Raw genomic sequence first — 43,752 nt, 5'->3', positions numbered from 1 at the left:
GGTGATTGGGTGGTAAATGAACTAGTGGATGTGAAGCCCAATAATGTGGTTTTTACGGCATCGAAAGAAGGTCCGATGGAGAAGCATATTTACGCTGTTAACTATGCAAAAAGTCAGAAAGCAACCCCATATGTTCGCCTGGACAACGCTGCCGGCTGGCATGATGCACAGGTAAGCAGTGATGGTAGCTATGTGCTGGATACCTACAGCTCCGGCACCACACCTTATGTTGCGAGAGTGACAGCTACTTCCGGCAAATGGGAACAAGCTATTATCACTGCTGCAGATCCGCTGAAGGATTTTCAACGCCCACAAATCAGACCGGTAACACTGAAGGCCGATGATGGTACACCTTTGTATGGTAAACTGATATTACCCGTGAATTTTGATTCTACCAAAACATACCCGGTAATTGTATACCTGTATAATGGTCCGAATGTGCAGTTGATCCGTAATACTTATCCCTACAGCGGTAACCTGTGGTATGAATATATGGCCCAGCATGGCTATGTTATCTTTACCATGGATGGCCGTGGCAGTGATAACCGTGGTATGGCTTTCGAGCAGGCTACTTTCCGTCAGTTAGGTACTGTAGAAATGAATGATCAGCTACAAGGAGTCGCTTATCTTAAATCACTGCCTTACATCAATCAGCAGAAAATGGGCGTACATGGCTGGAGCTTCGGAGGATTTATGACCACGTCCCTGATGTTGCGCCATCCTGGTGTGTTTCAGGCAGCTGTAGCCGGTGGGCCGGTGATCGACTGGAGCATGTATGAGATCATGTATACAGAACGCTATATGGATACGCCCCAGGAAAATCCGGAAGGCTATGCCAATGCTAATCTTCTCACAAAAACTAAAAACCTGCAGGGGCACCTGATGTTGATTCATGGTACCAACGATGATGTAGTGGTATGGCAGCATTCCATTAATTTCGTGAGAGCTTGTGTAGATAATGAAGTGCAATTGGATTATTTCGTATATCCGGGACATTTACATAATGTGCTGGGGAAAGACAGGGTACACCTGATGCAGAAGATAACGGACTATTTTGATGCAAAGCTGAAATAACAGCTATTAGCAGTTAGCTTTTAGCTGTTAGATAAATAAGGATAATAATGAAGCGGAGATCATATTTGATGCAAAGCTGAAATAACAGCTATTAGCAGTTAGCTTTTAGCTGTTAGATAAATAAGGATAATAATGAAGCGGAGATCATATTTGATGCACAGTTGAAATAGCAGCTATTAGCAGTTAGCTTTTAGCTGTTAGATAAATAAGGATAATAATGAAGCGGAGATCATATTTGATGCACAGTTGAAATAGCAGCTGTTAGCCATTAGCTGTTAGCAGTTAGATTAAAGCGGAGATCATAGCGAAAAGTTAATATTCGCTGTTATCTTCGCTTCATTATTTTATGCTACTTGCGATCAGCTTACCTAAAACAGTATACAATGAAATATTTATTCCTGGCGATGGGCCTTTTATCATTTTCTACATTAACGGCGCAGCAGAAAAAGCACAAGGTATTATTCATCATTGCAGACGGGATACCGGCAGATGTGATTGAATCGCAGCCAACACCAAATCTGAAGCGTATTGCCAGGGAAGGAGGGTATTGCAGGGCTTATGTAGGTGGAGAAAAGAACGGGTATTCACAAACGCCCACTATTTCTGCCGTTGGTTATAATAGTTTGCTGACCAGCACCTGGGTCAACAAACACAATGTATGGGATAATGATATTGCGGCGCAGAATTATTCGTACCCCAGCATTTTCCGTTTTTTTAAATCGGCTTATCCGGGAGGCACCACTGCTATTTTTTCTACCTGGCTGGATAACAGAACGAAGTTAGTGGGAGATGGCTTACCTCAAACCGGTAGTTTACATATAGATCATGCGGTAGATGGCCTGGAACATGATACGGTGCAGTTTCCGCATGATAAAGACAGCTGGTATATACATCAGATAGATGAAACGGTAGCTGCTAAGGCAGCGGAGTATGTAAAAAGTGATGCACCGGATATGACCTGGTTGTACCTGGAATACAGTGATGACATGGGGCACCGTTATGGTACCGGCGCCAGAATGGATACCGCCGTGCGTATGACAGATGATATGGTTGGTAAGATCTGGGATGCAATGGAATACCGCCGTCAGCATTTTAATGAAGACTGGCAGATCTATATTACCACGGATCATGGCCGGGATGCCAAAGGAGGCCATGGGCATGGAGGACAATCGGACCGGGAGCGTACTACCTGGATTGTTACCAACGCCAAAGGATTGAATACTTATTTTAAAACAGCACAACCGGGCATTGTAGACATTCTGCCTTCTATTGCGCGGTTTATGAATATTAAAATACCTGTTGAAAATGCCCGCGAACTGGATGGTGTACCGCTTACTGGTGCTATTTCACTGGCACAGCCTACAGCTATTGTAGCAAAGGATATGTTGCAGGTAGGGTGGAAGTCGTACGATAAAAAAGGCAAGGTGAAAATATGGGTGACCACCACCAATAACTACAAGACTGGTGGCCATGATACGTATAAATTGCTGGGAGAAGTACCTGTATCGGCAGAAAAGGCGGAATTGAGTATAAAAGATGTTCCTGCCGGGTTTTATAAGATTGTGCTGGAGGCGCCGTTGAATACCGTCAACCGTTGGGTGGTGCAGCAACCACAAAGCTAAAAGCAGCAGACAAAAAGCAAAAAGCTATTTTCCCGAAGATATCCTGGAAAATAGCTTTTTGCTTTTTGTCTGCTGCTTTTAGGCTAAATATGGCTTTACGCAAACGCTTGCGCTGATAACGCAAGCGTTTGCGTATACGTAATGTTAAAAAAATCATGTAGAATCGTTGTAGCAATTAATCAGAAAGTGAACTAAGCTCGAAAAGCAGCAATTATAGACAGCGAACAATGAAGTCGAATAACCTGTGCCACGGTCACCTGCTGTGGCAAGGTTATCGATAAGAAGATGCCTCAGCGGTTATGAATCACCAGTTGTGACTCCATGATGGTGCGTTGATAATCGTTTAATGCGTGTTCTCCATTCAGGAGAGACAGTAGCATATTGGTAGCCGCCTGCCCTTGCTCGTAAGGGAACTGCTCAACAGAAGCAGCAGGAGGAAAAGCCGTATAACCGCTTACCGGTGTATTGGCGTAAGATACAAAAGTTATATCCTTATTTATTTCCAATTTTTGTTTTATGGCATATTGTACTGCGTCCATGGCTACATAGTCATTGAATGTAACGATGGCAGTTACTTTCCTTTTCAGCGACAGCAGGTACTCCATGGCTTCCTCTGTACCGGCAGCGGTAAGGTCAGCATTAACGATCAGTTTAGGGTCGTATTTGAGGCGATGTTTGTGCAGCGCCCTGCTATAGCCTGCCGCGCGTTCCTTGCTGGCCACCATGGTTTCCGGGCCATTGATCATGCCTATTACGCGGTGACCTTGTTTTAACAGAAAATCTACTGCCTGCACTGTGCCGGATTCCAGGTTACAGGAAACGGAGTGCATATTGGGGAGATCAGGAATGCGATCGAAGAATACTACCGGAATGCGCGCCTGCTGCAGCATTTCAAAGTGTTCGTAGTTGCTGGTGTTTTTTCCGATAGACACAATGCATCCGTCTACCCGGTGTTGTTTCATGCTCTGGATGATCTGTTTTTCGCGGGCTTCGTCATCGTGCGATTGCCCTAGCAGTACCGTATAGTTGTTGCTGTACGCAGTGTCTTCAATGCCGCTGATAGCGCTGGCAAAGAATGCCTCCGACAGCTCCGGTAAAAGGATCCCGATGGTGAAGGTTTTGCCCTGTTGGAAATAGATAGCTGTTTGATTACGTTCATAATTCAGCTCAGCGGCCAGTTCTTTTACCCTGGTTTTGGTTCTTAAACCTATACTGTGATGATCATGTAACGCTCTTGATACCGTAGATACAGAGATGTTCAGCCTTTTTGCAATTTCCTTTATTGTTGGTTGACCCGAAGAAACCACCTTTCTCATACATTTCAGCAATTAATAGAAAATAGATACAGCGTTATACTCTGCCGGACAAGTTACTTAGATATTAGAAAACATTAACTTTTTTTTATGAATAATGCGTATTTAACAGGCATGGCATAATTTTCTCTCCATTCTGGTGAAGACTTCCATATTTTCTAACACTTTTCTAACGAACTGATGGGTGCTTCGGCCTGTTATTTGCTATATAGCGGATACCTCCATTGTATCCCTTATTAATCATATATAGTTATTTGTTAGATTATTAAAATATAACATTTTTATGAGAGTAGCACAACTAGCCTTGCCGGTAGCTTTAGTAACCATTTTCGCATCCTGTTCCGCTCCGAGAAAATTAAGAGAGTCACAAGCCAGGAATGCTCAACTGGATAGCCTTTACCGAGCTACATATGGTAAGCTGAGAACTTGCGAAGAAGACGCCGCCCGCGCCGCCGCTTCGTATAAAGATAAAGTAACGAATCTGACAGAACAGCAACAGCAGTTAAAATCCAACAACTCACAGATGCTGGATCATCTGAAAGAATTGTCTGTTATCTCCAGTTCACAGGCAGAAAGTATTAAAAAATCACTTGATAATATTGGCGCCAAAGATGCCTATATCAAGGACCTGCAATCCGCTATTGCCCGTAAGGATTCCCTGAACATGCAGCTGGTAATGAACCTGAAGGGTGCTATTGGTAATATGGATGATAAGGACATTAATATTAAAGTAGATAAAGGTGTGGTATATATAGATATCTCTGATAAACTGCTGTTTAAAAGTGGTAGCTATGATATCAATGAAAGAGCAAAAGAAGTGCTGGGTAAAGTTGCCAAGGTGCTGATTGCGCAGCCGGATATCGAATTTATGGTAGAAGGTCACACGGATAATGTGCCTTACCGTCCTAATGTATTACTGGACAACTGGGATCTGAGTGTGAAAAGAGCTACTTCGGTAGTGCGTATACTGCAGAACCAGTATAACATTCCGCCAGCACGTATGACTGCTGCGGGTAGAAGTGAATACTTACCTGTTGCTTCCAATGATACACCAGAAGGTAAAGCAGCGAACCGCAGAACAAGGATCGTGATATTGCCTCAGCTGGATCAGTTCTTCAAATTACTGGAGAAACCAGCGAACTAAGTGTACAGATAAAGATAAAAGCGTAAAGCAGAAAGCTATTGTGGCGAATGATCATATACTTTGATCATTCGCCACAATAGTTTTTTGCTTTTCTTATATTTGCGCGCATAAATGATAAGTTTGCTATGAATGAACCTATGTTTTGTGATCCGGTAAGTGGTGTTTGTGAGATTCCGGGTCGTGCTGTTACAGATACCCGGGTAACGAACGGATTAGCCTCTGCTGATAAACCCATTAAGCTCGTTTATTTTACGGATCCTATCTGCTCCACCTGTTGGGGGATAGAGCCGCAATGGCGCCGGTTAAAACTCGAGTATGGGCATGTGCTGGATATCAGTTATCATATGGGAGGATTGTTGCCTTCCTGGGATGTATACAGTTCCGGTGGCATCAGTGGTCCATCCGATGTGGCCCATCACTGGGATGAGGTGAGTTTGCATTACCAGATGCCCATTGATGGTAATGTTTGGCTGGAAGATCCTTTACCTTCTTCTTATCCACCTTCTATCTGGTTTAAAGCGGCGCAGCAGCAGGATAAGCATAGAGCGGTGATTTTTTTACGGCGTATGAGGGAGTTGTTGTTTATGGAAAAGCAGAATATCTGTAAGCCGGAGCCGGTATTGAAATCTGCTGCTTTTGCAGGGCTGGATATATTACAGTTGCAGGCAGATTTTGACAACACAGCGGCAGGGTTGTTTGAAGCGGATCTGGCATTGGGAAAACAATTAGGTGTGCGTGGGTTTCCTTCTGTCTTTTTTATAGATAATACCGGCCGGTCAGAACTGGTATATGGTGCCAAACCCTATACGGTATTTACGACTGCTTTACATAAGCTCATGCCGGAAGCACGGGCACGGACCTACGCTATGGGGTTGGAATTATTTTCTTATTTTCCAACGCTTACCACCAAAGAATTTGCAGTATTAAATGATCTCTCTTTTGATGCTGCCGAAACAACGCTACGTGGCTATCAGGAGGAAAATAAGGTGTGGGTAAATACGATTGCCAGTGGCCAGTTGTGGGCGCTGACTGCGTCTTTATAATTGTGGTGGCTGAGGGCCTGTTGCAGGTTTTTTCTTACCAAAAAAGTAGGATACGCTTAGCATGGCATAACGGGCAAGTATACTATTCCGCTGCTGTTCTATGTAGGTAAATGTTTGCATGGTCAGCAGCGCCTGGTTTTCTCTGAACAGGTCGTATACATATAACTTCACCTGCAGGCTTTTATCGGGCAAACAGGTTTTGGAGATCCAGGTGTTTACTACTACATATTGCTGTCGCTGACTGGTATTATTGTAGTATGTAGTGCCTACCCCAAAGTTAATATTGAAAGGGAGATAGGTATTGGCTGACAGGGACAGGTTGTAATTGAGGTAATCATAATACGCATTGTCCTGGATAGAGTAGGAGTTGCCGTTATACATTATACAAAACATTCCTTCCAGCTCCAGCAGTTTTTTGTAAGTCCAGGAACCGGTGAGGAACTGCATGCTGCCAAAGTTTGACGTAGTATTTTTAAGTTGGTTGACAAAGGTGTTGGTGTGACTGAAATTGTATCCCAGCGTATAATTCAGGGTGATACCGGATTTATTGAACCGCTTGCCAAGCGTTATATCCTGGTTAATACTATAGGTGCCATTTACGTTAATGGGTCGGCTGATTTGTCTTCCGGAGGAATCAGAGTAGATAGTTTGCGTTGCCACATTTTCGGGAATATCTATACTCAGATTGGTACCGAAAGTAAGGCCTTTTACACTGTAAGAACGATAGCCGATGGAACCGTTATTATAGATGGTTGGTTTAAGATCCGGGTTGCCGAGTTGTACATACAATGGATTTCTGGTGGATACTACTGGTACTAACATGGTACCTGTATTGGGTACACGCGTTTCGCGGGAAATATTTGCACTGAAAGTTTTATAGTTATCAATTTTATAAGACAGGAACAGGTTTGGGGCGAAGTAATTTACTTTCTGCCGGTATTCTTTTCCGTCTGTATAGTTATTGCTGATGGAGTTGGTGTTGTTGTACGAAATCAGCAGCTGGCCCTGTAAGTTATTTTTATTGATGGTAATGCCGGTGCTGAATGCATTTACGGTGTATCTGTTTTGGAAGTCATAAGTCAGTGTTTTGTTGGGGATGCGGTAACCGCTCTTTATACCATCAAAATCAAATGCCTGCTGGTCATTTTGAGTGAGGTTGTTGGTATACCTGTAACCTATGCTCAGGAAAATGACCGGTGTGATGGGGTATTGGTAACTGAGTCCCGTAGTGATTTTCCGGGTGTTTAGCTTATACGCCAGCTGTTGATTGATGGTGTCGGATATGTCTGATGCGGGCACGAAGTTTAAGTTGTAATTGGTCTGGTTATCACGCGTGTTATTTTGTTCTACATTTATATTGAAGTTGGTATTGCCCCATTTTTTATCAAACATGTGAATGAATGTGGAGGCTATGCTGAGGGCACTGTTTTTCCTGGTTTCCCTGTTAATGGTATTTCCCATATTAATGGTATCATTATTTTTTCCACCCAGGGAGATGTATTTATTTTCGGAACAGGGCTGATTTTTCTGGAGAGATCCCATCAGGTCTACAGAGATGAAATTTTTGTCGTTGGGCTGTACCATCACATTCGCATACATGTTATTGAACGAGGTATTCGTGACACTTTTTGAAGTGCTATTGTAGCGAAAATTGCTGTCGGGTAATATGTTGTCGCGTTGCTGAAACTGGTCGTTATTGATTTGGTTATCGAAGTGAATCAGATTGGCGTTCAGCTTTACTTTTTTCGTGATGTCGAGAGATATGTTTCCGCTGGCATTGCTCCTGATGGCCAGCCCACCGTAGTTTTCCGCTCTGCTTAAATTTTCATCGTTGGAAGAGGGGCCCCTGGAGGAGTTTACGTTGTTGCGGGTGGCCATGGCTATTACCTGTTTATTATCCCGGAACATATTGGCATTGCCGGCAACATTAAAGCGGTCATCTGTTCCGTATCCTGCGCCTACTGTTCCATTGATGCCTTTTTTCATTTCTTTTTTGATGGTGATGTTAATGACCTTTTCATTTTTCCCTCCTTCAATCATGCCATCTAATCCTTTTTTATCAGCMACCTGTATTTTGTCTACCAGGTTGGCCAGGAGCATCCGGGATACTTTTTGAGGATCGCCGGAGGAGTTAGGCGTATTTTGAAATACGGACCTGCCGTCTATATATAATTCTTTAATGGGTTTGCCCTGGTACAAGAAGTTACCATCGGCGTCGACTGTCAGGCCCGGGATCTTTTGCAGGAGGTTTTTCAGCGAAGCATTTTCAGCCGTCTGGAAATCACCTGCGGAAAATTCGATGGTATCTTTACGGACAATGAAAGCCGGTTTGGTTATTTTGATATTTACACTGCTCAGACTGATGGAGTTTCTTTGCAGGCCTGTTTGTTGTAAGGTGGGTTGACTGACCTTTCCTTTTTCATTAGCGGACAGACGGATCGTAGCGGCAGTGTACCCCATATAACTGATGGTGAGTACAAAGTTGCCCGGTGGCACATTTTTTAACAGGAAGTTGCCGTCTCTATCAGATTGATTCTGTCCCTTTAAAATCGATTTTTCAGCTGTAAATAGCAATACTGTAGCCCCTTCCAATGGTTTTCTTGTATCTTTATCATAGGCCATTCCCTTTATCTCTCTCTGCGCAAATAGGGTGAGATGAATGCCAGTCAATAGGATGGTTAACGTTAGAGCGAATTTGGCCATTGCGTTTATTTGGTTGAAAAGTTCTTTTTTGCAATGATAGCCCGCCCAACATGGGGAAGTGTTAATCAAACACCAACATTCTTAGAAAATGTAAAAAACAATCAAAATGAAAATAGATTAACGAATCGTTTACAACTTTCGGGTGGAATGATTGTTGTATTGTCGCTTTGTTAACACTCCTTACCATTAAGGAGAAAAACGAGGAGCCTGATAGGCTTCAGATCAAAATAATATTATCTTATGAACGCTCCAACTTTAGTAAAGTCTTTAAAGGAAATGTTGCTGAAAGCGAATGCACACGTGACATTTGCCGATGCAGTGAAATCGGTCCCCGCCAAATTGAGGGGAGTAGTCCCCGGGGAAATGCCGTATAGTATCTGGCAGCTGGTAGAGCATATCCGCATTACCCAATTCGATATCCTTGATTTTTCCCGTAACCCGGATTATAAGGAAATAGAGTGGCCAAAAGCTTATTGGCCGAAAGAAACCGCGCCCGCAGATGATGCTGCCTGGAAACACAGTGTGGCCCAGGTGGATGAAGACCTGCATACTTTTATAGGTTTACTGGAGGCGCCGGGTGCAGACCTGTTTAGCCCGTTTCCATGGGGAAACGGGCAACATTTATTCAGGGAAGCAGTATTGTTATTGGATCATACCAGTTATCACACTGGTGAAATTGTGGCCTTGCGCCGTATGCTGGGCGCCTGGCATTAAATGATGGAGCGGCCTACACGCATTTCCAGAGGCAATCTGTAAACCAATGTTTCCGGTCGAAGAAACGGGCCACCGGCTTAAATCCTGCAAAGGAGGCCAGTTGGTCTGTTTCTTCCAGACTGTATTTCTGGGAGATTTCCATATACAGCGATTCGTTTTCCGCAAAGGAAACGGTGAGATGGTCACCTATATGTACTACTTGTTCTTCCAGGCTGATAAGGTAGCTTTTGCAGGCCCCGGTACCAGGATCGTAAGTAGGGAAATGCGCAAATTTTGTGGTATCAAAATCAGCCTGCAACTCCCGGTTAATCCGATGTAGCAGGTTGAAATTAAAAGCACGGGTAATGCCGCGGCTATCGTTATAAGCATTCAGGATCACCTGCGGATGCTTTTTAAGATCAAATCCTGTGAGCAACAGATCACCTGGCTGAAGATATTGCCTCAGTTGCTGACAGAAGCTTCTGGCAGCGGTGATGCTGAAATTGCCAATATTGGCTCCCATAAACAGCAGCACTTTTTTCCGGCTGGTATGTTGGTTCGCCTGCTGCAGCATATGAAAGTACTCCCCATTTAATCCGTGCAGCTGGAGCCCCGGAAGCTTTTCCGGCAGCGATTTTTCCAGTTGATGAATAACATTGGCAGAGATATCTATTGGAAAGTACGTATAGTCTACGCCGTTATCAAGCAATGTCTGGAGCAAATGTATTGACTTGGTGGCATCACCGGCGCCTAGTTCTATGAGGTCGAAGGTGCCGGCATATTTTTGTAATGCCTGTGCAATCTGATCGGATTGGGTGCTGAGGATTTCCATTTCGCAACCCGTCAGATAATATTCATGGCATTGCATAATTTGCTGAAAAAGTGCATCGCCGGTGGCATCATAAAAATATTTGGGGTCCAGGTATTTCTGCGGAGCGCTGAGGCCCTGCACTACATCATGGTAGAATGTTTCGGTGGCGGGCTTGCGTTTACACGGAAGCGCAGTTGGAATTACAGTCATAAATACTTTTTGATGTTATCTTTCTGCAGACAGTTAACTGTCTCAAAAAAAGTCCTGATTTCTTCAGAGTGGTTGTTCAATCATCTTGCCAATCTGATTCCGGTAAATTGCCATCTGAGAGAAGGATGGAAAAAGTTACGATAGGTAATACGGCTGTGGTTGGGTGAGGTAACCTCAGATCCACCGCGCAGTACCATCTGGCTAATCATAAACTTTCCATTGTATTCACCAATGGCACCCGGGGCTTTGGCAAAACCCGGATAGGGCAGATAGGCGCTTTCCGTCCACTCCCAGCGAAGGCCCCATGCCAACTGAGGTGCTGCTGCCTCCCATTCAAATTCTGTGGGTAATCTGGCTCCCTTCCAGGCAGCATATGCTGCCGCTTCATAGTAGCTCACATGGGCTACCGGGGCATCGGGCATCAGGGGCTGTAGTCCCTGCCAGGTGTAATGCATCCATTGCCCATCTATGTTGTACCAGTACATAGGGGTGATGACCTGGTTCGTTTTTACCCAGTCCCAACCTTCTGCGTGCCAGTACCGGAAATCCTGGTAACCACCTGCCTGGATAAAGTCCAGGTATTCTGTATTGGTTACCAGCGTATCGCTGATGGCATAATCTGCCAGGTATACTTTATGTCTGCCTAATTCATTATCAAAACTGAATCCTTCTCCGGCAAATCCAATATCGTAGATGCCGGCCCTCATATTTAACCAGGAACCGGGTTGATTGTTCACCGGTGGAATATCTTTACGGGCGGGGTCATAAGCCGGAAATAGCGGATTGTGTCCCAGGATGTACTTAATATCGGTATACAGTAGTTCCTGGTGCTGTTCTTCATGATTTAAGCCCAATGTAAAGAGTGCCTGCAGTTCCGGAGTAAGCGTGGCTGTTTCCAGGAAAGCGGCCATGGCTTCGTCCACATGTTTACGATAACGCATAATATCCTCTACCGCCGGGCGGCTGAGGTTACCACGATTGGTGCGTATAACGCGGGCGCCTACTGATTCGTAATAACTGTTGAAGACATAATTATATTGCGGATCAAATACCGTATAGCCTTTTGCGTTAGGTACCAGTATAAATGTTTCGAAGAACCAGGTGGTATGTCCCAGGTGCCATTTAGGGGGACTTACATCCACAATAGGTTGTACTACGTAGTCTTCTGTTTTCAGCGGCGCGCAGATATTTTCTGTTCGCCGGCGCACGGTTTCATATTCTTTTTTCAATAACATAATTACAGGTCGTTACTGTTGATTCACATAATGTGTAAATGCCGAAATGCTGCTGATATGTAATTTTTCGGCTGCTGATCTCCGCATCATTAATGCGTAAGTATTATTAAATCCTATTGGCTTCAGCCATTTTATGCTGTATTGTTTTTCAAATTCGGTACTCACATAATCGTATACTTTTTTTGAGTCGCTGATAATACTGTCTGTTACCTGTTGTGGTGTTTGCAGTATCACCAGTAAGCCGGTACCGGTATATTCCGGGTACATGTCTATCTGATCATTGGTTAAGGCATCGAATACTATTTTGGTGCCGCCCAATCCTGTTTTGGTTACTGCCGACAGGTCGGTATATCCTTCGATCAGCATTTTGTACATATTGGCGAGGATATAGCCGTCACCAAATATTTTGGAACCGATGCGGATACTTCCTTTTGCGCCGGTGCCTGCCGGTTTCCATAATTTTTGTGCGATAAGGAAATCCTTTGCTACTTTCTCCGGATTTTGTTTCAGATAGTCAACACGGTAGTTCAGATCCGTCATAATGCTATCATTAATTGTACCAGACAAAACATTGAGTGCCGGTTCCAGTTCCGGATATTTTTGCAGGGTTTCATTACGCACAATGGGAGCAGCGTAGTAGGGAGGGAAGATATGTTTATCATCTTCCAGTACTACCAGGTCAAATGCCTTTACCCGGCCATCGGTGCTGCTTCCACTGATGACGTCCAGTTTTTTTTCATAGGCTGCCTTGTACATGATCATGTCGCTGATCACCAGGGTACGGATATGTAAACCGTATACCGATTTCAGTCCCAGGTTGCCGTCTTTTCTACCCATAAATTCCGGTGTAAATCCTGCCAGCATTTTACTGTTGTAAGTATCCGGTATGAGGTAGAAAGAAGATAATACCACGAAGATGATGGGAAGTATGTATAATGTTTTACGGGCTTTACGGATATTGATATGTTGTAACAGCGACAGGAGCCAATCGAACAGAATTGCCAGTAAGGCTGCTGGTATGGCGCCGGCCAGCATCATGTTGGTGTTATTCAGGGCAATGCCTCCGAAAATAAATTCTCCCAGTCCTCCGGCGGCGATATAGGCAGCCAGGGTAGCCACGCCTACATTGATCACGGTGGCTGTGCGTATGCCTGCCATGATAACGGGTAAGGCCAGTGGCAACTGCACTTTATAGAGCAGTTGCCTTTTGCTCAGTCCCATGCCGGTAGCCRCTTCTGTAACGCTGGGGTCGACTCCGTTGATACCGGTGAAGGTATTGCGGATAATAGGTAATAAGGCATACAGGAACAAGGCCACAATGGCGGGTTTGGGACCTATGCCCAGCAGGGGGATCATAAATCCCAGCAATGCAATACTGGGAATAGTTTGCATCACGCCGGCGAAGCCCAGTACCAATCCAGACCATTTTTTTCTACGGGTAATCAGGATGCCTGCGGGCACGCCAATGGCAACTGCCAGCAATACTGATATAAAAGTAAGACCGGTATGCGTCAGGGTTTGTTCCAGCAGTTTGCCGGATTGTTGTTGTACGAAATCAAATAGTGTTTCCCGGGATTCCATGCAGTCGTATTATTTTTTATAGGCGGCTATTGCGTCCATTAATCCATTTCCATCTATTATTTTTTGTTCCTGATTGTATACAACGGCTACCGGTTGGGAAGTCATTGCCTCCAGGGCCTCCCAGCAGGTGCTTTCGGCTGTGAGCGTGGTGTCGCCGCCGGATTCATGGCGGGCAGGTATCCATGCCCAGAGGTCTTTTATTTTCAGTGCTTTCAGTTCCAGTTGTAACCGTTGCGGATCCAGGAAGGAGCTGACAAAGTCATTGGCCGGATGAAACAACAGGTCGGCGGGTGCGCCCAATTGTTGAATACGGCCTTCGTTCATCAGGCAAATACGGTTGCCGAGTTCAAAGGCTTCCTCTACATCATGTGTTACCAGGATGATGGTTTTATTATTGATTTCATCGAGATTTTTGAATTCTTTCCGTACGCTGATACGGGTAAGCGGATCGAGGGCGCCGAAGGGTTCATCCATCAGCAGTGCCGGTGCATCCGCTGCCAGTGCGCGGGCCAGGCCTACGCGCTGTTGTTGTCCGCCACTGAGCTGATGCGGATATACTTCCGCATAGTCTGCTGCCGGTAGCCGGAGTTTATCCATTAACGTTATGGTGCGTTCCCGGATACGTGCTTTGTCCCAATTCAGCAGTGACGGTACTATACCAATGTTTTCACTAACGGTATAATGCGGAAACAGTCCGGTGTTTTGTAATACATAGCCGATGTTGCGGCGGAGTATTTCCGGGGAGAGTTGTCTTATTTCTTTTCCATTTACATAGATGTGACCGCTACCGGGTTCCAGCAGCCGGTTGATCATGCGCAGGGTAGTGGTTTTACCACAACCACTGGTGCCCAGTAATACCAGCGTTTCTCCCTCGGGTACTTCGAAGGAAATATCATTTACCGCTTTTTTTTCCGGGCCGAAACTTTTCGAAACATGATCCAGTTTAATCATTTGTTTTATAGGATGATATGGGGAAAAACTTGCTCAATTTGGAGCCTATTTTTCCAGGGTCATAAATAAGTTGTTCAGCGATTCGGCATACAGCGGATGTGCAAATACCATTTCACGTACCTGTGAGGCGGTAATTCCTCCCAGCATAGCCATTTGCAGGAGCGACATAATTTCACCTCCTTCAGGACCGATGATGGCGGCGCCAAGTATGGCATCGGTATGTTCATGTACAAGTGCCTTCATAAAGCCTCTTGTTTGCCCGGTTTCTATTGCTCTCGCTACTTTATCCATACTCAGACAGGCGACCTTGACAGGGATGCCTTGTTTTTTTGCTTCTTTTTCTGTGATGCCAATACGACCCAGTTGCGGATCCGTAAACATGCAATAGGGTACTTGTCTCGATTTGACGGAAAAGGTAGCATTTTCAAACAGATTTTTATAAATAATGAGGTGATCATTATAAGAAATATGTGTGAATGCCGGACCGCCTTTTACATCGCCAATGGCGTACACGCCCGGCTCCGTTGTTTCCAGCTGATCATTTACCTGGATATATCCTTTTTCATCGGTGAGTATGTTGGTGTGCTGGAGCTGTAGTGCAGGCGTTTGCGGTTTGCGGCCGGTAGCTATCAGCAGGTGCGTTCCTGTTAGTGTTTCCCGGTTGGTACCCGTCACAATATCCACCTGGATCGTTTTACCTGTTTTGCTGATGCGTTCTGTCTGTGTACCAGTGTATATCTGCAGGTCTTCTGACTCCAGCATTTTCTTAATCACTGCGGCTACATCCGGATCTTCTTTGGCCACCAATTGCGGGGATGTTTCAATAATTGTAACGGCGCTGCCTAAACGCTTATAGAGTTGTCCCATTTCCAGCGCAATATAACTGCCGCCCAGGATAATCAGTGATTTGGGTATTACTACTTCGTCCAGGATGGTGGTGGAAGTAAAATAAGGTACTTCGTTCAAACCTGGAATGGGCGGGATGTTGGGCGTAGTGCCGGTATTGATAAAGATGTGATCTGCGGTGAGGATATTTTCTTCTCCTTTATGTCCGGTTACTTTGATGGTTTTATTGCCGGTAAAAGTTGCGCTGCCCATAAAAAGGGTGACGCCATCTGTTTGCAGGCCTTTTGCTGTTCCTTCGCGGAACTGCTCTACGATATTATTTTTCCTCGCAACAATAAAGGGCAGATCTACGGTTAAGCCGTGGCTATGAATGCCCCATAATTTGCTGTGGAAAACGGTATGCGCCACTTTCGCACAGGCAATCATAGCTTTGGTAGGGGTGCAGCCATCGTTGATACAGGTACCACCGAGGTAGCGTTGTTCTATCATTGCTGTTTTCCATCCTTTTTCTGCCATTTTTTTAGCCAGCGGGTTTCCGCCCTGACCAGATCCAATTACGATTGCATCAAATTTTTGCATAAGGAAAGCTTTAAGGAGCGGGGCCAAAGATTATACCAAGGAAATGTAGGGAAAATTTGTGAATTGTGGGTGACTGACCCAAAGATCGGCCTTTTCCCGCACAGAAAGGGCCGACCTTTTGGGTCAGTCCTTTTCTGCTGGCGATAGGGTAGCCCGTACCACCTGGAGTATAAACTTATTTATGCTTTTGGGCATGATGCAATGTTACTGTTTTAAAAAGACTTTGATCTTTTCTGCTATTTCCACGGCGTACTCTTCTAATGCAAAGTGTCCTGTGGGATAAAAATACATTTCTGTTGCAGGAATATCTTTTTTAAATGCGAGCGCTCCAGCCTTAAGGAATACAGGATCATTCTCTCCCCATACAATCAGCACGCGGGGGGCAAGCTTACGCAAGGTTTCCTGCCACCTGGGATATTCGGCAATATTGAAGCGATAATCGTATTTCAGTTTGTACTGTATTTCTTTGTTGCCTGGCCTGTCCATCAGGAACTGATCGAGCAGGTAACTTTCCGGTGCTACTTTCGTGCTGTCGCCCACACCATGCAGGTATTCAAACCTGGTGTATTCCAGTTCAAACGCCTTATACACCTGGGCACGGGAATCTGCGGTGTTTTCATCTATATTTTTCTTGTACATTTTGAGTATGTCACTCAGGCCTTCTGCATAAATGTTGCCGTTCTGCACTACCAGATGTTCCAGGATACCGGGATTGCGCTGGATTATCCGCATGCCTACCGGTGCTCCATAATCAAACAAATACATACTGCACTTGGTCACGCCTTTCTGCACAAGAAATTTTTCTATGTAAAGTGAATAGTTTTCAAAAGTATAGTCGAATTCGGAGATGGATGGCATATCACTGAATCCGAAACCGGGGTAGTCCGGCGCCAGTATATGGAAGTCATCTTTCAGCAGGGGAATGAGCGTCCTGAAATTGTGAGAAGACGAAGGGAATCCATGTAGCAGCAGGAGTGTAGGCCTGGTAGGATCGCCAGCCTCCCGGTAAAAGATGGTAACGCCGTCGACCTTCATGGTCCTGTGGTACACAGGGTATTCTTTTTTTGCAGCAGCAGTTGATGCGATTATCATAAATATCCAGATTAGTGTGATTTTAAAAGACAGTCGGGGTTTCATGTGGTGATGATTTTAATATTGGTAACTATCAGGTATGTAAAAAAGATGGTAGCCCGGAGTGGCTGTAAAAGCACGCTCCGGTGATGCTATATAACTATCAGGCAGTGGCCGGAGATTTTCGGATAACTTTTCTGTTAAGAAATTCCCTGATAGTAGCGGCAATTTCCTCACCATGGGTTTCCAAGGCAAAATGGCCTGTATCGTACAGATGGTATTGGAGGTGCTTTACATCTTTTTTATAAGCTTCGGCGCCGGCTACCGGGAAAATATAATCGTTCTTACCATAAACGATCAGCATTTCGGGATGGTGGGTACGAAAGTATTCCTGCCATTGAGGGTATAAGGCTACATTACTCTGATAATCGTGGAATAGCTGAAGTTGTATCCTGTCGTTGCCCGGGCGTAGCAAATGCCGGAGGTCGTGCTCCCAGTTGTCCGGGCTGACTAATGCGGTATCGGATACGCCATGGGTGTATTGCCATTGTAGTCCTTCCATACTATGAAAGCCTTCCAGCGTGCGTTCTGCAACTTTGTTGTTCTTGTCTTTCCAGTAATCCTTAATAGGATCCCAAAACTGCTCCAGTCCTTCATCGTAGGCGCAGCCGTTCTGTACAATCAGGGATTCGATCTTTTCAGGATGAGTGGTGGCGATGCGGAATCCCACCGGTGCACCGTAGTCCATCAGGTAAAGGCTGTACCGGTCCAGTTTTAGCTGATCCAGCAATCCTTGTACAATGCCGGCAAAACTGCTGAATGAGTAGTTGAAGTCGGCCATATGAGGCTGGGCGCTCCTGCCGAATCCCGGGTAGTCGGGAGCAATCAGGTAATAATCATTTGCGAGGTGCTGCATCAGGTTTCGGTACATATGCGATGAACTGGGATAGCCATGTAATAATACCAGGACAGGATTGCCTTTTTGACCGGCTTCCCGGTAGAAGATGTCGATTCCATTTACTGATGCGGTGTTGTGTTTTACAATGCTCATTTTATTTAATTTAATGATGATAATATTATTTACCGGACGTTCGGTAATATGTACAGGGAAATTTTTTTACTCGCTGGTAAAAAGCAGTTTCACATCGGAAAGCGCCTTATGAAAATGAGTGGGATCTCCCAATCCCTTGGCAAGCACTAAACTCCCTTGCACGAGCATCAGTGATTGTTTGGCCCTGGTTTTGGCCTGGGCCGTGGAAAAGCCCTGCTCGATGCCAAATGCGGTAAAGGCATCGATCCACAATTGCATTGCTTTGCTGATCTCATCGCCTAGTACTACCAAACCCGAATCGAGCGACAGTGCGTTCAGGATACAACTTTTTTCACCGTTCTGATACAGTTGCCTGATGTGCTGTATGGCCCGCTGCAATCTGGTGGCAGGGGCTACGCCTTTCTCTGTTAGTACCAGGTATAGATGATCCTTTATCCAGGCATGTACAAACTGGAGGACCATAATGGCTATTTCATTTTTACCGCCCGGAAACCGGTGGTAAAGACTCGCCTTTTGCAAGCCTGTAGCCTTGGCCATGTCATTGAGGCTGGCGCCTTCAAAGCCCTTGGATTGCAATATTGACATCAGTCCTTCAATCAGCTGGATATCATCTATTTTTTGCGGTCTCATGGTGTAAAGGTAAGAGAAAGTTTTTAATTACCAAACGTTCGGTAAAATTATTTTCTGGCATCAGCTATACTTATTCCACTTACTCGGGTCCCGGAGAAAGTCGCCTATCTGCAACAAAGCTTTTTCCATATTCCGGGTTACGGGTCAACCCCTACTCATTCGGCAATAATGCTTATCTTTGCGCCTTCTGCGAAAAAATATTGATTTTGGTAAAGATTGACAACATAACGCTACCCGATTTTCCTTTGCTGCTGGCACCTATGGAGGATGTAAGTGATCCTCCGTTCAGGGCGGTGTGCAAGGATGCCGGGGCTGATCTGATGTATACGGAATTTATTTCCAGTGAAGGGTTGATACGCGATGCTATCAAATGCAGGAGGAAACTGGATATTTTCGAATATGAGCGTCCTGTGGGCATACAGATCTTTGGTGGCGATGAAGACAGTCTCGCTATGGCGGCTAAAATAGTAGACGTCACCAATCCGGACCTGCTGGATATTAATTTCGGCTGCCCGGTGAAGAAGGTAGCGGGAAAAGGCGCGGGTGCCGGCGTGCTGAAAGACCTGGACCTGATGGTGCGGTTGACAGCGGCCTGTGTGAAGGCGACCAAATTGCCTGTGACCGTGAAAACGAGGCTGGGCTGGGATGAAGACTCTAAAAATATAGAAGAAGTAGCAGAACGTTTGCAGGATGTAGGTATTAAAGCCCTGGCCATCCATGGACGTACCCGCTGCCAGATGTATAAAGGGCAGGCCGACTGGGACCTGATCGGAAAAGTAAAGAACAACCCACGTATACATATTCCCATTTTTGGTAATGGAGATATCAATAGTCCGCAGAAAGCATTGGAATACAAGAACCGATATGGGGTGGATGGTATTATGATTGGCCGGGCGGTGATTGGCTACCCGTGGCTGTTTCGTGAAATCAAGCACTATGTTAGGACGGGCGAAATTATGGCTGGTCCTACATTGGAAGAGCGTATCGCCGTGAGTAAGAAACATTTGCGTTTATCCGTAGAATGGAAAGGGCCGGTACAGGGGATCAATGAAATGCGCGGTTGTTATGCCAATTACCTGAAGGGGTTACCGGATATCAAGCAATTCCGCGGCCGCCTGGTGACCATGAAAACGGTGGAAGAAGTAGAAGCGGTGCTGGATGAAATTGAAGCTTATTATAAAGGCATTGAACTGGCGAATGCGCCTATAGAACTTATTGACTATCATCAGAATTGTCCCTTATAACAAGGGGTATGTATCAATAGCAGGTTTCCCGATAACTGCCTTATAGAAAGAATATTTTATGATATAATAAAACTTATTATGCGTTTGTTTTGTTATATCATAAAATTCACCTGATGTTCAAATACTCCCTTATCGCCGTTGTAGTAGTCTGCAGCATAACAGGATTATTTTCCTGTCAATCATCTCCCAAAGAAAAACTGATCCCGGCTGGCCCGGCTGTATCACGTGACACCGCTGCCACCAGTGATTTTGGATTTAAAGATCAACAGCAAATAGAAAGCGTCATACTTGGTTTCTGCGAGCATTTTGATAATGGCGACCTGGCTAAATGTGTGGAATTTATGGACGACAGTATCCGTGGAGAGGTAGACGGGGTGAAGTTAAAGGGGAAGCAGAACTGGACCGCCAAAATTGAGACTTTAGTCATGAGCACGAAGGATTCACATTTTCAACCCAGACATATGATTACCAATATGCAGTTTTTCCCTGGTGTGAGTGACACCGTGAAAGTTAGCATGTATGCTTCCTGTTTATGGACAGATCTGACCACCGGACAGATACAGCTGATGTCTGTGGGATATTACAAGGGAAAGGTGGTACATAAGGATGGGAAATGGCTTATTGCCGTATTGAATTCTCTGCCGGACAGCCGGTTGGTAAAACAGTTTTACCAGGATGTACGGGAGGATCATGTTTTATCCAATTAGCGCATGGTTTTTTCGCAATAACAAAAAAGGTGAAGGGGTTTATTCCTTCACCTTTTTCTTTTTATTTCACCAGTATACCGCTGCTGATATTTTCAGGAACGGTCTGATAGCCATTAAACGTCAGCGTGGCTGATGCCCTGCCGGAGGAGAGTGTACGCAGTACCGTTATATAGCCGAATAATTCGGACAAAGGTACCATTGCGGTAATGGTTTGTACCTGTGTATCCATGGCGATGTGTTTGATCACACCACGGCGTCTGTTCAGGTCACCTGTTAACGCGCCGGTATATTCTTCCGGCATGGTTACGTCTACTTTCATCCAGGGTTCCAGCAGGCGGGGGCCAGCCTTGGCCGCTACCTTTTTGAAACCAATGACCGCCACATGTTCAAAATCCATGGCGTGTGAATCGGTATCGTGAATTTTTCCATCGAGTAATTTTACGCGCATGGACTTCACCGGATATCCCGCCAGGGCGCCATTGTGCATAGCCGATTCAAAGCCTTTGCTGATAGCAGGGATGAATTCTTTTGGAATAGCACCGCCTTTGATTTCGTTGATGAATTCCAGTCCGGGTACATCATCTTCTTTCGGAGATAATTCAAATTCTATTTCCGCAAAACTACCGGAGCCACCATTTTGTTTTTTATATACTTCGCGGTGGGTAACGGCTTTCGTAAATATTTCCTTGTACGCAATCTGCGGTTGTCCTTTGTTGACCTCCAGGTGATATTGTGATGCCAGCTTTTCCAGCACTACTTCCAGGTGGAGTTCTCCCATTCCTTTCAGAATCGTTTGCCCGGTGGCGTTATCTACCGCTACACTGAGGGTAGGATCTTCATCGAGCAATCTGGCCAGCGCTTCACCGAGTTTATCATTTTCTTTGGCCGATTTAGCTTCAATCGCATATCCTATCATGGGTTCCGGGAAGCTGATTTTTTCCAGCAGTACCGGGTGATCGGGATGAGAAAGGGTATCGCCGGTTTTCACATCTTTTAATCCTACCACCGCACCAATGTCGCCGGCACCAATTTCTTCCACGGTTTCATATTTATCGGACATGATACGCATCAAACGGCTGATCCTGACTTTACGGCCGGTGCGGCTGTTCCAGAGCGTATCTCCACTGCGTAAGACGCCTGCATACACACGTACTAACGTTAACTTCCCTACGTAATCATCTGTGATGATTTTAAATGCAAGGGCCGCCAATGGGGATGTTTCGCTCACGGGTATCATCACGGGTTCATCTGTATCCGGGTCAGCAGCTTTTACCATGCCTACGTCTGAAGGCGCAGGCAAATAGGTGGCTACTGCATCCAGGAGGGGCTGTATGCCTTTGTTTTTATAGGCGGCACCTGCCAGTACGGGAACTGCTTCCATACGGATGGTAGCGCCGCGTAAGGCGGTATATATATCTGCTGCCGTAATGCTTTCAGGATGGGTGGTGTATTTATTCAATAACGACTCATCCAGCAGCGATAATTCTTCCAGCAGATAGTTCCTTGCTTCCTGTGCTGCTTCCAGCAATTCAGCAGGAATATTCAGGGTGTCATACGTTTTGCCATCGGGCGTATTCCATACGAGTGCTTTCATGGTTACCAGGTCAATCACGCCGGTGAAATCATCTTCTGCACCGATGGGTATTTGTACTGGCAATACGTTGGCGTTCAGGCGTTCCCGTATTTCATTCACTACTCTGCGGAAATCCGCGCCCTGCCGGTCCATTTTATTAATGAACGCAATGCGGGGAATGTTATAATGATTGGCCTGATGCCATACAGTTTCTGACTGAGGTTGTACACCGGAGCGGGCACAAAATACCGCAATGGCGCTGTCGAGTACCCGCAGCGAACGTTCTACTTCAGCGGTGAAGTCTACGTGGCCGGGTGTATCAATAATATTGATCTGCCAGGTGTTATCCCCGTGCTTCCAATAGGTAGTAATCGCTGCAGATGAAATAGTGATACCTCTTTTTTCTTCCTGGGGATCACTGTCCATAACAGTGTTGCCTTCGTCTACGTTACCCAGTTTATGTGTAAAGCCGGTGAAGTAAAGCATGCGTTCCGTGAGCGTTGTTTTACCTGCATCTACGTGAGCCATGATACCTATATTTCTAAAATCCGCTAAGCGTTTCATATAATTTCTATTTAAAAAAGGAATAAAAAAAGCCTCTCATCTGGTAATGAGAGGCCTTTGCAAACATGCAACAGGATGCCCTGCATTACCGGCCCGGCCGTGTAACTGACAATGTTTTAATAATAAATTTCCTGTTGCAGTTCATCATTATAAATTTTCGTGTCTGGAAAAATGTGGGGTGGTGGGGGAAGCAAATAAAAAAGGCCTCTTCGGATGAAGAGGCCTCTTGAAAAGATTTCAGGAGTTATATATTAACCTCTCATATCCGGGATGGATCTGCCTCCCCGTCTTGAATTAAGACAATGCAAGTACTTGCAATTACCGCTCTGATAACGGTAGCTGTGTGCCTGGTTGCCTGATATGTGAGAATACGTTTCATGTGTTTTTAATTGCTCCGCAAAGATACTTTAATTATATGAAAAAAACTAATTCGTTGACATTCGTGCGTTGATGGTCTGACAGCAGGCGCAGGTCCTTTTTCCCATCTTTATACAAATTTATCTTTAATATTTACCAGGGCTGCCGGTAGGAATGGTCGTAAGTTTGCGTTTTGCAGATCGTTACTACTGGAACCGGAATATGCAGGGGCTGCGCTTGCCTTTACCGGGCTGGTGCTTTGTATGATTTTATATAAGAATGAACAAACCTGCCCCGCTGGCGTTTCAAACAATCAGATAACATTTAAAAAACAATAAAACTTCCATCAGATGAATATTACAGACATTAACGGTACTGTACAACTCGCGAATGGTGTACAGATGCCTTATTTCGGATTAGGTGTTTTCAAAACAAAAGAAGGACAGGAAGTAATAGACTCCGTTACCTACGCACTGGATGCGGGTTACCGCCATATAGATACCGCTGCTATTTACGGTAATGAAGAAGGTGTTGGTATTGCCATTGAGCAAAATGCGACCGACAGAAAAGATATCTTTCTCACTACCAAAGTATGGAATGCAGACCAGGGATACGATGGTACCTTAAAAGCTTTTGATGCTTCCCTGGAGAAACTGAAAACAGATTACCTGGATCTGTACCTGATCCACTGGCCGGTGAAAGGGAAATATAAAGAAACCTGGCGTGCATTAGAAACATTGTATGCCGATGGCAGGGTAAAAGCGATTGGTGTCAGCAACTTCCTGCAACATCACCTGGAGGATTTATTTCAGACCGCCAAGGTGATTCCTATGGTAGATCAGCTGGAGTTTCATCCTTACCTGGTACAGCAGTCATTGCTGGACTTCTGTCAGCAACACCAGGTACAATACGAAGCCTGGAGCCCGTTGATGCAGGGTAAAGCCTTTGACGTGCCTTTGTTGAAAGAACTGGCTGCCAAATACAAGGTATCTGTGGCGCAACTGGTATTAAGATGGGATCTGCAGAAAGGGGTGGTGACCATTCCTAAAAGCATCCGCAATGAGCGGGTTATTTCCAATGCAGCCATTTTTAACTTTAATATCAGCGAAGAAGATGTGCAGAAAATAGCTGCACTGGATCGCGGAGAAAGAGTAGGACCAGATCCGGATAAATTCGATTTTTAAATAAGTGTTATCTGCTTCGCCAGGTCAACAGGCGAAGCAGATATATTACAGTACTGCAAATAAGCGGTCTATATCTTCCTTATTATTATAAAAATTAAGTGCTACTGTCAGCCTGTTATTTTTATATCTCGCCTTAATGTTATTTTGTACTACTTTCAGGTTTTGTTCCTCCGTAATTTCCAACAGTTGAATAGCAGAGCGGTTGGCCGGTGCGTAATCCGACAGCAACCTGATACCATGTGCTTTTGCTTGTTGCCTCAGGTAATCAATTAACTCCTGAATATAGGCGGCTATATCGGGGATGCCTATACGTTGCAGATATTCCAGCGTATGGCCCAGCAGCAGTATATTGAGGAAAGGAAGTGTACCGGTTTCAAAAGCCAAAGCATTTTTTTTCGGTGTAAAAATGCTATAGTCTTTCACCAGATCAAAATCAGGCTTTTCATAATCTACATTGTACCAGCTCATCACGGTAGGGGGGTATTTATCCAGGAGTTGCTGTGATGCATACATAGCGCCGCTGCCATATCCTGAGGTTACCCATTTGTAGCCGTGAAAGATGAGGATATCTATATTACATTCCTGCACATCAATATCAATTACGCCAAAGGACTGTGTAGCATCTACAATGTGGATGATGCCATGTTGTTTGCATAACTCGCCAATTTCTTTCAGTTGCTGACGGAAGCCTGTCCTGAACATTACATGGCTGGTGATCAGTATTTTGGTGGCGGGAGTAATTTGCGCGGCAATGGCCTCCAGGGAGATGTGCTGATTGGCATCGCTCTCTACAAAACGGAGGGTATATCCGCTGTGGATCCAGCCTACAATGCCGGTGGGAAATTCATCCCGCATGGTGATGATTTCATAGTTTTTGGGAAACATGTCATAGAGTAAGGTCATGGCATGTGCGGTGTTGGTAATGAACGCAATTTCTGTTGCCTGTGCGTTGATCATCTGAGCCACCTGCTGTCGTACTTCATTTGCCCGTTGATCCCATCCTGGCATCACCATCCGGCCATTTTCGCTGAGTTCCGTGAGCAGGGTATGGGCATGTTGTACAAATGGGGTACTTACGGGGCCACCGCCATTGGTAAACAGATAAACGCTTTTATTGGTCACCGGGTAATCGGCTCTTATTGTTTCCCATTTATTCATATGCTGGTAGTTATACTATTTTATTATTTCCTGCACGATATTAAACAAATTAAATCAGTGAGCGGTGGCTGCGGAATGATTATCTCTTTTATGTGATAACTTGCGGAGGTGGCAGGATATATTTTACATAAAAATTCAGGTTTTAGCATGTGGAGAAAACAGTATTTCATTCTTTATTCAATTGTATTTTTATTCGTTTTTAAGGCGGGTGCGCAACAGCAGGCAGTTTTCAGGAATGCTGCTGCCCCGATGAATGAGCGGGTAAATGATTTGTTGCATACGCTTACCCTGCAGGAAAAGATCTCCCTGCTGGGGTACAACAGTCCGGCGATAGCGCGGTTGCAGCTGCCGGCCTATAACTGGTGGAATGAAGCGCTGCACGGTATTGCCAGAGGCGGGGAAGCCACCGTGTATCCACAGGCGATTGGTTTATCTGCCACCTTTAATGCGCCACTGGCGCGGGAGGTAGCCAATACTATTTCCACGGAAGCGCGTGCCAAGTACAACCTGGCAGTGCAGCAGCACCGGCATGTACAGTACATGGGGCTTAACTTCTGGACTCCTAACATCAACATTTTCCGGGATCCCCGCTGGGGCCGCGGACAGGAAACCTATGGAGAAGATCCTTACCTGACGGCCACAATGGCCGGAGCCTTTGTACAGGGCCTGCAGGGAGATGTGCCAGGCATGCTGAAAACAGCAGCCTGCGCAAAACACTTCGCGGTACACAGTGGCCCGGAAGCCGATCGTCATAGTTTTAATGCGATTATCGATGAAAAGGATTTAAGAGAAACATATCTCTATGCTTTTAAGAAGCTGGTAGATGGTAAGGTGGAGTCTATCATGTGTGCTTATAACCGGGTAAACAGCCAGCCTTGCTGCACCGGAAATACACTGTTACAGGACATTCTGCGTCACGAGTGGAAATTTGGTGGCCAGGTAGTAACGGATTGCTGGGCACTGGATGATATCTGGTTAAGACATAAAGCTATTCCTACCCGTGAAGAAGTGGCGGCAGCAGCTATTAAAGCTGGAGTAAACCTGGACTGTGCCAATATTCTGCAGGACGATGTGATGAAGGCAATCGATAAAGGATGGCTCACTGCTGCAGACGTAGACAGTGCGCTCAGCGCCAGTTTACGCACCCAGCTGAAACTGGGACTCTACAACGCGCCGGAAGCCAGTCCTTATGGCCGGTTTGGCGTTGATAGCGTCAACAACACCTACCACGCCGGGCTGGCGCGGGAAGCTGCCAGGGAAAGTATGGTACTGCTGAAGAATGATGGTGTGTTGCCATTGAACAGGGATAAATATGCTTCCATGCTGGTAACCGGTTCGAACTCTGCTTCGCTGGAAGCGTTGATGGGCAACTATCACGGCGTATCCGGCGACATGGTTACTTTTGCTGCTGGTTTGGCTAAAGCTGCGGGTCCGGGTATGGCGATGCAATACGACCAGGGATGTGATTTCACGGATACACTGCACTTTGGCGGTATCTGGGCTTCTGAGAACTGCGATGTAACGGTGGCGGTGATTGGCTTAACTCCTTTACTGGAAGGTGAAGATGGCGATGCATTTCTTTCTGCTTCCGGTGGAGATAAAAGTACTTTAAGTCTGCCCCGTTCGCAGATCCTGTTTATGAAGAAGCTGCGGGCAGCACATAAAAAACCGATCATTGCGGTGATTACTGCCGGTAGTGCAGTAGATGTAGCGGCCATTGCGCCTTATGCCGATGCGGTGATCCTGGCCTGGTATCCGGGTGAACAGGGCGGTAATGCTCTCGCGGATATCATCTTCGGAAAATATTCGCCCGCAGGGCGCCTGCCGGTTACTTTTTATAATTCCCTGAATGAGTTACCGGATTATAAAGACTATAGCATGAAAAACCGTACTTACCGTTATTTTAAAGGTAATACGGCATACGCATTTGGTTACGGCCTTAGCTATACGAAATTTGATTACGCCTGGCAAACAGCTCCTGCAAAGGAATACAGAAACAGTGATACCATTCGTGTAGCCGTGTCTGTAAAAAATACCGGCGCATATGATGGTGATGAAGTAGTGCAGGCCTATGTCAGCTATCCTGATGTAGAACGTATGCCGGTAAAGGAATTGAAAGCATTTAAGCGGGCGCTGGTGAAACAGGGCGGAGAGGAAGTTGTGCAACTGGAGATACCGGTAGCGGAGTTACAGAAATGGGATTTATCCAAACATGTCTGGAAACTATATAAAGGCATTTATAAGATTAATATAGGAAAGAGTTCGGCAGACTTTGTGCTCACAAAAGAACTGCGTATAAAATAAATAATATCCCCTTACGCGGCATTATTACTGCGTAAGGGGATATCTGCTATATTCGGATTACTTTTTCTTAGAAGACTTAGCATTTGCATTAAATGCTAATGCCATTTTAATCCAGTAGAGCAGTTGTTTTTTTGTGGTGAGTGCTGACTCGTCAATAAAAATAAATCCTTTCATTTCTTTACCGCCATGTACCATTACTTTCGCATCGGGTGTTGCTTCCAGCACCGCATCGGAGGTGGCGGGATCTATTCTTACCATTATTCTCTCGGGACGCACGCCTACGCACATTTTGTCATTCACCATAAAACAGAGTCCGCCGAACATTTTCTTTTCTTCTACATTGCTGGTAGTTGCAGCGAGCATTTCACGAACACGGTCAGCCAGTTTTTCATTGTGTGCCATGGGTGTTATTTTTTTGGAGATAATAAAGATACGACTTCCCTTTAATAGCTGTAGTGCTTTCCCAGTACTAACGGTTTAAGCGATTGTGCATGGGCTGTAAAGGAGAGCAGGAGCAGGGATAACGCCAGTATCTTCATAAAAAGATCTAAAGGTAAAAGATAGCGGAAGGATTTTCAAATTCTCTGTATAATATTGTAAAGAAATTAGGTGTTATGATAACTGCCGGATCTTTTCACGATTATCTTCAATTGTTGCATCCCGTTACGGCGGCGGACTGGGAGTTGTTATCTGCCAGTCTTAGCACACGTACTGTGAAAGAAGGCACGGTGTTGCTGGCAGAAGGCAAAGTAGCGAAAGAAATATTCTTTATCAGCAAAGGTGTGTTACGCCTGGTGAAGCATTCAGATGAAGGAGAAGATATTACCCTGTTTTTCCTGAAAGAATACCGATGCGCTACTGTACTCGATAGTTTTTCCCAGCAGACGCCCGCCACCTATAGGCTGGAAGCTGCATGTGAGGCAGAGCTGACAGTGATGCACCGGGAGCAACTGTTGCGGTTATACGAAAATATCCCTTATCTGCAATCACTGATCACTACTATTAACCAGCGGGTGCTGATGGAAAAGATAGAGACCCGGAACGAGTACACCGGGCTGGATGCTACGCAGCGTTACCGTCATTTTATGCAACAAGAGCCGGACATTGCGGCGCGCGTACCCTTAAGTACCATTGCTTCTTTCCTGGGTATTACCCAACAATCGCTCAGCAGGATCCGGAAAAACTATACAGCTTAATATCGTTTTTACCATTTGGTAAATGCCATCATGTTGCCGTACACGAATTTTGTATTCATAAAAAACAAAAGGTTATGAATACAAATCTGACAGGAAAAAAGGTGATGGTATTGGGTGGCTCAGCAGGTATTGGTTTGGCTACGGCGCAGGCAGCAGCGGCAGAAGGCGCCCTGGTGGTTATTGTTTCCAGTAACCAGGAACGGGTAAACAAGGCATTGGCTACTTTACCTGATACGGCGCAGGGTTTTGCCTTAGACCTGCGTGATGAGGCGGCTGTACGTGATTTCTTTAATGGTGCCGGTGCTTTTGATCACCTGGTATTTACAGCGGGAGGTCCTTTCCCGTTCGGGCAGGTGGCTGATTTCAGTAGTGCCGACATGCTGGACGCTTTACAGTTACGTTTTCTGGGTGCTATGAATGCCGTGAAATATGCCAGTCCGCATATACTGCCGGGTGGCTCGGTGGTATTGACTACCGGAATAGCCAGTTTAAGGCCACAGAAGGGCTGGGCAGCGGGCGCATGTATCTGTGGTGCCATGGACGGACTCACCCGCGTATTGGCCATGGAATTGGCACCTATACGGGTGAATGCCGTATCTCCGGGTATTGTGAAAACCGACCTGTGGGCGGGGATGGCGGAGGCTGACCGGGAAGCAATGTATGCACAGGCGGCAGCTGCGTTGCCGGTAGGCCGGGTAGGCGAAACGGCAGATATTGCACAAACCTATTTATACCTGATGCGTGAAGGCTTCAGCACCGGGCAGATCATTGTGGTAGACGGCGGCGCCGTGATGGTTTAATGGGCCATCGCAGCAGCTGCAGGCGCAGCAGTAACCGCTGTTTTGATATTCCTGCTGCAAACCACTAAAATCAATAATGCTACAAAAGACGATCCGCACATGGTTACTGCCATTGGAGTAGCTGTGTGCGTATTGTATAAGCTCACTACCGTAGATGCCAGGGACCCAATACCCATTTGGATAGCGCCCATCAGGGACGAAGCACTACCGGCATTTTTAGTAAAAGGTGCCAGTGATAAAGCGGCTGTATTGGGATTGATAAAACCCAGACAGCAAAGGAATGCAAACAGGAGCGCGATGATGCCGGGCAGCGATAACCAGTTATTCCAGGCGCATATCACGAAAATAAGACCAGTAATGGTTTGGCCGACCAATGCCACCGGCACTATTTGCTGGCTGGTGAAACGTTTTAATAATACGCTATTCACCTGGCTGGAGCCAATCAGGCCGATAGACAGGAAGGCGAAGATCCAGCCATAGGCTTTATCGCTTAGTTTATAAATGTCCATGAAAACCTGTGGAGACGCTGATACATAAGCGAACAGGCCCGAAAAGGAGATGGCGCCCGCAAAGCAATACGTATAAAACTGTGGCTCACTTACTACTGCGAGGAAGTTATTGATAATGGGTCTGGGTTTGAGCGACATAGACGTGTCTGGCTTGAAACTTTCCGGCAGCCAGAAAATGGTGGCCAACAGGATCAGCGCACCCATGGCGCCCAGTATGAGGAACACGGCATGCCAGCTAAAGGCACTGGTCACATAACTACCGACTGTAGGGGCTATCATGGGAGAGGTGCCTACTACCAGCATGAGCAGTGCAAATACTTTCGCGTTTTCTTTTACGGGAAACAGGTCACGCACCATGGCTACAGACGCCACAGCAGCAGCACAGCTGCCTATGGCCTGCACAAACCGTAGTATGATCAGGCTGTCCAGGGTAGATGCATAGATACATCCGATAGAGGATATCACATAAAGAATCAATCCTATATAAAGTGGTTTCTTTCTTCCGAAACGGTCCAGCAGTGGGCCATACAATAACTGGCCGGCTGAAATGCCGATGAAGAAACTGGAAAGGGAGAGTGCTACCCGCGTAGGGTCTACACCTAAATCCTTACCTATTGCCGGAAAGCCGGGCAGGTACATGTCAATGGAAAATGGTCCTAATGCAGTAAGTGTACCTAATATAAGTATAAGCGAAATGTATTTCGCTCTGGAGAGTTCGTTGGCCAAGGTAAATATCTCTTTAAAAAATGCACCGCAAAAATAAACAGAAAAAGCGATGCAAGCCCGGTCTGATTGTCTGATCCCTGTAAAGATCCTGTTATGTTTTTATGACGCTTTGATGTCAATCAGGAAATCATAGAGGGGTGTTTCACCTGCAATGTTCAGTTTTTTGCGTAGCCGGTATCGGCTGGTTTCCACGCCACGTACGGATATCCCCATGGACTGTGCAATTTCTTTCGTTGTTAAATTAATGCGCAGATAAGCACATAGCTTGAGATCGGTAGTGGTGAGTTCAGGAAATAATTTTTTCAGGGTGCGTAAGAAGTTATTATGTACTTCATCGAAATGTTGTGAAAACTGGGCCCAGTCTTCTTCGTTATTTTCTGCTTCTTCAAACAACCGCATTACTTTTTTGAAAGAAGGCAATGTGGAAGCATCGTTTGTTTTTTTTACGCTCTGAATAAATTCTTCCCGGATATTGGATAGCAGCTTGCCTTTCTGCACCAGGTGCATGGTAGCTGTTGCCAGTTCTTTGTTTTTATGCTGTACATCAGATTCCAGTTTTTCATTGCGTAGCTGGATCAGTTGCTTTTCATTTCTTTCCAGTTCCAGCTGATGCTGAAAAATGAGGTGTTGTTGTTCCTGCTCATGCTTTTCTTTTTGCGCAGCAAATTTCTTTTTTTGCCGGCCATACAGGAAGTAGATGAAACCAGCCAGCAGCAATAGATACAGCACCCATGCCGTGTAGGTTTGATACCAGGCGGGTAAAATGGTAAAGGTGTATGTAGCGGCAGGAGAGATATTGCCAAGATTATCTTTTGCTTTTACGGAAAAAGTATAACGGCCATAGGGCAGGTTGGTATATTCTTTTTCTGTTTTGCTGGTCCACTCCCCGGGTTGTTTATCGAATCCCGACAGTTGATAGCTATAGGTGATATTGTTACCTTGTTCCCCTGCCGGTGCGGTGTATTCAAAATGAAAACTATTGTATGCATTAGGCAGCGTCACCCGTTGTTTTGCATCCTGTACCGCATAGCCACCGAATAAGAGGGTATCTTTTTTACTGGTGGCTTTTATTTGTCCCAGTAGTACCGAGAGCCGGCTGCCATGGTTATTGTATTTTTTATAATTAAGATGATAAATGCCTTTATCTCCTCCAAAGAAAATATTTTCGTCATTATAAGGGTAAATGAATTCAAAGCCACCTACAATTTTTCCTGTCAGTTCCGGAAACCAGGTCACGGTTTTGTGAGCGGCATCTATAACGCCTGGTTTTTTATCGGACACAAACCAGATCCGGCCACTGCTATCTTCTTTCAGGTATTGTATGCTGCGGGTCTGTAACAATGGATAGAGGGTAGGGGAAGGGATGAATTGTTGTTTCGCTTCTTCATATTCATAGATGCCCTGCATGGTGCCTACTACCATTTTGTTTTGAATGCGGAATACATAATTATTGTTGGTAGCAGGGAGGCCGTCTTTCTGTGTAAAAAGCTGTGAATGCAGGGCTGTGTCGCTTTTCAGCGTGAGCTGATATACACCTCGATAGGGATGAGAGGACCAGATGCGTTGCGGATTATCTTCTGCGAGGAAACGGAGGGATTCAAACAATCCGTTGATGTGCCGGGTAACGGTAACGGCTGTACTATTATATTGAATGGCGGCCAACCCATTGTAACAGCCTGTCAGTATCCTGTTACCCAGCGTCAGGTAAGTCCAGCAGCCAACATCTTTCAGCAGTAGCGTTGCTTTGTTGCCACTAATTTCAAAAGTGCCTTCCTGGTGCGCCATCAGCAGGTGTTGCTGAACGGCCGTCAGATTCCATACCTGTCCTTTCGTATTGGGTACGGGTTGAAAATTTCCTTTTGAGAAACTGATATCTGTAACGCTGTCCAGTGGTGTACTGTAGAGGCCATCGGAGGTGCCGATATACAGGCGGTGGCTAAATACCAGCGCAGCATAAGTGGTGAGGGAATTATGTTTGTCGGGTTGAATTTGTTTGATGGCGGTATTATAACGGAGCTGATCGATACCGTTATCCAGTGCCAGCCAGATATTTTGTTGAGGGTCCGTAAACAGCTTAAGTACATTATTATTCTGGAGCCCTTCGTCCATGCTGAATTGCTGTACTACTTTTCCGTCTGCGCCATTGATGATATAGCAACCTTTGGAAAAGGTGCCAATGGCCAGTTGGCCATGTTGCAGCGGGATGGCGCAGTAGATACGGCTGTTGCGGAATACTTCATCGGCGGCAGTATGCCAGGGAATCAGTTGTTGTCCGCTGATTTTATACAGCCCGTCTTTTAGCGTGGCAATAAGAAGGGTATCATTTTCTTCCTGCAGGAAGGCGGTCACTAATGGTTGTTGCCCGGAGCTTTCCTTGCAAACAGGTTGCCATTTACCCGCCACCAGTTTCAGCAATCCTTGTCGCAGATCCTGTGCATAGAGGCCATGGGCGGTGCTGCCCATTATTTTCCATTCCACAGGAGCGGTGTATACCTGTATCTTATTATTACGGCATTCAAATATTTTATTGTTGCTTTTAAAGTAAACAGCGTTGTCATATAGGGCAATATTCCAGATGTCTGCAAATTCTGTTTGTCCGGTGGGAATATATTTTTTGAGAGAAGTATAGGTGAGTATGCCGTTGGTATCCGGATAGTAATAGCCGAAATCGTCCTGCGCACCTACATAGATGCGTCCATCGGGCGCCACTTTTACGGCACGTAACCGCGTATTATTGGGAACAGGGTATAGTTTCCAGTAGTTACCATTATAGGTAACCAGTCCTTCGTTATTAGCGAAGTACAGGATGCCCCGTTTGTCTGTATCTATGTCCCAGGTTTGCCCGTTGCCCTGGTATTGGGTTTTGCTGTAGTTGACAATGGAGGGTAGACCAATGGTGTTTTGCGCATAAATGAAACTTACGTGGAATAAAAGTGCCAACAACAGAAAAGGCTTCATGTAAAAGCGTTTTACTAAAAGTAGAATTTTTTTGTTGATGTAGTATAGTAGTAATGAAGATGGATTAATAATCAATCTGTTATTGCAATTTGAAGTAGAAATGACGTAGGTGAAAAAATGAATTTTCCCTATTTAATATAGATCTTGGTCTTTCTTTAAAAGACATATGATCATGCTGAAATTCCACGGGCTGGTACTCATTTTTTTAGCTGCATTGGTTGGGAAGACTAACGGGCAGGGGTATCTGAAAACACAGGGACATATTATTGTAAACGAGAAAAATGAAAAGGTCATTCTACGGGGAATGGGATTAGGGGGCTGGATGTTGCAGGAGGGATATATGTTCCGGCTGGGTAATATCGGGCAGCAATATAAGATCCGTGCAAAAATACAGGAGCTGGTAGGACCGGAAAGAACACCCGCTTTTTACGAGGAGTGGCTGAGCAGTCATACCAATAAAAGAGATATTGATTCCATGGCCGCCTGGGGATTTAACTCCGTGAGGTTGCCAATGCACTTTGATTTGTACACATTGCCGGTAGATCAGGAACCGGTACCCGGACAAAACACCTGGCTGGACAAAGGTTTTGCACTGACCGATTCCTTACTGAGCTGGTGCAGGGCAAATCATCTGTACCTGATCCTGGATCTGCATGCTACGCCAGGAGGGCAGGGGAATGATCTGCCTATTTCCGACAGGCATCCGGAAAAACCATCTCTCTGGGAAAGTGAAGCTAACCGCAGTAAAACTATTGCGTTATGGCGGAAACTGGCGGAGCGGTATGCCAATGAGCCCTGGATAGGTGGTTATGATATTATTAATGAACCCAACTGGGGCTTTGAAGATGCCACAGATACTCGGGGTACCAGGGAAACAAAGAATGTGCCTTTGAAGCAGTTGATGCAGGACATCACCAAAGCGATCCGGGAAGTAGATAAAAAGCATATCATTATCATAGAAGGCAATGGATTCGGGAATAATTACAATGGCCTGTTGCCTGCCTGGGACGATAATATGGTGATGAGCTTTCATAAATACGGCAACTTCACGCAGGTGTCTTCTATTCAGCATTTCCTGGACCTGAGGGAAAAGTATAACCTGCCTTTGTGGCTGGGAGAGTCCGGAGAGAATTCCAATAACTGGTATACCAATACCATCCGGATGGTGGAAAGCAATGATATTGGCTGGGCATGGTGGCAGCTGAAAAAGATAGGCAGTAATCAACCCCTGGAAATTAAGGTAAGCCCAGGCTACCAGGCGATCCTGGATTACTGGAGTGGCAAGGGCCCCGCGCCGGCAGCAGATGATGCCTGGAAAGCATTAACGGAGTTTGTGCGTAATACCCGTCTGGAGAACAATGTGTACCACAAAGACGTAACAGATGCCATGTTCAGACAGGTACATTCCGCGGAGGCGATCCCATTTAAGGAACATTCCATCAAGGATAAAGCCGTCATCCAGGCAGTGGATTATGATTTAGGGAGAAATTTATCCGCTTATGCTGATATGGATACGGCAAGCTATCATTATACACCGGGCGTAAATACACAGGGCAATCGTGGTTATGCGTACCGTAATGATGGGGTGGATATTAAAAAAGAAGGCAATGAGTTTTTTGTTTTTAATATAGAAAACGGAGAGTGGCTGCAATATACTGCGGAGGTGACTAGTCCCGGTACTTATACCTTGCAGGTGAAAGTGCGGGCAGACACCGACAGCGTCGGGGCGCGTTTTACTATTACGGGCAACGGTAAAGCGCTGGCAACTAATATCGCCATTCCGGGCAATGATAAAGTATGGCAGTTGGTGGAACTGAAGAACATCCAACTGGCAAAAGGAACCAATAGATTGCGGGTGGCATTTGTGCAGGGGGGATGCCATTTCAGTGGGATCACTTTTGTGAAGCAATAGCAGATGTTGTCTTTTTCAGGATTATCCTGAAAAAGACAACACTCGCGTACTTTTGACGTACCCCTAAATTTTGTAACCCAGGCAACAAGCTGCAAATTTACTCCACTAGATAAAAATATTCCGCGTTGATCCATGACCCTTATTTGTTCACCTTTTTTCAATTCTACATTCCATGAAAGAAAAACTATTTACCATTAGCATCGGTTCCTTCCTGTTAATGGCTACCATTATCTCCTCCTGTACAAAAGAGGCTAAGAAAACCGATTCCCTGCAACCGTTAAACGCCAAACCTGCTGCAGCTGCAGTGCAGGCCGCCGCCGCTTCCTACCAGTTGATCTGGTCAGATGAATTTGACGGCAGCAGTGTTAACACCTCCAAATGGTCTTTTGAAACCGGCCCCGGGGTTAATAACGAAAAGCAATATTACCAATCGTCCAATGCCACTGTTAGCAATGGCAACCTGGTGATTACCGCGAAAAAGCAGAGCGTGAATGGCTGGCCATATACCTCTGCGCGTATGAATACCGCCGGTCATTTTACAACCCAGTATGGCCGTATCGAAGCACGTATTAAGCTGGCCTCCGGTCAGGGCCTCTGGCCTGCTTTCTGGATGCTGGGAAATAACATTGGCTCCGTTGGATGGCCCAAATGTGGTGAAATAGATATTATGGAGCAGGTAAACACCAGCAACACCATTTACGGCACTATTCACTGGGATGCCAACGGGCATGTATCCTATGGAGGCAATACCAGCACCAGCATCACGGACTATCATGTATATGCGGTAGAGTGGGATGCCAGTTCTATCCGCTGGTACCTGGATGGCAACCAGTTTGCTACAGCCAATATTCTGAATAATGTTAACAGCACAGAAGAGTTTCATAATCAGTTTTTCATCATCCTCAATATGGCCGTGGGTGGTGATTTTCCCGGACAAACCATTGATGAAAGCAAGTTGCCCGCCAACATGTACGTAGATTATGTAAGGGTATATTCTATCACTAATGGCGGTGGTGGTACTGCGCCTATTGGCAGTACGATTACCCTGAAAGGATTTAATAATGCTTTTGTCAGCGGTGAAAACGGCACACAGGCGATGACCTGCACCCGGGCTACAGCCCAGGCTTGGGAACAGTTTGTGGTAGAAGATGCCGGTGGTGGTAAAGTAGCTCTGAAAAGCCAGGGTAAGTATGTATCGTCCGAAAACGGGTTGAATCCGATTACCTGTAGCCGCACCACCGTGGGCGACTGGGAAAAATTTGACTGGATTGTTAATACAGATGGTTCCATTTCTCTCCGGGGTAATAATGGCAAATATGTTTCCTGTGAAAACGGTACGCAGGCCATGACCTGTAATCGTGCTACTGCTTCCGGTTGGGAAGCATTCCGGTATTAATATTATTTAGGGTGATGGATCGGGCCGGCTGTGTTTACAGGCGGCCCCTTTTTATATGTATCGCCACTGGTCGGGAGCGGGGAACTGGAATTCGTTGCAATGCCAGGTTTCCTGGGTAGCCAGCACCAGATCCCCGTGAAAGAGGTCCAGGTCCATTAAGTCACCTTTATCTGCTATTTGAAGGACCTGGGGTTGGAGATTTTTATAGCAGCGCATACCTCCGAAAGCACTGTTCCCGGCGGGCCAGTAATGAGCAAAGGCACAGTCGAAACAGCATAACAGGGTTACATTGTCTGGTAGCTCCTTCTTCAGGTAAGGAAGTATGCTTTCCATAATAAATTCTCCTTTTTTGTCCGGGTAATGAAGGGTGGTATGCTCATCTATCCGGAAAGAAAGCTGGTCATACCAGGTGATTTTTCCGCTTTCGAGATGCAGCCGGAAGGACAGTGAGGCCATTTTTTCTACCTGTTGTGTCCCTATTCTTACGGGTATGGATATATCAAATATACAGTTGGTAATACATCCCAAATGATCGAGCGTGATGCCATCGCCAATATGGTCAGTTTCATTTACTAAAGAAAGCTCATCGAAATTAGCGCCAGTAAATGCGGTGTTCCGGAGCATCAGCTGCATGCATTCGCCATCGGTTTCAAAATGCGTTGTTATGCTACCAGTATTATCTGTATAGATAGTTGGAAAGACCATGTTGGCGTTTTAGGTGGTCAATATAGTCATTAACTCAAAGAAGCGAAAGTTAAAGGAGCACATAATAAGTTTACTGATTAATAAAAATGAATATATATTTGCGCCATCGTTAATATATCTGTCGTCGATGCATTTGCCAGCTCTGAAAAACCTGTACACCCTGTTATTGGTGTGTCTATTACTTCCTGTTGTCCTGAAAGCACAGGAGGGAATGCCTGCAACAGTGCGCCCCTGTGGCACAGATGCCTTACAGGAATTATGGAGGAAAGATGCGTCTTTCCTGGCGCGCGAACGGGCCATTAATAAGGCCATCTTACAAAAACAATATATCCGCGTACCGGGAGCAGCTGTAAAGCCCCCTGGACTCGTGATACTGCCGGTGGTATTTCATATTATCAATGAAGACCCGACCGCATATCCGGACGCCGCTGTACTGGCGGCCCTGAAGGAACTAAACGATGCTTATGCCGCAACCGGTGCATTTACCGGCGCCCGCACCGACACAAAAATTCAGTTTTGCCTGGCTAAAACAGCACCTGACGGTGGTAAAACCACCGGTATTGTACGTACCCATTCCTATTTATCGGATTTTGATAATGAAATGGAAGGAGGGGACCTTACAGCCCTCGGCAGATGGGACCCTGCGCGGTATGTGAATATATGGGTAGTAACGGATATTAAGTCGGAATACATGCAGAGTTTCGACTGTGGCAACTGGACCCGGCTGAAGATGGGCGGTTATGCCAGCGCCGGTGGTGACATTGTGGTGGCAGGACTTGGTGTAGGCGTACTGGCGCATGAAATGGGACATTACCTTAGTCTGGCACATACTTTTGCGAACTTAGATTGTAAAAATAATGACTGTCTCACGGATGGCGACATGGTATGTGATACCCCACCTGAAAAAACAATTACAGGCGGCTATGCCTGCGGAGTACCACAAAATTCCTGTAGCACAGATACCTTATCCGGATTTACCGTAGACGTACCGGATCTCCCGGATAACTTTATGGATTACGGGCAGGGCATTGGTTGTATCCTTTCCTTTACAGCCGGTCAGGCGGCACGTATGCACAGCTTTATTGATGTGGCATTGCCTGGTATGTTAGCCAGTACAGTATGTAATGAACCCTGCGCCGAAAATATAGTTGCGGCTTTTACCCGGGATATCGATTATCCTGTAGTAGGCAACGTGGTGACGTTTACCAGCAGCGGTACCGGCGGAAATGCTTACCAATGGCTGGTAGATGGTGTTCCCAGCGGTACTGGGGCCACTATGCAGCTGACCGTTACCCAGAAAAAAAATTACGAGATCATTCTCCGTGTAACCAATACCGTGAGTGGCTGTTCCGCTACCTCCAATGATGTGATATCTGTTAGTTGTGGCGTAGTAGCCCGCTTCTGGCCCAGCAAAAGAAAAATTGCGTCTAAAGATGGCATTGAACTGGATAGTGTATATTTTAATAACCGTTCCCGTAACGCCACCAGTTGGAGTTGGCTCATGAGCAATGACAAGGGAATGGTGGAGCAGGTAGTCAGCACAGATGAACAACTGAAATATGTGTTCAAGATACCCGCTAACTATCATGTTCGTTTAGCCGCTACCGATGGTGTTTGCTTTGATACTTCCAACGCAGTACAAATTATTGTAGATGATCCTACAGCAGATGGTGCGGTGTATGTGACCAAAATAGAATGTTACCAGCAAACCAAAGTGCGTGTAACGTTATATTTCCACAACTTCGGTTATCAAACCATTCCTAAAAACACCCCCGTATCTTTTTATGACGGTGATCCCCGTAAGCCGGGTACGCAAAAGTTAGGCACCTGGCCCTTACCGGAGGAAATCAAAGGTAAATGCTCTACCACGCTGTTATCTACTATTGTAGATGCGGGTCGTGCCGGTATAGATAGCCTGGGGGTAGTGTTGAATGATGATGGTTCTACACTGCCACTGGCGCTTCCGAATACTTCTTTAGTGGAAACTAATTATGGAAATAATATCAGCATCAAACACGGCTTTAAATTTAAGGTAGCGTTGGATCCGGCAGACTATACGCTTACACCGGAACAACAGGTGGTGCTGAAACCTGAAGGAACCAATGGTACCGTGCAAAGTGCTATATGGACAGGTAATTATCTTAGCTGTACGAACTGTGTGGATGCTACTTTTACCGCGCCATACAGAAAGGATACGGTTACCACTGTGAAGGTGATGGCGTATACACAAAATGCCTGCTACGATAGCACTACCGCTACATTGCATATACCGGTAGTGGATGATTATACTGTAGCAATGAAAAATGTAGATTGTGCCAAAGGCGATAGTTTACATGTAGACTTCTCCCTATGTAATTTATATACCAAAGGAAATATTCCTGCTCAGTTGCCTGTAGCGTTTTATGACCGGTCTCCTGCTGATCCTGCAGCGGTATTGCTGGGAAATGGATTTTTGACACCATTACAGAGCACCGGGGCCTGTGCGGATTACGGCAATTATATTAAGCAAAGCACTACCGGTAATGTGTATGCCATTGTGAACAAGGACCGCACCATACATCCGCCTGAAACGGGTTTGAATGAATCAGATCCTGGTAATAACACCACGCGCTGGCAATATAAAGCACCTGTTGTTGCAGTGTTTCCACAGGATACCATCGTGTTCAGGAAAGCAGATTTTCCACTGTATTATAAGGTGACGGACTTTATACCTAAAGATATTTTATGGCAGAACGATAACGCCTACACGCTGAGCTGCTATTCCTGTGCAGCGCCACAGGCAACCATGAAAGACAGTGCCTTTGTGGGCGTACAGCTTACGAATAAGTATGGTTGCATCATAAAAGATCAGCAGTATGTAAGGATCTTTCCGCCTGATTTCAGCATTGACCTGTTGAAAACTGAGTGCTACGATAATGATCATATCCTGGTGACATTCAAGGTCTGCACAGCCAATGGTTATGATAGTATTCATGCGGGGGTGCCGGTATCTTTTTACAATGGTGATCCATCCAATGAGCAAACCAAAGTATTATCCCCTTTATTTTATACACCCGTTACAGATGGCGTGTGCCGTAATTTCACTACCGTGCTTTCTGCTCCGGGCAGCAATGAGATAGCAGCCATCGTAAACAGGCGAACGAATTTTGTGATGGATGAAACGAATTATACCAATAACCAGGCAAACAGGGCGTATACTCCTTTTACTGTTAGTCTGAATCCTTCACTGATAGAATTGCCCAGACCGGCAGCGGTGAATCTGCATGCGCTTGTAGATGGTGGTCCTGCAGTGTCTTATGCGTGGACGCCGGTCAGCGGCTTGTCGTGTACTACCTGTGCCTGGCCGCTTGCCAATGCAACGTCATCTATGCGATATACTGTTACGACTACTAACCAGTATTATTGTACGGATACGGCATCCGTGTATATTAAAACCTCCACCAGTTTCGGCATAACGATGCCGAATGCGTTTACACCGAATGGTGATGGACAAAACGATTGGTTCTATGTGATTGGCAGTTGGGATATCAAGCAGTTGAAAGATTTTAATATTTACAACCGTTTAGGGAATAAAGTATTTGAAGCGCATAATACGCCTGCCAATGACAGAAGTTATGGATGGGATGGATATGTGAGAGGACAGCCGGCGCCGATGGGTACCTATGTTTATTTCGCTACGGTGGAGTTCCTGGATGGCAGTACACAACTGGTGAAGGGAGCGGTGACACTGATCCGGTAGGTTAGCTGTTCCACAACACTTTACCATTGTTAACGTATGGACGTTATGTTAAAGGAATCAAAAATTGTATCTTCAAATGAACTCACTCATTCTTTTAACATGTCTGTATTAAGAACACCGCTTTTGTTTTTCGCAGTACTATTGTTGCCGCTGGTTGGCCGGGCACAGGTAAAGCTGCAAACTGTGGCGCCTGAGGTAACCGGGGCCGGCCTGAGTACTGTTCATTCGCCACACCTCGCAGTGACGCCAATGGAGAAAAATAATCGTCATCAGTTGTTGGTGATGATACCTGGCACTGGTGGCAGTGCGGTACATTTCAGGGCATTCGACAGTTGTTTTGCGGAGATGGGCTATTATGTGGTGACGCTGGACTATTTGAATAATGTGATTACCACAGTTTGTTCGAAGAGTGAAGACAGCACCTGTTTTGATCATTTCAGGCAGGAAATTATGTTTGGTTCACCGGTGAGTGATAAGGTGGCGGTAGACTCGGTCAACAGCCTGGTGAATCGTTTAACAAAGCTATTGCAATACCTGGCGAAGCAGGATGCGGCGTGGGGTGAGTTTGTCAGGCATGGGCAACCGCGCTGGGATAAGATCATCGCTGCCGGGCATTCGCAGGGAGCAGGGCATGCGGCTTATATGGGGAAGCAATTTAAACTGCGTGGGGTATTAATGTTTTCCGGTCCGCAGGACTACTTACAATATTTTAATGCACCTGCACACTGGCAGCGGGAAAATGGCCGTACATCAGTAAACAGGTATTATGCATTCCTGCATATACAGGATCCTTATAATTACCAGTACCAGGTGGCAGATGTTGCGCTGATTAATCATCACGCTGTAACGGATACAACGATGGTGCAGCCACAGACGCCGGTACATTCTACCCGTAGTATACTGGCAACAGATATTAATAAGTCTGATAAACACGGATCTACAGTGGGGATGGAGTTTATTCCGGTATGGAAATACATGATCAGCGGGGCTACGAAGCCGTAAGGGATCAAGTTGAGCAGTGTAAAATTTTAGTCAATCTATACAGGAAGAATGCTACCGATCTAAGGCTACCAGCAGCCCTAAAGGCTGCATCACGGATAGCGATGCTATGCTTAGCACCCGCTAAATACCTACAGAAGCAGTGCAGTAGAGGTGGACTTGATGCGGGGATGAGGTCTGGATGTGTAATAGGGATGAAATTGCATCAGTAAATGGATGGAGATCAGAAATGGCCATAGCAGGGCTACTTCCCTACCAGGCTGTAGTTGCGGAAAGAGATGTACTATTCAAAAGGAAGCAGGTATAAGGGGTTTATTCATCAAAATATCTCCAGAGGGCAAGATCGCTTTATTCCAGTTGAATGATAGCTGGATATGCGTGTGTATAGGTAAGGCCGGGAAGCAGCATCTTCCGCTTTGGGTACCTACGTTTATTAGCTTGTTTGAGTACCTGTGGTGCTGCCACTGCAATAATATCGGCGGCCATGTATTGTCTGCCGTTCGATGGGCCGTCTTTGTATAGGGCTCTTACCTGAAAAACGACTACCAGTGAACCCTGCCCGGGTACATCCAGCGAAACGTTTGTTTCCTGGAAGGTGGTATCCGGCTCTATCATGAGCGTAACCGTTTCACTACCCGCCACCTGACGTGATGTAAAATCAATACGCGTTGCGATCACCTTTACTTCCAGGGCAGTAATACCTTTATACCCGGCAATGGTTTGTGCGGGAATATTTAATATTCCGTTACTCAGAAGCCGGGGAGCCACCGAAAAAAAACGATCTACTCCGGTATGCTGATTGAAGCGGAAGCCTGTCAGGGCCGCATGATGATCGCCGGCAGCAATGAGCAGTTTGTTTAGCCGATTGATGTGGCCGCCATCACAATGGATATCCAGGTGGCCGTAGAAAGCATGCCGGATAAAAGCGCCTTTCTTGCTGGCGATGCCAAAGCGCCTGGATGCGCGGCGGGTAGCAGCCGTTTGCTGCACGTTTTCAGGCATGGAGCGCAGGAAGTAGTTGCCATTGCGCTTATACCCAATGAGAGGGCCGAGTTTTCCCGTAAAGGGAAGGATAGACATTTGTTTTGCCATGAGAGATAATTTTGATTACTATAAATATAAGATAATCCGGGGAACCAGTTTTCGGGGCAGATGGAAGATTAG

General features: G+C 45.8%; 32 protein-coding genes. 15 read left to right on the top strand and 17 right to left on the bottom strand.

Annotated elements, in window-relative coordinates; all coding sequences use genetic code 11:
• Both AC1DP6_RS33465 and AC1DP6_RS33460 read left to right on the top strand, forming a co-directional pair.
• Window positions 1-1,074, top strand: a 1,074-nt coding sequence (locus AC1DP6_RS33465) for an alpha/beta hydrolase family protein (RefSeq protein ID WP_477058771.1), incomplete at its 5' end; no start/stop codon positions are given.
• Window positions 1,075-1,457: 383 nt separating this feature from the next.
• A complete protein-coding gene (locus AC1DP6_RS33460) occupies window positions 1,458-2,696 on the top strand; it encodes an alkaline phosphatase family protein (RefSeq protein ID WP_477058770.1) in 1,239 nt (412 codons plus the stop codon).
• A gap of 290 nt (window positions 2,697-2,986) precedes the next feature.
• On the opposite strand, the gene AC1DP6_RS33455 is transcribed toward AC1DP6_RS33460, so the two are convergent.
• Window positions 2,987-4,012 (bottom strand): LacI family DNA-binding transcriptional regulator, encoded by a 1,026-nt coding sequence (locus AC1DP6_RS33455; protein ID WP_477058769.1) that lies wholly within the window; start codon window positions 4,010-4,012, stop codon window positions 2,987-2,989.
• A 280-nt stretch (window positions 4,013-4,292) separates the two neighbouring features.
• On the opposite strand from AC1DP6_RS33455, the gene AC1DP6_RS33450 reads away from it, so the two are divergent.
• Both AC1DP6_RS33450 and AC1DP6_RS33445 read left to right on the top strand, forming a co-directional pair.
• A complete protein-coding gene (locus tag AC1DP6_RS33450; RefSeq protein ID WP_477058768.1) occupies window positions 4,293-5,153 on the top strand; it encodes an OmpA/MotB family protein in 861 nt (286 codons plus the stop codon).
• A gap of 125 nt (window positions 5,154-5,278) precedes the next feature.
• Window positions 5,279-6,196: a DsbA family protein gene (locus AC1DP6_RS33445; RefSeq protein WP_477058767.1), complete on the top strand. Its 918-nt coding sequence runs from the start codon at window positions 5,279-5,281 to the stop codon at window positions 6,194-6,196.
• On the opposite strand, the gene AC1DP6_RS33440 is transcribed toward AC1DP6_RS33445, so the two are convergent.
• Window positions 6,191-8,899, bottom strand: coding sequence for an outer membrane beta-barrel protein (locus tag AC1DP6_RS33440; RefSeq protein ID WP_477058766.1), 2,709 nt, complete (start codon window positions 8,897-8,899; stop codon window positions 6,191-6,193). The genes AC1DP6_RS33445 and AC1DP6_RS33440 overlap by 6 nt on opposite strands.
• A 240-nt stretch (window positions 8,900-9,139) precedes the next feature.
• Here AC1DP6_RS33440 and AC1DP6_RS33435 point away from each other — a divergent pair, with 240 nt between their 5' ends.
• Window positions 9,140-9,613 carry a DinB family protein gene (locus tag AC1DP6_RS33435; RefSeq protein WP_477058765.1) on the top strand — a complete coding sequence of 158 codons (474 nt, stop codon included), beginning with the start codon at window positions 9,140-9,142 and terminating at the stop codon, window positions 9,611-9,613.
• A 13-nt stretch (window positions 9,614-9,626) separates the two neighbouring features.
• Here AC1DP6_RS33435 and AC1DP6_RS33430 read toward each other — a convergent pair whose 3' ends face one another.
• The 8 genes from AC1DP6_RS33430 to AC1DP6_RS33395 all read right to left on the bottom strand — a co-directional run bounded on the left by AC1DP6_RS33430 (window position 9,627) and on the right by AC1DP6_RS33395 (window position 18,557).
• Entirely contained in the window at window positions 9,627-10,613 is a 987-nt protein-coding gene (locus AC1DP6_RS33430; RefSeq protein WP_477058764.1) for an L-histidine N(alpha)-methyltransferase, read from the bottom strand.
• Between the two features lie 80 nt (window positions 10,614-10,693).
• On the bottom strand, window positions 10,694-11,848 hold the full coding sequence (gene egtB / locus AC1DP6_RS33425) for an ergothioneine biosynthesis protein EgtB (RefSeq protein WP_477058763.1): 1,155 nt from the start codon (window positions 11,846-11,848) through the stop codon (window positions 10,694-10,696).
• Window positions 11,849-11,860: 12 nt separating this feature from the next.
• Complete coding sequence (locus AC1DP6_RS33420) at window positions 11,861-13,429, bottom strand: ABC transporter permease/substrate-binding protein (RefSeq protein ID WP_477058762.1); 1,569 nt, start codon at window positions 13,427-13,429, stop codon at window positions 11,861-11,863.
• Window positions 13,430-13,438: 9 nt separating this feature from the next.
• Window positions 13,439-14,380 (bottom strand): ABC transporter ATP-binding protein, encoded by a 942-nt coding sequence (locus tag AC1DP6_RS33415; RefSeq protein ID WP_477058761.1) that lies wholly within the window; start codon window positions 14,378-14,380, stop codon window positions 13,439-13,441.
• 45 nt (window positions 14,381-14,425) lie between these two features.
• On the bottom strand, window positions 14,426-15,805 hold the full coding sequence (locus AC1DP6_RS33410) for a mercuric reductase (protein WP_477058760.1): 1,380 nt from the start codon (window positions 15,803-15,805) through the stop codon (window positions 14,426-14,428).
• Between the two features lie 204 nt (window positions 15,806-16,009).
• Entirely contained in the window at window positions 16,010-16,897 is an 888-nt protein-coding gene (locus tag AC1DP6_RS33405; RefSeq protein ID WP_477058759.1) for an alpha/beta fold hydrolase, read from the bottom strand.
• A 142-nt stretch (window positions 16,898-17,039) separates the two neighbouring features.
• A complete protein-coding gene (locus AC1DP6_RS33400; RefSeq protein ID WP_477058758.1) occupies window positions 17,040-17,927 on the bottom strand; it encodes an alpha/beta fold hydrolase in 888 nt (295 codons plus the stop codon).
• 66 nt (window positions 17,928-17,993) lie between these two features.
• A complete protein-coding gene (locus tag AC1DP6_RS33395) occupies window positions 17,994-18,557 on the bottom strand; it encodes a TetR/AcrR family transcriptional regulator (protein ID WP_477058757.1) in 564 nt (187 codons plus the stop codon).
• 206 nt (window positions 18,558-18,763) lie between these two features.
• Between AC1DP6_RS33395 and dusB the strand changes: the two genes are divergently transcribed.
• Together dusB and AC1DP6_RS33385 are read left to right on the top strand one after the other, a co-directional pair.
• Window positions 18,764-19,801, top strand: coding sequence for a tRNA dihydrouridine synthase DusB (dusB, locus tag AC1DP6_RS33390; RefSeq protein ID WP_477058756.1), 1,038 nt, complete (start codon window positions 18,764-18,766; stop codon window positions 19,799-19,801).
• A 113-nt stretch (window positions 19,802-19,914) separates the two neighbouring features.
• On the top strand, window positions 19,915-20,508 hold the full coding sequence (locus AC1DP6_RS33385; RefSeq protein WP_477058755.1) for a nuclear transport factor 2 family protein: 594 nt from the start codon (window positions 19,915-19,917) through the stop codon (window positions 20,506-20,508).
• Between the two features lie 61 nt (window positions 20,509-20,569).
• Here AC1DP6_RS33385 and fusA read toward each other — a convergent pair whose 3' ends face one another.
• Window positions 20,570-22,645, bottom strand: a complete 2,076-nt coding sequence (gene fusA / locus AC1DP6_RS33380) for an elongation factor G (RefSeq protein ID WP_477058754.1) — start codon at window positions 22,643-22,645, stop codon at window positions 20,570-20,572.
• Between the two features lie 707 nt (window positions 22,646-23,352).
• Between fusA and AC1DP6_RS33375 the strand changes: the two genes are divergently transcribed.
• On the top strand, window positions 23,353-24,186 hold the full coding sequence (locus AC1DP6_RS33375) for an aldo/keto reductase (RefSeq protein ID WP_477058753.1): 834 nt from the start codon (window positions 23,353-23,355) through the stop codon (window positions 24,184-24,186).
• 45 nt (window positions 24,187-24,231) lie between these two features.
• Here AC1DP6_RS33375 and AC1DP6_RS33370 read toward each other — a convergent pair whose 3' ends face one another.
• Window positions 24,232-25,344, bottom strand: coding sequence for an aminotransferase class V-fold PLP-dependent enzyme (locus AC1DP6_RS33370; protein WP_477058752.1), 1,113 nt, complete (start codon window positions 25,342-25,344; stop codon window positions 24,232-24,234).
• A gap of 147 nt (window positions 25,345-25,491) precedes the next feature.
• Between AC1DP6_RS33370 and AC1DP6_RS33365 the strand changes: the two genes are divergently transcribed.
• On the top strand, window positions 25,492-27,648 hold the full coding sequence (locus AC1DP6_RS33365) for a glycoside hydrolase family 3 N-terminal domain-containing protein (protein WP_477058751.1): 2,157 nt from the start codon (window positions 25,492-25,494) through the stop codon (window positions 27,646-27,648).
• Window positions 27,649-27,705: 57 nt separating this feature from the next.
• Here AC1DP6_RS33365 and AC1DP6_RS33360 read toward each other — a convergent pair whose 3' ends face one another.
• A complete protein-coding gene (locus AC1DP6_RS33360; RefSeq protein WP_477058750.1) occupies window positions 27,706-28,050 on the bottom strand; it encodes a TfoX/Sxy family protein in 345 nt (114 codons plus the stop codon).
• 212 nt (window positions 28,051-28,262) lie between these two features.
• Here AC1DP6_RS33360 and AC1DP6_RS33355 point away from each other — a divergent pair, with 212 nt between their 5' ends.
• Window positions 28,263-28,844, top strand: coding sequence for a Crp/Fnr family transcriptional regulator (locus AC1DP6_RS33355; RefSeq protein WP_477058749.1), 582 nt, complete (start codon window positions 28,263-28,265; stop codon window positions 28,842-28,844).
• 74 nt (window positions 28,845-28,918) lie between these two features.
• Window positions 28,919-29,644 (top strand): SDR family oxidoreductase, encoded by a 726-nt coding sequence (locus AC1DP6_RS33350; RefSeq protein ID WP_477058748.1) that lies wholly within the window; start codon window positions 28,919-28,921, stop codon window positions 29,642-29,644.
• Here the strand turns inward: AC1DP6_RS33350 and AC1DP6_RS33345 are convergent.
• Window positions 29,641-30,879, bottom strand: coding sequence for a multidrug effflux MFS transporter (locus AC1DP6_RS33345; protein WP_477058747.1), 1,239 nt, complete (start codon window positions 30,877-30,879; stop codon window positions 29,641-29,643). The genes AC1DP6_RS33350 and AC1DP6_RS33345 overlap by 4 nt on opposite strands.
• Window positions 30,880-30,978: 99 nt before the next feature.
• Complete coding sequence (locus tag AC1DP6_RS33340; RefSeq protein ID WP_477058746.1) at window positions 30,979-33,837, bottom strand: ligand-binding sensor domain-containing protein; 2,859 nt, start codon at window positions 33,835-33,837, stop codon at window positions 30,979-30,981.
• 172 nt (window positions 33,838-34,009) lie between these two features.
• Between AC1DP6_RS33340 and AC1DP6_RS33335 the strand changes: the two genes are divergently transcribed.
• Complete coding sequence (locus tag AC1DP6_RS33335) at window positions 34,010-35,749, top strand: cellulase family glycosylhydrolase (RefSeq protein ID WP_477058745.1); 1,740 nt, start codon at window positions 34,010-34,012, stop codon at window positions 35,747-35,749.
• Window positions 35,750-35,921: 172 nt separating this feature from the next.
• Window positions 35,922-37,145 carry a family 16 glycosylhydrolase gene (locus tag AC1DP6_RS33330; RefSeq protein ID WP_477058744.1) on the top strand — a complete coding sequence of 408 codons (1,224 nt, stop codon included), beginning with the start codon at window positions 35,922-35,924 and terminating at the stop codon, window positions 37,143-37,145.
• 51 nt (window positions 37,146-37,196) lie between these two features.
• Here the strand turns inward: AC1DP6_RS33330 and AC1DP6_RS33325 are convergent, their stop codons facing one another.
• Window positions 37,197-37,850 carry a DUF6304 family protein gene (locus AC1DP6_RS33325; protein WP_477058743.1) on the bottom strand — a complete coding sequence of 218 codons (654 nt, stop codon included), beginning with the start codon at window positions 37,848-37,850 and terminating at the stop codon, window positions 37,197-37,199.
• A 127-nt stretch (window positions 37,851-37,977) separates the two neighbouring features.
• Between AC1DP6_RS33325 and AC1DP6_RS33320 the strand changes: the two genes are divergently transcribed.
• A complete protein-coding gene (locus tag AC1DP6_RS33320) occupies window positions 37,978-41,589 on the top strand; it encodes a T9SS type B sorting domain-containing protein (protein WP_477058742.1) in 3,612 nt (1,203 codons plus the stop codon).
• A gap of 99 nt (window positions 41,590-41,688) precedes the next feature.
• Window positions 41,689-42,591: a BPSS1187 family protein gene (locus AC1DP6_RS33315; RefSeq protein WP_477058741.1), complete on the top strand. Its 903-nt coding sequence runs from the start codon at window positions 41,689-41,691 to the stop codon at window positions 42,589-42,591.
• Window positions 42,592-42,936: 345 nt separating this feature from the next.
• Here the strand turns inward: AC1DP6_RS33315 and AC1DP6_RS33310 are convergent, their stop codons facing one another.
• Window positions 42,937-43,680 (bottom strand): hypothetical protein, encoded by a 744-nt coding sequence (locus tag AC1DP6_RS33310; RefSeq protein ID WP_477058740.1) that lies wholly within the window; start codon window positions 43,678-43,680, stop codon window positions 42,937-42,939.
• Window positions 43,681-43,752 lie beyond the last annotated feature (72 nt).

The organism is Chitinophaga sp. 01L420 (assembly GCF_056399985.1).
Note: the sequence above shows the minus strand (reverse complement) of the source record. Positions and strands in the feature narration are given on the sequence as shown.

Excerpts from the sequence above, each read along its gene's own strand:
- AC1DP6_RS33460 (WP_477058770.1), top strand. The coding sequence starts at position 1,458 with ATGAAATATTTATTCCTGGCGATGGGCCTTTTATCATTTTCTACATTA.
- AC1DP6_RS33455 (WP_477058769.1), bottom strand. The coding sequence starts at position 4,012 with ATGAGAAAGGTGGTTTCTTCGGGTCAACCAACAATAAAGGAAATTGCA.
- AC1DP6_RS33450 (WP_477058768.1), top strand. The coding sequence starts at position 4,293 with ATGAGAGTAGCACAACTAGCCTTGCCGGTAGCTTTAGTAACCATTTTC.
- AC1DP6_RS33445 (WP_477058767.1), top strand. The coding sequence starts at position 5,279 with ATGAATGAACCTATGTTTTGTGATCCGGTAAGTGGTGTTTGTGAGATT.
- AC1DP6_RS33435 (WP_477058765.1), top strand. The coding sequence starts at position 9,140 with ATGAACGCTCCAACTTTAGTAAAGTCTTTAAAGGAAATGTTGCTGAAA.
- AC1DP6_RS33430 (WP_477058764.1), bottom strand. The coding sequence starts at position 10,613 with ATGACTGTAATTCCAACTGCGCTTCCGTGTAAACGCAAGCCCGCCACC.
- egtB (WP_477058763.1), bottom strand. The coding sequence starts at position 11,848 with ATGTTATTGAAAAAAGAATATGAAACCGTGCGCCGGCGAACAGAAAAT.
- AC1DP6_RS33415 (WP_477058761.1), bottom strand. The coding sequence starts at position 14,380 with ATGATTAAACTGGATCATGTTTCGAAAAGTTTCGGCCCGGAAAAAAAA.
- AC1DP6_RS33410 (WP_477058760.1), bottom strand. The coding sequence starts at position 15,805 with ATGCAAAAATTTGATGCAATCGTAATTGGATCTGGTCAGGGCGGAAAC.
- AC1DP6_RS33405 (WP_477058759.1), bottom strand. The coding sequence starts at position 16,897 with ATGATAATCGCATCAACTGCTGCTGCAAAAAAAGAATACCCTGTGTAC.
- AC1DP6_RS33400 (WP_477058758.1), bottom strand. The coding sequence starts at position 17,927 with ATGAGCATTGTAAAACACAACACCGCATCAGTAAATGGAATCGACATC.
- AC1DP6_RS33395 (WP_477058757.1), bottom strand. The coding sequence starts at position 18,557 with ATGAGACCGCAAAAAATAGATGATATCCAGCTGATTGAAGGACTGATG.
- AC1DP6_RS33385 (WP_477058755.1), top strand. The coding sequence starts at position 19,915 with ATGTTCAAATACTCCCTTATCGCCGTTGTAGTAGTCTGCAGCATAACA.
- fusA (WP_477058754.1), bottom strand. The coding sequence starts at position 22,645 with ATGAAACGCTTAGCGGATTTTAGAAATATAGGTATCATGGCTCACGTA.
- AC1DP6_RS33375 (WP_477058753.1), top strand. The coding sequence starts at position 23,353 with ATGAATATTACAGACATTAACGGTACTGTACAACTCGCGAATGGTGTA.
- AC1DP6_RS33370 (WP_477058752.1), bottom strand. The coding sequence starts at position 25,344 with ATGAATAAATGGGAAACAATAAGAGCCGATTACCCGGTGACCAATAAA.
- AC1DP6_RS33365 (WP_477058751.1), top strand. The coding sequence starts at position 25,492 with ATGTGGAGAAAACAGTATTTCATTCTTTATTCAATTGTATTTTTATTC.
- AC1DP6_RS33360 (WP_477058750.1), bottom strand. The coding sequence starts at position 28,050 with ATGGCACACAATGAAAAACTGGCTGACCGTGTTCGTGAAATGCTCGCT.
- AC1DP6_RS33355 (WP_477058749.1), top strand. The coding sequence starts at position 28,263 with ATGATAACTGCCGGATCTTTTCACGATTATCTTCAATTGTTGCATCCC.
- AC1DP6_RS33350 (WP_477058748.1), top strand. The coding sequence starts at position 28,919 with ATGAATACAAATCTGACAGGAAAAAAGGTGATGGTATTGGGTGGCTCA.
- AC1DP6_RS33340 (WP_477058746.1), bottom strand. The coding sequence starts at position 33,837 with ATGAAGCCTTTTCTGTTGTTGGCACTTTTATTCCACGTAAGTTTCATT.
- AC1DP6_RS33335 (WP_477058745.1), top strand. The coding sequence starts at position 34,010 with ATGCTGAAATTCCACGGGCTGGTACTCATTTTTTTAGCTGCATTGGTT.
- AC1DP6_RS33330 (WP_477058744.1), top strand. The coding sequence starts at position 35,922 with ATGAAAGAAAAACTATTTACCATTAGCATCGGTTCCTTCCTGTTAATG.
- AC1DP6_RS33325 (WP_477058743.1), bottom strand. The coding sequence starts at position 37,850 with ATGGTCTTTCCAACTATCTATACAGATAATACTGGTAGCATAACAACG.
- AC1DP6_RS33320 (WP_477058742.1), top strand. The coding sequence starts at position 37,978 with ATGCATTTGCCAGCTCTGAAAAACCTGTACACCCTGTTATTGGTGTGT.
- AC1DP6_RS33315 (WP_477058741.1), top strand. The coding sequence starts at position 41,689 with ATGTCTGTATTAAGAACACCGCTTTTGTTTTTCGCAGTACTATTGTTG.
- AC1DP6_RS33310 (WP_477058740.1), bottom strand. The coding sequence starts at position 43,680 with ATGGCAAAACAAATGTCTATCCTTCCCTTTACGGGAAAACTCGGCCCT.